This window comes from Acinetobacter sp. YH12145 (genome assembly GCF_013418335.1).
GTDB classification, from domain to species: Bacteria; Pseudomonadota; Gammaproteobacteria; order Pseudomonadales; family Moraxellaceae; genus Acinetobacter; species Acinetobacter amyesii.
Genome location: NZ_VPCE01000021.1, coordinates 1 through 49,712, shown reverse-complemented (window position 1 = coordinate 49,712; position 49,712 = coordinate 1). Strand labels below are relative to the sequence as shown.

44 protein-coding genes and 9 pseudogenes are annotated in these 49,712 nt (G+C 43.1%); 27 read left to right on the top strand and 26 right to left on the bottom strand.

What is annotated here, in order from left to right:
* Positions 1–39: 39 nt before the first annotated feature.
* A pseudogene (locus FTU80_RS16100) lies at positions 40–294 on the top strand (transposase); the annotation flags it as partial.
* A 50-nt stretch (positions 295–344) separates the two neighbouring features.
* On the opposite strand, the gene FTU80_RS16095 reads toward FTU80_RS16100, so the two are convergent.
* Positions 345–890: a DNA-binding protein gene (locus FTU80_RS16095; RefSeq protein ID WP_127800924.1), complete on the bottom strand. Its 546-nt coding sequence runs from the start codon at positions 888–890 to the stop codon at positions 345–347.
* Positions 891–1,030: 140 nt separating this feature from the next.
* On the opposite strand from FTU80_RS16095, the gene FTU80_RS16090 reads away from it, so the two are divergent.
* Both FTU80_RS16090 and FTU80_RS16085 read left to right on the top strand, forming a co-directional pair.
* Entirely contained in the window at positions 1,031–1,735 is a 705-nt protein-coding gene (locus FTU80_RS16090) for an IS6-like element IS26 family transposase (protein ID WP_001067856.1), read from the top strand.
* Positions 1,736–1,826: 91 nt separating this feature from the next.
* Positions 1,827–2,006 carry a hypothetical protein gene (locus tag FTU80_RS16085; protein WP_000902128.1) on the top strand — a complete coding sequence of 60 codons (180 nt, stop codon included), beginning with the start codon at positions 1,827–1,829 and terminating at the stop codon, positions 2,004–2,006.
* Positions 2,007–2,159: 153 nt separating this feature from the next.
* On the opposite strand, the gene FTU80_RS16080 is transcribed toward FTU80_RS16085, so the two are convergent.
* The gene (locus FTU80_RS16080) at positions 2,160–2,975 is read right to left on the bottom strand and encodes an aminoglycoside O-phosphotransferase APH(3')-Ia (RefSeq protein ID WP_000018326.1); all 816 of its coding nucleotides are present in this window, start codon (positions 2,973–2,975) and stop codon (positions 2,160–2,162) included.
* Positions 2,976–3,104: 129 nt separating this feature from the next.
* On the opposite strand from FTU80_RS16080, the gene FTU80_RS16075 reads away from it, so the two are divergent.
* The gene (locus FTU80_RS16075) at positions 3,105–3,809 is read left to right on the top strand and encodes an IS6-like element IS26 family transposase (RefSeq protein ID WP_174660683.1); all 705 of its coding nucleotides are present in this window, start codon (positions 3,105–3,107) and stop codon (positions 3,807–3,809) included.
* Between the two features lie 54 nt (positions 3,810–3,863).
* On the opposite strand, the pseudogene FTU80_RS16070 reads toward FTU80_RS16075, so the two are convergent.
* A pseudogene (locus tag FTU80_RS16070) lies at positions 3,864–4,919 on the bottom strand (DUF4158 domain-containing protein); the annotation flags it as partial.
* Between the two features lie 125 nt (positions 4,920–5,044).
* On the opposite strand from FTU80_RS16070, the gene FTU80_RS16065 reads away from it, so the two are divergent.
* From FTU80_RS16065 to FTU80_RS16045, 5 genes and pseudogenes are all read left to right on the top strand, one after another.
* On the top strand, positions 5,045–5,659 hold the full coding sequence (locus FTU80_RS16065) for a recombinase family protein (protein WP_000904906.1): 615 nt from the start codon (positions 5,045–5,047) through the stop codon (positions 5,657–5,659).
* A 118-nt stretch (positions 5,660–5,777) separates the two neighbouring features.
* A protein-coding gene (locus tag FTU80_RS16060; RefSeq protein WP_257221600.1) for an IS3 family transposase occupies positions 5,778–6,910 on the top strand; the annotation gives its coding sequence in 2 pieces (ribosomal slippage) (positions 5,778–6,030 and positions 6,030–6,910; 1,134 coding nt in all).
* Positions 6,911–7,009: 99 nt separating this feature from the next.
* Positions 7,010–7,813 (top strand): aminoglycoside O-phosphotransferase APH(3'')-Ib, encoded by an 804-nt coding sequence (gene aph(3'')-Ib / locus FTU80_RS16055; RefSeq protein ID WP_001082319.1) that lies wholly within the window; start codon positions 7,010–7,012, stop codon positions 7,811–7,813.
* Entirely contained in the window at positions 7,813–8,649 is an 837-nt protein-coding gene (locus FTU80_RS16050) for an aminoglycoside O-phosphotransferase APH(6)-Id (RefSeq protein ID WP_000480968.1), read from the top strand. Before aph(3'')-Ib ends, FTU80_RS16050 begins: the two co-directional genes overlap by 1 nt.
* A gap of 105 nt (positions 8,650–8,754) precedes the next feature.
* Positions 8,755–9,228 (top strand): annotated as a pseudogene (locus FTU80_RS16045) (IS3 family transposase); the annotation flags it as partial.
* A 49-nt stretch (positions 9,229–9,277) separates the two neighbouring features.
* Here the strand turns inward: FTU80_RS16045 and lspA are convergent.
* Together lspA and FTU80_RS16035 are read right to left on the bottom strand one after the other, a co-directional pair.
* Complete coding sequence (gene lspA, locus FTU80_RS16040) at positions 9,278–9,790, bottom strand: signal peptidase II (protein ID WP_150378258.1); 513 nt, start codon at positions 9,788–9,790, stop codon at positions 9,278–9,280.
* Between the two features lie 3 nt (positions 9,791–9,793).
* On the bottom strand, positions 9,794–10,690 hold the full coding sequence (locus tag FTU80_RS16035; protein WP_150378257.1) for a cation transporter: 897 nt from the start codon (positions 10,688–10,690) through the stop codon (positions 9,794–9,796).
* Between the two features lie 95 nt (positions 10,691–10,785).
* On the opposite strand from FTU80_RS16035, the gene cadR reads away from it, so the two are divergent.
* Entirely contained in the window at positions 10,786–11,193 is a 408-nt protein-coding gene (gene cadR, locus FTU80_RS16030) for a Cd(II)/Pb(II)-responsive transcriptional regulator (RefSeq protein ID WP_001219642.1), read from the top strand.
* A gap of 245 nt (positions 11,194–11,438) precedes the next feature.
* Here the strand turns inward: cadR and FTU80_RS16025 are convergent.
* Positions 11,439–12,092: pseudogene (locus tag FTU80_RS16025) on the bottom strand (IS5 family transposase).
* 251 nt (positions 12,093–12,343) lie between these two features.
* A complete protein-coding gene (locus FTU80_RS16020; protein WP_004658364.1) occupies positions 12,344–12,565 on the bottom strand; it encodes a helix-turn-helix transcriptional regulator in 222 nt (73 codons plus the stop codon).
* Positions 12,566–12,759: 194 nt separating this feature from the next.
* On the opposite strand from FTU80_RS16020, the gene FTU80_RS16015 reads away from it, so the two are divergent.
* On the top strand, positions 12,760–13,011 hold the full coding sequence (locus tag FTU80_RS16015) for a hypothetical protein (protein WP_004658363.1): 252 nt from the start codon (positions 12,760–12,762) through the stop codon (positions 13,009–13,011).
* 252 nt (positions 13,012–13,263) lie between these two features.
* Here FTU80_RS16015 and FTU80_RS16010 read toward each other — a convergent pair whose 3' ends face one another.
* From FTU80_RS16010 to FTU80_RS16000, 3 genes are all read right to left on the bottom strand, one after another.
* Positions 13,264–13,485, bottom strand: a complete 222-nt coding sequence (locus FTU80_RS16010) for a hypothetical protein (protein ID WP_001986288.1) — start codon at positions 13,483–13,485, stop codon at positions 13,264–13,266.
* 33 nt (positions 13,486–13,518) lie between these two features.
* Positions 13,519–14,718 carry an integrase arm-type DNA-binding domain-containing protein gene (locus FTU80_RS16005; protein ID WP_000059658.1) on the bottom strand — a complete coding sequence of 400 codons (1,200 nt, stop codon included), beginning with the start codon at positions 14,716–14,718 and terminating at the stop codon, positions 13,519–13,521.
* Positions 14,719–15,111: 393 nt separating this feature from the next.
* Positions 15,112–15,825, bottom strand: coding sequence for a phosphoribosyltransferase (locus tag FTU80_RS16000; RefSeq protein WP_001986287.1), 714 nt, complete (start codon positions 15,823–15,825; stop codon positions 15,112–15,114).
* A gap of 857 nt (positions 15,826–16,682) precedes the next feature.
* On the opposite strand from FTU80_RS16000, the gene FTU80_RS15995 reads away from it, so the two are divergent.
* From FTU80_RS15995 to FTU80_RS15975, 5 genes and pseudogenes are all read left to right on the top strand, one after another.
* Entirely contained in the window at positions 16,683–17,393 is a 711-nt protein-coding gene (locus FTU80_RS15995; protein WP_001052588.1) for a hypothetical protein, read from the top strand.
* A gap of 12 nt (positions 17,394–17,405) precedes the next feature.
* Positions 17,406–18,512: an ImmA/IrrE family metallo-endopeptidase gene (locus tag FTU80_RS15990; RefSeq protein ID WP_150378256.1), complete on the top strand. Its 1,107-nt coding sequence runs from the start codon at positions 17,406–17,408 to the stop codon at positions 18,510–18,512.
* A gap of 246 nt (positions 18,513–18,758) precedes the next feature.
* Positions 18,759–19,400 (top strand): SOS response-associated peptidase, encoded by a 642-nt coding sequence (locus FTU80_RS15985; RefSeq protein WP_002046584.1) that lies wholly within the window; start codon positions 18,759–18,761, stop codon positions 19,398–19,400.
* A 111-nt stretch (positions 19,401–19,511) separates the two neighbouring features.
* Positions 19,512–20,138, top strand: coding sequence for a LexA family transcriptional regulator (locus FTU80_RS15980; RefSeq protein ID WP_000038641.1), 627 nt, complete (start codon positions 19,512–19,514; stop codon positions 20,136–20,138).
* 14 nt (positions 20,139–20,152) lie between these two features.
* Positions 20,153–20,473: pseudogene (locus FTU80_RS15975) on the top strand (Y-family DNA polymerase); the annotation flags it as partial.
* A gap of 32 nt (positions 20,474–20,505) precedes the next feature.
* On the opposite strand, the gene FTU80_RS15970 reads toward FTU80_RS15975, so the two are convergent.
* Positions 20,506–21,480: an IS110 family transposase gene (locus FTU80_RS15970; RefSeq protein WP_150378074.1), complete on the bottom strand. Its 975-nt coding sequence runs from the start codon at positions 21,478–21,480 to the stop codon at positions 20,506–20,508.
* A gap of 218 nt (positions 21,481–21,698) precedes the next feature.
* On the opposite strand from FTU80_RS15970, the pseudogene FTU80_RS15965 reads away from it, so the two are divergent.
* Together FTU80_RS15965 and FTU80_RS15960 are read left to right on the top strand one after the other, a co-directional pair.
* Positions 21,699–22,685 (top strand): annotated as a pseudogene (locus FTU80_RS15965) (DUF4113 domain-containing protein); the annotation flags it as partial.
* Positions 22,686–22,689: 4 nt separating this feature from the next.
* The gene (locus FTU80_RS15960) at positions 22,690–22,908 is read left to right on the top strand and encodes a hypothetical protein (RefSeq protein WP_000550047.1); all 219 of its coding nucleotides are present in this window, start codon (positions 22,690–22,692) and stop codon (positions 22,906–22,908) included.
* 327 nt (positions 22,909–23,235) lie between these two features.
* Here FTU80_RS15960 and FTU80_RS15955 read toward each other — a convergent pair whose 3' ends face one another.
* From FTU80_RS15955 to FTU80_RS15945, 3 genes are read right to left on the bottom strand one after another with little or no spacing between them, the layout of a single operon-like run.
* Positions 23,236–26,436 carry a site-specific integrase gene (locus FTU80_RS15955; RefSeq protein ID WP_151208140.1) on the bottom strand — a complete coding sequence of 1,067 codons (3,201 nt, stop codon included), beginning with the start codon at positions 26,434–26,436 and terminating at the stop codon, positions 23,236–23,238.
* Positions 26,437–26,440: 4 nt separating this feature from the next.
* Positions 26,441–28,780 carry a hypothetical protein gene (locus FTU80_RS15950; protein ID WP_002058482.1) on the bottom strand — a complete coding sequence of 780 codons (2,340 nt, stop codon included), beginning with the start codon at positions 28,778–28,780 and terminating at the stop codon, positions 26,441–26,443.
* A gap of 12 nt (positions 28,781–28,792) precedes the next feature.
* On the bottom strand, positions 28,793–29,257 hold the full coding sequence (locus FTU80_RS15945; RefSeq protein WP_000911011.1) for a hypothetical protein: 465 nt from the start codon (positions 29,255–29,257) through the stop codon (positions 28,793–28,795).
* Between the two features lie 274 nt (positions 29,258–29,531).
* Between FTU80_RS15945 and FTU80_RS15940 the strand changes: the two genes are divergently transcribed.
* The 6 genes from FTU80_RS15940 (at position 29,532) to FTU80_RS15915 (ending at position 33,394) form a co-directional block, all read left to right on the top strand.
* Positions 29,532–29,699: a YhfG family protein gene (locus tag FTU80_RS15940; RefSeq protein WP_005245168.1), complete on the top strand. Its 168-nt coding sequence runs from the start codon at positions 29,532–29,534 to the stop codon at positions 29,697–29,699.
* A gap of 12 nt (positions 29,700–29,711) precedes the next feature.
* Entirely contained in the window at positions 29,712–30,308 is a 597-nt protein-coding gene (locus FTU80_RS15935; protein WP_004658347.1) for a putative adenosine monophosphate-protein transferase Fic, read from the top strand.
* Positions 30,309–30,521: 213 nt separating this feature from the next.
* Positions 30,522–30,905 carry a transposase gene (locus FTU80_RS15930; RefSeq protein ID WP_004762545.1) on the top strand — a complete coding sequence of 128 codons (384 nt, stop codon included), beginning with the start codon at positions 30,522–30,524 and terminating at the stop codon, positions 30,903–30,905.
* Complete coding sequence (gene tnpB / locus FTU80_RS15925) at positions 30,902–31,237, top strand: IS66 family insertion sequence element accessory protein TnpB (RefSeq protein WP_004691519.1); 336 nt, start codon at positions 30,902–30,904, stop codon at positions 31,235–31,237. Before FTU80_RS15930 ends, tnpB begins: the two co-directional genes overlap by 4 nt.
* Positions 31,238–31,311: 74 nt before the next feature.
* A complete protein-coding gene (locus FTU80_RS15920; protein ID WP_150378078.1) occupies positions 31,312–32,916 on the top strand; it encodes an IS66 family transposase in 1,605 nt (534 codons plus the stop codon).
* Positions 32,917–33,136: 220 nt separating this feature from the next.
* Complete coding sequence (locus FTU80_RS15915) at positions 33,137–33,394, top strand: hypothetical protein (RefSeq protein WP_005245137.1); 258 nt, start codon at positions 33,137–33,139, stop codon at positions 33,392–33,394.
* Positions 33,395–33,824: 430 nt separating this feature from the next.
* Here FTU80_RS15915 and FTU80_RS16540 read toward each other — a convergent pair.
* From FTU80_RS16540 to FTU80_RS15885, 6 genes and pseudogenes are all read right to left on the bottom strand, one after another.
* Positions 33,825–33,971, bottom strand: a pseudogene (locus FTU80_RS16540) (recombinase family protein); the annotation flags it as partial.
* Positions 33,972–34,157: 186 nt separating this feature from the next.
* A complete protein-coding gene (locus FTU80_RS15905) occupies positions 34,158–35,057 on the bottom strand; it encodes a cation diffusion facilitator family transporter (RefSeq protein WP_150378254.1) in 900 nt (299 codons plus the stop codon).
* An 86-nt stretch (positions 35,058–35,143) separates the two neighbouring features.
* Complete coding sequence (locus FTU80_RS15900; protein WP_096902762.1) at positions 35,144–38,284, bottom strand: efflux RND transporter permease subunit; 3,141 nt, start codon at positions 38,282–38,284, stop codon at positions 35,144–35,146.
* A complete protein-coding gene (locus tag FTU80_RS15895) occupies positions 38,274–39,503 on the bottom strand; it encodes an efflux RND transporter periplasmic adaptor subunit (RefSeq protein WP_016658777.1) in 1,230 nt (409 codons plus the stop codon). Before FTU80_RS15895 ends, FTU80_RS15900 begins: the two co-directional genes overlap by 11 nt.
* 1 nt (position 39,504) lies before the next feature.
* Entirely contained in the window at positions 39,505–40,830 is a 1,326-nt protein-coding gene (locus tag FTU80_RS15890) for a TolC family protein (protein WP_150378253.1), read from the bottom strand.
* Positions 40,831–40,878: 48 nt separating this feature from the next.
* Positions 40,879–41,295: a cation efflux protein, CzcI-like gene (locus tag FTU80_RS15885; RefSeq protein WP_227591103.1), complete on the bottom strand. Its 417-nt coding sequence runs from the start codon at positions 41,293–41,295 to the stop codon at positions 40,879–40,881.
* 289 nt (positions 41,296–41,584) lie between these two features.
* Between FTU80_RS15885 and FTU80_RS15880 the strand changes: the two are divergent.
* A pseudogene (locus FTU80_RS15880) lies at positions 41,585–41,815 on the top strand (hypothetical protein); the annotation flags it as partial.
* 128 nt (positions 41,816–41,943) lie between these two features.
* Here the strand turns inward: FTU80_RS15880 and FTU80_RS15875 are convergent.
* A pseudogene (locus tag FTU80_RS15875) lies at positions 41,944–43,026 on the bottom strand (BREX system Lon protease-like protein BrxL); the annotation flags it as partial.
* Between the two features lie 297 nt (positions 43,027–43,323).
* Here FTU80_RS15875 and sul2 point away from each other — a divergent pair.
* Both sul2 and FTU80_RS15865 read left to right on the top strand, forming a co-directional pair.
* Entirely contained in the window at positions 43,324–44,139 is an 816-nt protein-coding gene (sul2, locus tag FTU80_RS15870; RefSeq protein WP_001043260.1) for a sulfonamide-resistant dihydropteroate synthase Sul2, read from the top strand.
* Positions 44,140–44,225: 86 nt separating this feature from the next.
* Positions 44,226–44,528 (top strand): phosphoglucosamine mutase, encoded by a 303-nt coding sequence (locus FTU80_RS15865; RefSeq protein ID WP_000251875.1) that lies wholly within the window; start codon positions 44,226–44,228, stop codon positions 44,526–44,528.
* Between the two features lie 175 nt (positions 44,529–44,703).
* Here the strand turns inward: FTU80_RS15865 and FTU80_RS15855 are convergent, their stop codons facing one another.
* The 5 genes from FTU80_RS15855 to FTU80_RS15835 all read right to left on the bottom strand — a co-directional run bounded on the left by FTU80_RS15855 (position 44,704) and on the right by FTU80_RS15835 (position 49,536).
* Positions 44,704–46,197 (bottom strand): IS91-like element ISVsa3 family transposase, encoded by a 1,494-nt coding sequence (locus FTU80_RS15855; protein ID WP_001120888.1) that lies wholly within the window; start codon positions 46,195–46,197, stop codon positions 44,704–44,706.
* 210 nt (positions 46,198–46,407) lie between these two features.
* The gene (locus FTU80_RS15850) at positions 46,408–46,632 is read right to left on the bottom strand and encodes a hypothetical protein (RefSeq protein ID WP_000743213.1); all 225 of its coding nucleotides are present in this window, start codon (positions 46,630–46,632) and stop codon (positions 46,408–46,410) included.
* Positions 46,629–47,366, bottom strand: a complete 738-nt coding sequence (locus FTU80_RS15845; RefSeq protein WP_001366550.1) for a recombinase family protein — start codon at positions 47,364–47,366, stop codon at positions 46,629–46,631. The genes FTU80_RS15850 and FTU80_RS15845 overlap by 4 nt, the downstream gene beginning before the upstream one ends.
* A gap of 148 nt (positions 47,367–47,514) precedes the next feature.
* Positions 47,515–48,681 (bottom strand): tetracycline-inactivating monooxygenase Tet(X), encoded by a 1,167-nt coding sequence (gene tet(X) / locus FTU80_RS15840; protein ID WP_160243712.1) that lies wholly within the window; start codon positions 48,679–48,681, stop codon positions 47,515–47,517.
* Between the two features lie 189 nt (positions 48,682–48,870).
* Positions 48,871–49,536, bottom strand: coding sequence for a tyrosine-type recombinase/integrase (locus FTU80_RS15835; RefSeq protein WP_015060916.1), 666 nt, complete (start codon positions 49,534–49,536; stop codon positions 48,871–48,873).
* Between the last annotated feature and the right edge of the window lie 176 nt (positions 49,537–49,712).

Below are 49,712 nucleotides of genomic sequence, written 5' to 3'. Positions count from 1 at the left end.
ACCTATCTGTAAAGGCTTTTTCAGCGATATAATTTTCAAATGAAGAAGCCTACACACAAAATCTACCGCACAACCAATTGGCCCGCATATAATCGAGCACTCATGAGTCGCGGAAATATTGCCATTTGGTTTGATCCTGCTACGCAATGGTATGCTCCATAAAAAGGCAAACAAGGGCGAAATCAAACATACTCCGACGCAGCTATCCAATGCTGCTTAATGATTAAATCATTATTCCGTAGGTCTTTACGTATGGTCACTGGCTTTGTGCAAAGTCTGATTAAACTCTGTGGTTGAGCAGCCCCGAATATCAGTGATATTCATAGCGTCAGTTACTTGTCTTTTTACATTGTAATCTGTTTTTCTAATTCAGCTATCCGTGCATTTGCATTAGTGAGTTGTGATTCCACATATTTGATCGAGCCTGATTTTTCGAGTAGCTGTTCATATTTGGCTTGCAAGGCGTTGTAGTCTTCTTTTGCCTTATCTGTACTAGCAAGAGCGACTTTCAGCTTGTCGGTGGTGTCATCAGTTTGTTTGACCTGTTCATCAAGTTTGATTTGCACCTGTTCCAGTTTTTCTGTGGTATCTGCAAGCTGCTTTTCCAGTTGTTGCACTGTTTCCGCATATCCGCCTTGTACTGCATCAATCCGTTCTTGCAATAGGGTTGCAATGACTTGTGACACGGTAACAAGTTCCGCATCTTTCAGAGTTTTTGCCGTAGTAACGGCTGCCGCCAGTTGCTCTTCAAGGATCTCTTTGCGGTATTTGTTGATAGTGGTCTTTGAGCCGCTACCAAGAACCGCAAGGATATTATCGTTAGTTGGGTTTGAGCCTTGTGCTGCAAGGGATTCGATGGCTTTTGCCACATCTGATTTAGTGATTGCCATGGGTTTACTTCCTATTGTGTACTGTACTGTATCGTATTTTAGTACATTACAGTACAGTACACAATCGATATTTTTTAGGCACTGTTGCAAATAGTCGGTGGTGATAAACTTATCATCCCCTTTTGCTGATGGAGCTGCACATGAACCCATTCAAAGGCCGGCATTTTCAGCGTGACATCATTCTGTGGGCCGTACGCTGGTACTGCAAATACGGCATCAGTTACCGTGAGCTGCAGGAGATGCTGGCTGAACGCGGAGTGAATGTCGATCACTCCACGATTTACCGCTGGGTTCAGCGTTATGCGCCTGAAATGGAAAAACGGCTGCGCTGGTACTGGCGTAACCCTTCCGATCTTTGCCCGTGGCACATGGATGAAACCTACGTGAAGGTCAATGGCCGCTGGGCGTATCTGTACCGGGCCGTCGACAGCCGGGGCCGCACTGTCGATTTTTATCTCTCCTCCCGTCGTAACAGCAAAGCTGCATACCGGTTTCTGGGTAAAATCCTCAACAACGTGAAGAAGTGGCAGATCCCGCGATTCATCAACACGGATAAAGCGCCCGCCTATGGTCGCGCGCTTGCTCTGCTCAAACGCGAAGGCCGGTGCCCGTCTGACGTTGAACACCGACAGATTAAGTACCGGAACAACGTGATTGAATGCGATCATGGCAAACTGAAACGGATAATCGGCGCCACGCTGGGATTTAAATCCATGAAGACGGCTTACGCCACCATCAAAGGTATTGAGGTGATGCGTGCACTACGCAAAGGCCAGGCCTCAGCATTTTATTATGGTGATCCCCTGGGCGAAATGCGCCTGGTAAGCAGAGTTTTTGAAACGTAAGGCCTTTGAATAAGACAAAAGGCTGCCTCATCGCTAACTTTGCAACAGTGCCGAATTTAGCGCGGTCGCTAAACATTTCGGCACCACCCAGGTGCTGCACGATATCAATCTGAAAATTGATGCCGGTGAATACCGGCTGGCTGCCGACGATCCGGATGAGGAGAACACCCTCGCCACGGCAGTTTTCACCCTCGATGCCAACCACGTCAGGTGGCAAATTTTCGACATTAACCGCGACGATGCTAAATTTCAGGGAGAAGTGCGTGGGTGAGATAGCCGGTCGTCAGTCATAAAGGGCAGGGTAGTACCGTTGGCCCGGCGTTCGATAGTACCGTCCGGATACTGCCAGATATCGGCGTCCAGGGAGATGTCCTGAAGCGCGGTGTCCGGAATTTCAGGTTTGTGTCTCTACAAAGACTAACTATCAGAAAAACTCATCGAGCATCAAATGAAACTGCAATTTATTCATATCAGGATTATCAATACCATATTTTTGAAAAAGCCGTTTCTGTAATGAAGGAGAAAACTCACCGAGGCAGTTCCATAGGATGGCAAGATCCTGGTATCGGTCTGCGATTCCGACTCGTCCAACATCAATACAACCTATTAATTTCCCCTCGTCAAAAATAAGGTTATCAAGTGAGAAATCACCATGAGTGACGACTGAATCCGGTGAGAATGGCAAAAGCTTATGCATTTCTTTCCAGACTTGTTCAACAGGCCAGCCATTACGCTCGTCATCAAAATCACTAGCATCAACCAAACCGTTATTCATTCGTGATTGCGCCTGAGCGAGACGAAATACGCGATCGCTGTTAAAAGGACAATTACAAACAGGAATCGAATGCAACCGGCGCAGGAACACTGCCAGCGCATCAACAATATTTTCACCTGAATCAGGATATTCTTCTAATACCTGGAATGCTGTTTTCCCGGGGATCGCAGTGGTGAGTAACCATGCATCATCAGGAGTACGGATAAAATGCTTGATGGTCGGAAGAGGCATAAATGCCGTCAGCCAGTTTAGTCTGACCATCTCATCTGTAACATCATTGGCAACGCTACCTTTGCCATGTTTCAGAAACAACTCTGGCGCATTGGGCTTCCCATACAATCGATAGATTGTCGCACCTGATTGCCCGACATTATCGCGAGCCCATCTATACCCATATAAATCAGCATCCAGGTTGGAATTTAATCGCGGCCTCGAGCAAGACGTTTCCCGTTGAATATGGCTCATAACACCCCTTGTATTACTGTTTATGTAAGCAGACAGTTTTATTGTTCATGATGATATATTTTTATCGGCACTGTTGCAAATAGTCGGTGGTGATAAACTTATCATCCCCTTTTGCTGATGGAGCTGCACATGAACCCATTCAAAGGCCGGCATTTTCAGCGTGACATCATTCTGTGGGCCGTACGCTGGTACTGCAAATACGGCATCAGTTACCGTGAGCTGCAGGAGATGCTGGCTGAACGCGGAGTGAATGTCGATCACTCCACGATTTACCGCTGGGTTCAGCGTTATGCGCCTGAAATGGAAAAACGGCTGCGCTGGTACTGGCGTAACCCTTCCGATCTTTGCCCGTGGCACATGGATGAAACCTACGTGAAGGTCAATGGCCGCTGGGCGTATCTGTACCGGGCCGTCGACAGCCGGGGCCGCACTGTCGATTTTTATTTCTCCTCCCGTCGTAACAGCAAAGCTGCATACCGGTTTCTGGGTAAAATCCTCAACAACGTGAAGAAGTGGCAGATCCCGCGATTCATCAACACGGATAAAGCGCCCGCCTATGGTCGCGCGCTTGCTCTGCTCAAACGCGAAGGCCGGTGCCCGTCTGACGTTGAACACCGACAGATTAAGTACCGGAACAACGTGATTGAATGCGATCATGGCAAACTGAAACGGATAATCGGCGCCACGCTGGGATTTAAATCCATGAAGACGGCTTACGCCACCATCAAAGGTATTGAGGTGATGCGTGCACTACGCAAAGGCCAGGCCTCAGCATTTTATTATGGTGATCCCCTGGGCGAAATGCGCCTGGTAAGCAGAGTTTTTGAAACGTAAGGCCTTTGAATAAGACAAAAGGCTGCCTCATCGCTAACTTTGCAACAGTGCCCTCGCGATGACATCGCCCAGCGGCTGGCCATCATCCTGTGCATCGACCAGGGCGCCCCCGATCTCGGCGAAGGATTTCAGGGTGTCACGCACCACCCCCGCTTCGTCTGCGACCTTTGCATGGCAAATACGCTCCGAAGCACGGTAGAGACGGCCGACGATCCGGTCGTGGGTTTCGACCACTGCGTCGGCCAACATCGCCTGCCATTCCGAGACGCAAACAGCCAAGATCGCAAGCCGCCTGTCCTCCGGGAGATCGCGCATGCCGTCGGCATAATACCGTTCACCCTGCCTGCGCAGACGAGTCACCCGATGGGCAGGAACGCCGGCAAGCAGATCCTCGGGGAGATCGACGCGTTGCAGATATTCGAGCCGGTCGAGCAGCCGGTTGGCCGACGAAGAGTTCGAGCCAGGCTCGAACTGGCGCAGCCACACAAAACGGGTCACCCGATCATCAGCCGTCTCCTCGAGCAATGCCAGCAACTGTTCTCGGATCGACATAGGCAGCCGACTGGCGATCCTCGTCTCGATGCGTCGCTCGGCATCGACGAGAGCCGCGGCACAAAGCCGCTCGATCGTGGATGTCGCGGGAAGGACAGTGCGGGTGCGTCGGCACTCGGCTACGAAGCGACGGGCGATATCCTCGTTCGACACCGCCATCTCGGCTTCTCGGAACAACCATTCCTTCAGCTCGCTCGCACCACGTCCGGAGAAGGTGCGGAAGCCGTAGAGCCCCCGTAACTCGGCAAGATGCTCGTGCCGTGTTTCCTCGCGGGCAGCATAGTCTACGAGATCGTCGGCACCCAGGCCAAGCTGCGCTCCGATAAATTCGATGACCTCTGCAGGGATCAGTTCGCCTGGAGCCAGCACCCGGCCGGGATAGCGCAGGACACACAATTGCAGGGCGAAGCCGAACCTGTTGTGAGCGCGCCGACGCAGCCTGATATGCCCAAAGTCTTCATCACTCAGCGTATAGTGCTTGAGCAAATCCGTCTGTGAAGTCGGCAAGCGCAACAGCGCGTCTTTCTGCCGATCGGTTAGAGTGACGCGACGCGGCATACATGTTCCTTTTTCAAAATCTGATAGCGTTCAAGACGCTTTGTTTATGAAGCTGGTTGAGATACATTTCCAGAGGTCAATGCAATCGTGGCCGAAGCGCCGCCTCAAACCAACGTTTGTGATACATGCTGATCGGATATGCCCGCGTCTCCAAAGCCGATGGCTCGCAGTCTCTCGACCTGCAGCACGACGCCTTGCGCGCCGCAGGTGTCGAACGGGACAATATCTATGATGATCTTGCTTCCGGCGGTCGTGATGATCGCCCTGGCTTGACTGCCTGCCTCAAGTCATTGCGTGACGGCGATGTGCTGGTGGTCTGGAAGCTCGATCGCCTCGGACGATCGCTTGCCCATCTGGTCAACACGGTGAAGGAGCTGTCAGACCGCAAGATCGGCCTGCGGGTTCTGACTGGAAAGGGCGCTCAGATCGACACCACGACTGCGTCCGGTCGCATGGTGTTCGGAATCTTCGCCACCTTGGCCGAGTTCGAGCGGGATCTGATCCGAGAGCGCACCATGGCGGGTCTCGCCTCCGCGAGAGCGCGCGGTCGCAAGGGCGGACGAAAATTCGCGCTCACCAAAGCTCAGGTGCGTCTCGCGCAAGCCGCCATGGCCCAGCGCGATACTTCAGTTTCCGATCTCTGCAAGGAACTCGGCATCGAGCGCGTCACTCTCTACCGATATGTCGGTCCCAAAGGCGAGCTCAGAGACCATGGAAAGCATGTTCTCGGACTTACGTAGCAACTCGTTTCTTTTCGCAGGTTGAGCCACAGAGGTGGATCAGGAAATTTGAACAACACTTATAAGTGATATTTTGCTCCCCAAATGATGTTATAAACATCAATATATGGAGTATTTTATGACACGTAGACCAAGAAGAAATCATTCAAATGACTTTAAAGCTAAGGTAGCACTTGCTGCGATTAAAGCAGAAAAAACACTTGCTGAATTGAGTGCTGAATTTGATGTTCATCAAAACCAAATTATTGACTGGAAAAATCAACTGATTTCAGCTTCCTCGCAAGCTTTCGATCAATCAAAAGCTCCAACAGAACCACCCATCGATCTAAAAAAACTACATGCAAAAATCGGTGAGCAGGCATTAGAAATTGATTTTTTAGAAGGTGTGTTGAAGAAACTGGGTCGCTTCAACCACAAAAGTTAATCGATGACTCACTTCAGATTTCAGTATCTAAGCAAGCTAAGCTGCTGAAAGTCTCCCGTGGTTGTTATTACTATCGCCCAAAACCTGTGAGTGAATCAGATCTGAAGCTGATGCGCTGTATGGATGAGTTACATATGCAATACCCTTTTGCAGGTAGCCGTATGATGCGTGATTTATTGAATCGTCAAGGACATCATATAGGACGACGTCATACACGTACTTTAATGAAGAAAATGGGCATTAATGCGTTATATCGTAAACCAAATCTAAGTCAGGCCAATCAAGCTCACCGTAAATATCCATATCTGCTCAAAGGATTGGCTATTCAGCGCAGTAATCAAGTGTGGTCTACGGATATAACGTATATCCCTATGGCAAAAGGCTTTGTTTATTTATGTGCTGTGATTGATTGGCATAGCCGCAAGGTACTTGCGCATAGAGTATCGATTAGTATGGAGGTTACATTTTGCATAGAAACATTAAATGAAGCTATTGAAAAATATGGCCGACCTGAAGTCTTTAATACAGACCAAGGCAGTCAGTTTACCAGTGATGCATTTATTGATGTATTGAAATCAAATGGCATTCAAATCAGTATGGATGGTAAAGGTCGATGGGTAGATAATGTGATGGTTGAACGATTATGGCGGAGCGTTAAATATGAAGAGGTGTATCTCAAAGCCTACAGCAATGTTTTGGATGCGAAGAAGCAATTAAACGCATATTTTGAATTTTATAATTTGAAACGACCTCATTCGAGTCTGGACAAAATGACTCCAGATGAGTTTAACTATGATCAGCTACCACAACAAAATAAGGTAGCTTAACTAGAGCAGAGTATCACTTATAAATAAGCTTTTAGTTGTTCAAACAAGTGGGACCACCTCTCACCTCCGCGCTTCATCAGAAAACTGAAGGAACCTCCATTGAATCGAACTAATATTTTTTTTGGTGAATCGCATTCTGACTGGTTGCCTGTCAGAGGCGGAGAATCTGGTGATTTTGTTTTTCGACGTGGTGACGGGCATGCCTTCGCGAAAATCGCACCTGCTTCCCGCCGCGGTGAGCTCGCTGGAGAGCGTGACCGCCTCATTTGGCTCAAAGGTCGAGGTGTGGCTTGCCCCGAGGTGATCAACTGGCAGGAGGAACAGGAGGGTGCATGCTTGGTGATAACGGCAATTCCGGGAGTACCGGCGGCTGATCTGTCTGGAGCGGATTTGCTCAAAGCGTGGCCGTCAATGGGGCAGCAACTTGGCGCTGTTCACAGCCTATCGGTTGATCAATGTCCGTTTGAGCGCAGGCTGTCGCGAATGTTCGGACGCGCCGTTGATGTGGTGTCCCGCAATGCCGTCAATCCCGACTTCTTACCGGACGAGGACAAGAGTACGCCGCAGCTCGATCTTTTGGCTCGTGTCGAACGAGAGCTACCGGTGCGGCTCGACCAAGAGCGCACCGATATGGTTGTTTGCCATGGTGATCCCTGCATGCCGAACTTCATGGTGGACCCTAAAACTCTTCAATGCACGGGTCTGATCGACCTTGGGCGGCTCGGAACAGCAGATCGCTATGCCGATTTGGCACTCATGATTGCTAACGCCGAAGAGAACTGGGCAGCGCCAGATGAAGCAGAGCGCGCCTTCGCTGTCCTATTCAATGTATTGGGGATCGAAGCCCCCGACCGCGAACGCCTTGCCTTCTATCTGCGATTGGACCCTCTGACTTGGGGTTGATGTTCATGCCGCCTGTTTTTCCTGCTCATTGGCACGTTTCGCAACCTGTTCTCATTGCGGACACCTTTTCCAGCCTCGTTTGGAAAGTTTCATTGCCAGACGGGACTCCTGCAATCGTCAAGGGATTGAAACCTATAGAAGACATTGCTGATGAACTGCGCGGGGCCGACTATCTGGTATGGCGCAATGGGAGGGGAGCAGTCCGGTTGCTCGGTCGTGAGAACAATCTGATGTTGCTCGAATATGCCGGGGAGCGAATGCTCTCTCACATCGTTGCCGAGCACGGCGACTACCAGGCGACCGAAATTGCAGCGGAACTAATGGCGAAGCTGTATGCCGCATCTGAGGAACCCCTGCCTTCTGCCCTTCTCCCGATCCGGGATCGCTTTGCAGCTTTGTTTCAGCGGGCGCGCGATGATCAAAACGCAGGTTGTCAAACTGACTACGTCCACGCGGCGATTATAGCCGATCAAATGATGAGCAATGCCTCGGAACTGCGTGGGCTACATGGCGATCTGCATCATGAAAACATCATGTTCTCCAGTCGCGGCTGGCTGGTGATAGATCCCGTCGGTCTGGTCGGTGAAGTGGGCTTTGGCGCCGCCAATATGTTCTACGATCCGGCTGACAGAGACGACCTTTGTCTCGATCCTAGACGCATTGCACAGATGGCGGACGCATTCTCTCGTGCGCTGGACGTCGATCCGCGTCGCCTGCTCGACCAGGCGTACGCTTATGGGTGCCTTTCCGCAGCTTGGAACGCGGATGGAGAAGAGGAGCAACGCGATCTAGCTATCGCGGCCGCGATCAAGCAGGTGCGACAGACGTCATACTAGATATCAAGCGACTTCTCCTATCCCCTGGGAACACATCAATCTTACCGGAGAATATCGTTGGCCAAAGCCTTAGCGTAGGATTTCGCCCTCTCCCGCAAACGACCCCATTCAGGTTGGGTCTATACCGCCTTTATTATTGATGTGTTCTCACGAGCAATTGTTGGATGGAAAGTATCAACACGTATGAATACAGACATGGTGCTCGATGCATTGGAGCAAGCATTGCATGACCGAGGCATGCCAAAGAATGTGATTCATCATTCCGACAGAGGTGTGCAATATCTTTCCATTCGTTATACCAATCGTTTAGAAGCAGCAAATTTACGAGCATCAGTCGGTACGACTGGTGATTCATACGATAATGCTTTGGCTGAAACGGTGAATGGCTTATACAAAACAGAGGTGATTGAATATTTAAAAGCAGATTGGCAAGGTTTAGCAGATGTACAACTTGCGACACTAAACTGGGTAGATTGGTTCAATAAAGAACGTGTACATAGTGCACTGGGTTATGTATCACCTTTTGAGTTTGAAGCAATCTACTATGATAAGATTAATCCGTTAGGTCAGGTGGCCTAACTTAAATAAAAAGTCTCCGACAAACCCGGTACGGTTCAAGGCGTAGGTGTCAGTCAGATCCATCCGACTCAGCATTGGTGTTTGCTTTTTTACCCAACAAGCTGCTGGAAACTAAAAGTAAGGCACCGAGGACAATTGCAATATCAGCCAGGTTGAAGGCCGGCCAATGCCAGTCTCGCCAATAGAAATCAAAGGAATCCACAACATAGCCGCGAAAGACCCGGTCAATCAGGTTGCCCATGGCGCCACCGAGGATAAGACTGTAAGCGATGGCTTCTCCTTTATGACGATTTTCAAGGATCAGCTTGATCAGAAAAATCGAGACCACTACCGCGATTCCGATAAAAAAGTAGCGCTGCCAGCCTCCACCATTCGCAAAAAGACTGAATGCGGCACCGGTATTCCATACGTGTACCCAGTTAAAGAATGAGGTCACTGAAATAGACTCGCCATATGCCATTGATTGTTGCACCAGCCATTTTACGGCCTGATCAGACGCTGCCAGCAGGCCCGATATGGACAACATAGCGTACGGTGACAGATGTTTGCCAAAAATGGACATTGCTTAATCCTTGAGCGCCAGAATGCGTCTAGCACCGTTAAGTACAATTACCCCCGCGATGGTGCCGATAATCAGATCCGGATAATTGGACCCGGTCCACGCGACCAGAGCGCCGGCGGTGATGACCCCCAGGTTGATCACCACGTCGTTGGCCGAGAATATCCAGCTTGCCTTCATGTGCGCCCCGCCCTCTCGATGTTTGGATATGAGCAGCAGACAACTGGTATTGGCAATCAATGCGACGAATGCGATAGCCATCATCACCAGCGATTCAGGCTCACTACCGAATACAAAGCGTCTCACCACCTCTATGAGTACGCCCACAGCCAAGATCAGTTGCAGTACACCAGCAAGATGCGCGGCACGTACCTGCATTTTCACGCTATGTCCAACCGCATAAAGGGCAAGCCCGTACACCGCCGCATCGGCAAAATTGTCCAGGGATTCTCCAATCAGGCCGGTGGACCGGGCGATCAGACCGGCAGTCATTTCCACCACGAACAGAAGTGCATTGATGCCGAGCAACCAGCGCAGGGTCCCGGATTCTTGCTTAGCAGAAGCTGCCGAAAACTCGGCGGCCTTGATGGTCTCCGGATTTGCAGCGACGGTTTCCTGAAGCGAGGCGCCTAGCCCCAAGGTCTTCAGTTTCGAGGTGACGGGCTCGACCTCACCGTCATGCACGACCTTCAACTGGCGGTTCGACAAGTCGAAGGACAGTACCCGAATCCCCTCAACGCCGTTCAGGGCCAGGCGAATCATGCGCTCTTCTGATGGACAGTCCATCTTCGGCACGGCATAAACACTGACCCATTCCCCCGACGCATCGGAGGAGGCCTGCATATCGGTATCCGCCGCAGGCCTTGCATGGTCGCCACAGGGGCCTCCGCAGTTTTTACTCATGATATGACTCCACTTGAATGTGATCGGGTTTTCATTTAAAACTATATAGTAGCTATAATGTCAATAGCGTAGAGAATCCGTTGCGGAGGAACCCGATGCGTATTGGTCAGTTGGCACAGTCAGTAGGGGTAGATACACAGACGATCCGCTTCTACGAACGGCAGGGCTTGTTGCCGCCGCCTGGTCGGCAGGAGAACGGTTACCGTGTCTATACCGAGAAACACGTTGAGCGGCTGGCCTTTATTCGTCGCTGCCGCATCCTGGATCTGTCACTGGCAGAAATTCACGAACTAAAGCGCTATCAGGACGACCCTCATCAGTCCTGTACCGCTGTCAATGCCTTGCTCGATGATCACATCTCTCATGTACGCTCGCAGATAACCGCTCTACAGGCGCTTGAGAAACAACTCGTTTCACTAAGAGCGCGTTGCAACGATGACCGGGAAGTTAAGGCGTGTGGGGTTCTTGCTGGAATTAGCGAGGGAAGCATGCATCAGCAGTAGGTTGGAGTGCCAACCAGATAATCCGATGAGATGCCGGTTTGCCTCACTCTCATGCAAAGGTAAGATCAACCATTTAATCCGCTTACCCTATTTTTTTTGCTTTCACCTTATCCAAAATTCACCACCCCATAATTGAAAATATTTTGAATTATAAGCCCTTAGGGTGCTCATAATCCATAAATCAATTTCGAAGTTCTTTGTTGCATAAAGCCTTTAAAGATTGAGTTTTCCTAAGCAACTCAAATTTAAGTTACAACTCGGGTATTAGGTCGGCCTAATTCCATAAATCTGTTGAGGACTGCTACGCGAGCATGAATTTCACTCATCTGACTAGGAAAGCTTCTTGCCATTAATTTATCGCCTAATAATTTGATGCAGTGCATCTTTGTTTCGACCAAACTTCGGCGATGATAGCCTGACCATTTTTTCCATAGTGTTCTACCTAGCAGGGTTTTAGTATCTATACCAATATGAAGTTTACGCCATTGGCGACGATATTTCGGCTAATGCTTTTTACGTTTCCATTCACCTTCACCTAAGAACTTCAAATCCGTGGAATCAACGAGTAGATGCAGTCCATTGCAACTCTTTTCATAGCTAATTTGAATATCAATATGCTTTTGTCTTCTGCGAATGGTTGAATAATCCAGAGCTGTCCAATCTAATCCGCAAAGTTTAATCAAGCTTTGGACAAAGCCAGTCACCATGCATACAGAAAGACGAAATAAGGATTTAATCATGAGATAGCACTGAATGGCTATGTCAGAATAAGTTTGATTTCGACCATGTTTTCCTTGTGACTGCGAATATCATTGAATCTTAGTATCAAACCAAATTGTAAAATTACCATGATTGATCAAAGCATGATTGTAGGATGACCAATTCGGTGTACGATAAATTTAGGTGTAGGCTATTGCTGTATAAGACCTTATCGGTAGGTTTGCGCAACAAGGCCTCAAAATCCCACCTTAAAATGCAAATAGCAAAAAAACTCTACCATTCGATTGATTTCATTTTAGAAGTAATGAAATTAGTATCTGTTTGTAATGATATTTTATAAAATTCAATATTAGATCTGCAGAGAAAAACTTATCAAACTAAGTATTGGCTAGTCTTTTTCTTCGAAAAACTTATCAAACGAAGTATTAAGTTAATCTTTTTCTTCAACTTCTTCCTTAAACTCAAACAAATCATTCATCGTACAGTTAAAGTACTTACACAACTTATCGGCGACTGGTAATTCAATACGTACAGCACGGTCATAATACATACTTGTGAGCGTGTTGCGATTGATACCTGTTGCATGCACCACTTCACTTAATTTTAAAATTTTTCTATCGCCCATGAGGCTAGATAACTTACAAGTAATCATATTTAAATTAATTTACAAAAAATAACTTGCTGTGGGTTATTTGAAGTTGTTGACTGAGTAATACTTTGCTAAAATTAACCTACAGCAGGTTATTACAACTTATAGAAAGTATATTTTATCCATTTCAACTAAATTATAACTTTTTAAATATAAGGATTGAACCTGCATTAGATTATTTTGTGGAGATGACCGCCGTGTTACCAAATGAGTTATTGATCAGCCAGCAAGCTCGTGACTTAGGAAATCAATTAATTAAAGAAATGAACATCAATAGAAGTTATGGAATGGCTAATTTTCTTGGAGTAAATACTTGCTATGATAATCATCAGGCTGTACTTATTTGGACATTTCAACTGCTTGAAAGGGAACCTGCCTTAAATGAATTAGCAGAAATTAAAAAATATTTTCTTTTAATCTTTCCAGATAGTGTTTATCAATTAGCCTAAGTTGTTTTTAAAATTAATTTATTAAATAAAAAGCACTAAATCAAAGAAAGCTTTATTTAAAAATACCTATTAATTCAAAAACATACCATTTACTGAATATATGAAGCATAGGTTCCTGCTCTATCACTCACTCGTACTAAAATTACATCGCTCTTTTTACTGATACTAAACAATTTATGTCCACGCCACGTTCTGCGGCTTCGAGGGCTAGTTTTTGTTGAACCACTGAGAACAAGGACAACAAACTGCCTACTATATTTTCCCGGAGAGTGGTGTAGGAACTTTTTCATTATTGCTAATCATATCAGCGACAACATCAGCAACGAGCTCCTCTATTCCTGAGAATGCTTTAGACTGATCCGCATCAAGCCAAGACAATGATGGAAACTCAGCACACAACCCAACATACTCATTATATTCTGCTGACCATGTAACACGGCAAGTATATTGTTTACTATCCATTTGAAACCCCATAATGTTTTAAGTCTATGTATAAAAGTACGATTTTCACTTAGCAGTACTTAAATAATCACCCCACCACTGCATCATTTCAGTCCGCTGGGCTAAATAGTCAGCGTGATTATAGCTGGCACGGGTACGGTTCTTATCAATATGTGAAAGTTGTGCCTCAATCCAGTTATCCTGGAACAAACCTGAGTCATTCAAAATGGTACTAAAAGTGGAACGTAGTCCATGAGAGGATAATTGATGTTTTCCATAGCCCATCTTACGTATAGCCATATTTAATGTATTAAAATGAATCGGTTGATTATGTTTCCGTGGGCTAGCAAAAATGTACTTTTCACCGTATGACCATTGCATGACGTCTTTTAAAATATCTAAAGCCTGATCTGAAAGTGGAACTAAGAAGTCGGGAATCTCATGGCCTAATATGACTTTTCGTCGAAACTGTTTAATATGCAAGGCAGGTATTTTCCAGATTTTTTCATTTAAATCAAAATGATGAGGCTCAGCCAATAACAATTCAGCCCCTCGCACGCCAGTATGTAATTTGAACAGCAGTGCTTTTTTAATAATCGGATGGGCATCCAATTTTAATAAATTTTTCTTAAAATCTGATATATCCTCCGCTTTCAAATACGGATAATTCTTCTTGATTTTACTGTTAATGGCGATTTTATTTAAACCATGCGCGATGTTGAATTCACAATAACCCATCGCTACAGCGTAGTCATAAATTTGGTTCAAATAACTACAAGCTTTCTTGACAGGTTCTTTTACTTGGCGTCCCTCTATTTTTTTGATTACTGAAACCAGGTCATAACGCTTGATGTTTTGAAAAGGTAAATCCTGAAGGTCTGGATAAATATCTTGCTGTAAACATCTTTCTGCTAACTGTAGTACACCGCAGCGGGGTGAATCATTAAATGCATTTTTCAGTTTGAACTGCAGCCACTCCTCCCCTACCTTACGAAAGGTGATGACATTAGAGACAGTATCATGCTCAAAACAATAATTATTGTCTTTAAAGTCATCTTTGACTTGTCGTGCCTTTTTCAGCGATAAATCAGGATAAAGCCCCAACTGAATGCGGCGACGTTTTTTTGTTTGTGGATCTGTATAGCGATAGCACCAAGATTTTCTTCCAGTCGGCTCAATCTTCAGGCTAAGTCCATCTTCATCGGATAAAAAACAAGTTTTTTCCTTGCAATGAGCTTGGCGAACTTTAATTTCAGTAAGACTCATGAAATTTAAATGAAACCTATCAGCGGATTGACGAGATCCATTATATCAAAATAGAAGAAAATATATATGATGCGTACACTACGCATCATATATATTTGTAATATATTGTTTTATATATTTAATATTTTAAGTATTTGTATTTTAGTAACCATTATAAGTACCACCTCTTCTTTAAGTTCCCAACAACTCACTTTTTCTGTCATCAATGTTAAATAAGTCTTGTGCTTTAAATTCTTAGATGACCTCCTCTACCCTTTATTATCATTTTTATAAAAGTAACTATATGTACTCATTAAAATTTGTAGAGCTCAAAAACAAAAAAGACCGCTATATAGCAGTCTTTTAACTTAATTAAATAATAATTAATTCATTTTCATCATAAGTGCATAAGCATCACGTTTGTTTTGACGCAATGATTCTATCTCGGACTTCGTCAGCTGTTTTACGAGAGTTGAGGATATACTTTGCTTCCCACTCTGTGAGCCTTTCGAAATCGTACCCGTAAATCGATTTCCACCATGCTTCAAGATTACCATATACATCCCTCAATTGCTGAAGAGTTTCTTTACTTAGAGCTAATTGTGATGAGTATTGTTTACCCGTCAGTGCATATGCTCCAATAACTTTATTCGTCCCAGTTGTTTCAATATGACCTTTTAATGCTGCAAAAGTACCACCTTGGGTCTGGGTATCATCAACAATAATAACACATTTATCATTGTTTATTGTCCCATCAAATGCTGGTGGGTTGGCTAATCTATGCCACCCATCACCGCCAGTTCTTGATACTTTTATAGCTTGAACTATATTCGTATCAACTTCAAGCCCAAGTTTCTTTGCTATAACTGCTGAAGTAGCTAAAGGAATCATATTACGACCGACTGCTTCCTCAGCATGTACAGGTACTATAATAGTTTCCCGACCATCGATAATTCTTTCTAGTTCAGCAATCGCCTCATCCGAAACTAAATCTTTAGCTAAAATATACGCACTTTCAACATCCCCTGCTTTAGCAGCTTCATACATGTAATGAGAGGTTGCATCTCCAAGACCACGGTCAATAACCGTTTTAGGAAACATATTCCAATCTGTGCGATATAACTTCATATTTTTAAATAAGTTTTAATGATGGCTAGCATTAAATTTTACACTAAATTTACCGCTAGCATCTCTTGGATATTATTTTTCGTATCAGGCAGCACTCTCAAAAGCCGTTTGTTTGGACAGTCCCCATGATCATACACGAGGCAGCTTCAAATACTTATGGGCCCATCCTATCCAGTTGTATCTTCTTGCATCACATGAATATTGTATACTCATTTTGACTACTTGAAAATTATGGAACAACGTCAATAAAAACAATAACTCTAGAGTCTTTAGTCGACATTCCTAAAAAGGTAAATTCAACATTTCTTTCCATATCATTTCTTTGTGTCTCTGGATGAACAAAAGAAACATAGCTTATTTCAAAGAATCGGGCTAGGGTTTTTATGCCAATGATTTTGTTCTCTTCATTAGCAATTAAAACATCTAATTCCAGATCAAACTCTTCTAATTATTTAATTAAATCTTTAACTTTCATTTTACTATCAACCTCTATGAATTATTTAAAAAATTAGCACAATGAAACTTGTGAAAAAAATGGATTTGAACAAAATTTTTTAGCAAAAAAAGCATAGCAACCAGAAAAATCTTTCCAGCAATCAACAAAAATATCCCCGTGTGCTTCCAGTTTACAACATTTTGACTACCACACTGCCCACAGTAGTAATAATAGCCTTTGATACGGCCACCGCATTCAGGACAATTTTTATGATTAATGAATAAGTTACTCAACGTCTCTTCTCCAAAATTCTTATTATCAAGTTGTAAGTGAAGATAGCACACATTTATAAAAATATCTTTTTTAAAACATCAAAAGATGTTATAAAAAAGACATTCGCTACTTTAGGATAACTTTTAAGATGAATTTAAATCTCCTTGATGAAGAATCAATCCAACCTTCTGAACCCACGCCATGTGATTTTTTCAAAGGTGAAAATGCTATCAAAAAAGCTAAACAGTTAGGATTACCTGATCTCGAGTTAGTCAGAAACGCAATTATGATCGGTGATGCTGACTATAGAACAAATACTCACTATAACCGTGCACGCTTTATTGCACGATGGGGAAAAATTGGAGAACAGATTGCTTTACTGCTTCGACAATCTGATCCTGCTTGGATATTCCACAATGACAGCCAGCCAAGAATTGAGAATACAGTAAAGAAAATACAAATTATCTTTATGAGCGGGAATATTGCATTGGGGTTAGCTGATCAAGTTGTATCAGCACACTGTGAAAAAGGATTAATGACATTAAATAATATTAAGGAGAATCAGTCTGCTTATGATGATGAGACAAAATTGAGAACATGGATTTTATACTTTCCTTCAGCATCACATCCAGCCTATAAAGACATTGATATCCCAAATATTCCTTTTGAATTTGCATACCCAACTAGCTTCGTACAGGACTTAAAAGCGAAAAAAATTTCAATTTTACCAAGTGACCATACTTGCAGAATTGCATTTGAAATAGATAATACAGTTCCTGTAAAAACTGATCCTAAGCCAGTATTGGAACCATCTAATGAAATTAAACCAGATGATTTTGATATTCAGCTTGTAGTTTAATCTGAGGTTAATGTGTTTAATAAAGATCGTTTACGTATTGCTAAAGAATTACGAGGACTTAGCAATACCGATTTCGCAGAAAAATTGAGTTGCTCTATCTCTAAGGTAAAGCAACTTTTAGACGTGGATAAAGAAATCAATGAAAATGATCAAGATGATATATGCCGTGTATTAAATTTACCCAAGTCATTCTTTGCAGGTAATGACACACAACCACATGAAACAGACCAAATCTTCTATAGATCGGTTGCTCGTATTAAAGCACAGCATAGAAAAGCTAATGAGGCATATACTCTTTTAGCAATAAATATTAACAAGTACTTAAATCAGAAAGTAAAGTTACCTACTTTTCACCGTCCTGATTTAGATATTACTGAGTTTTTGGGTGAATCTAAGTATGCCGATCACCTAGCGTCAGAGTTGAGAGGTTTATGGGCTTTAGGTAATCAACCTATTAATAACATTGTTTCGTTGTGTGAGCTAAAGGGAATCCGTGTCTTTAGATTACCGACTGAAATTCGAGAAATTGATGCACTATCTTTTTTTGATGATGAAAGTGGTAGCCCTTTCATATTTCTAAATACATTTAAGTCTGCCGAAAGAGCCCGCTTCGATTGTGCACACGAACTTGGTCATACCGTTATGCATACGCATAACAAAAAAATTCGTGTCGAGAAAGATAATCGTGTTCTCGAAACTGAAGCGGATCAATTTTCATCTGAATTTTTAATGCCAACAGATGCATTTCTTTCTACTGCTCCACGCTATTTTTCACTAGAAAATATGATTGAGTATAAAAAGATTTGGCGAACATCCCTGAAGGCTATTAACTATAAAGCTCACAAGCTGGGCTTAGTTAGTGATTGGGTTAATCGTAGTAACTCTATAAAGATCAATTCGTTGGGCTACAACATTAATGAACCTGAAGAAACTCATCGAGATGAGAGTTTGATGTTGCCCAAAATTATCTCTGTTTTAGCCTCACAACCATCTTTTGATAAAAATAAAATGCTTGATGAAATTGGAATCTCTGAAGAAGATTTTAATCAATTAACATTTGATGCTTTAGCTAAAGTTGAGCCCCCGAAGAAAAAACATAAGTTATATATTGTCGAGTAATACAAACCTTCCTTAAAAATAATGCGCCTTACGGCGCACTATTTATGCAAAATCCTGATTAATTTTTTTATGACTTCACGCCCAACGTAGTTTTGCATCCCATAAGTCATACTTTAACTGAAAATGTAACTTGCCCCATCATGACTTTTTTCATATAGCCTACTTGAACTGACACCATAAATCCCATGTGTTCCATAAAGCATCGTATACAATTTCAGATAAATTCTTTAGTTATGTGATCAGGCTATGTGCTCAAATTACCTATTTCCAAATAAAAGAAATTTGACACTCTTAGGTGTCGATACAAGCCAGTTTGATCTTGAGCTTAAGGATCATGTATTCCCTTCCTATCATGCTCCAATCATTCTGAACGGCTCAGATCACTTAGAGCTTGATATTGCAAAGTTTGGATTACTACCGAGCTGGGCGAAAGAATTGAAGTTCAGCAGTCATACTTATAACGCCAGAACTGAGTCTGTAGCAGATAAGCCTAGCTTTCGACATGCTTGGAAGTACAGCAAGTTCTGCCTAGTCCCAGTACAAGAATTTTATGAGCCGAAATACATCAATGGCAAGCCACACTGGTACACCATCAAGCGTAAAGATGATCAGCCTTTTACTGTTGCAGGGATCTATGATGATGCAGTGATTAATGGCAATAAGGTACGTTCCTTTTCAATGTTGACCATCAATTCGGACCATCACCCTTTTATGAAACAATTCCATGCACCGAAGGATGAGAAGCGATCCATTATCGTTATTCCAGAACAGTACAGAAAAGACTGGCTAACAGCCGATCATGAACATGCGCATGAATATTTCTTTCAAATGCCCGATGAATTCGTCACATTTCCACGCGATGAGCAGAAACAAAACGTCTTATTCTGACGCATCCTTGTTTATCCACAACTTTTTAAATTTGAATTTTAAACGCTGTTAGTAATATCCTATTTAAACAAATTCTACTTCCAAACACGCCTCGTAGCGTAGGAGTATCTCATGTCTAAGAAGTTGCCTATTTACTTCTCTGACGACGCATGGTCATCTTTACAAGAGCTCATGGGTCCAGAGGGTAAACCAAGTCCTACCATCAACACCGTGCTTGAACAAATCGCTGTTCAAAATGAGCTTGTTGAAAAATTAGGGCTTACTGCTGTCCTACCCAAATCCAAAGTATCTATTCCCGTCTCTTTAGAGCGTATTCCTGCAGGTCCGGCCTTCAGCACCAAGGATGAGCAAGACAAAGCACTCGATCTGAATGAGTTCCTGATTCACAACCCTATTTCTACTTTTATTGCCTATGTAGACAGTGAATCCATGCTCGATGCTGGCCTAGAGATTAATGATCCAATCATTATTGATCGCAGTATTGAAGCCAAGCATTACGATATCGTGGTTGCCCTGATTGATGACAATGCCTCGACCATTAAGCGGCTGATGATCACCAATAAGATGTCCAAGTCTGAAATCAAAGAAATATTTGGAGATGAAGATTATCCGCTTCCAGAACTTTGGTTGAAGGCTGAAAATTCGAATTACAATCACATCATTCCTGATGATAGTCAGACCATATCAATCTGGGGTGTGGTGACTTTTAATTTAAAGCGTATTTATCACCGCTCATAAAAAGAAGAATAACCATGCAAAGTGAAAATGAAATATTCGCGTTAGTCGACGTGAATAATTGCTACGTCTCGTGTGAGCGTGTGTTTAATCCTGCCTTGAATGATCGCCCAACCATTGTGCTCAGCAACAATGACGGCTGTGCCGTGGCCAGAAGCCAGGAAGCGAAAGACTTAGGCATCAAGATGGGTGTTCCTGTATTCCAAATTAAAGAGCTAATCAAACAACATAACATTCAGGTGCTATCCAGTAATTTCTCCTTATATGGCGAAATGTCCAAGCGCTTTATGGAGCTGCTTGGGGACTATGTTGCACCAGGAGATCAAGAGATACCGTCTGAAACGTCAAGCAAATTATTGAGAATTCATGCTCAATAATCCGCTTGATAAGGTTGTTGGTGTTTGAGTACACCATAACAAAGATGAACCAACTTCCTCATCGCAGCTCCAATCGCCATCATTTTGGTTTTACCATTGGCCAATAATCTTTCATTCATCCCTCTAATGTGGGGATTATGCCGAGTTGCGACAATGGCTGCCATATATAAACCGGCACGTATTTTGGAAGAGCCCGCTTTGGATAAACGGCTTCTGCCATGAATGGAGCTACCTGATTGCTTTTGAATGGGGACCAAGCCAACAAAGGCGGCCGCTTGACTAGCGCTTTCAAAAGTATGGCTGCGCAAGAAACTGAGCATTAATAAACTGGTTCGATCTGCAATAGCTGGAATACTGCTGAGCAGTTCTTTATCATTTCTTAAATCAGGATTCTGATCGATATGAGCATCAATTTGCTGGTCGATACCCTGAATGTGCTTGTTTAACTGCCTAATACTCTTATGGATAGACTGAAGTACAGGTTCCATCGTGAAGGTAGACTCTGCTTTTTCCAAACGATTCTTTTCACGTTGTAAATCTTCACAAAGCACAGCTCTTCTATCTAGCAAAGCATTCAGAAATTGAATAGGTTGGGGTAAAGGTTGCCAAAAATGTAGATCGGCAGTCATCGCAAATCGAGCTAGAACTTCACTATCCACCTTGTCTGTTTTATTTAGCTTAGACATACTCTGAGCAAAATATCGAGCTCTGGCAGGATTGGTTACACAGACTTGATAGTCCGCATCAAATAAATATTTAGCCAAGAGTTCATGATAAATAGATGTGGCTTCCATTAAGATAATGGTCTGCGTAGAAGTTGCAGCATGCTGCTTTAGCCAGGTTTGAAGTTGCTCAAAACCTTTTGGTGTATTTGAAAAAGTTTTGGTTTTCTTTTTACTTGCAGAATTTTCTAAAATTAAACAGCAATCAATTTTAGCTTTAGCAACATCAATACCAAGATAAAACATAATCTTTACCTGCTTTATTTATCCAATTATTGTTTTAGCATAACCACCGTCTTTTCTTGTGAATACAGCATCAAAGTGCTTAGTTACCGTCCAGAGTTGTGCAAGTGGTTAGGGCAAATTGTAGGTTTTATCTCTTTCACAGACTAAAAGTCTTAGGTCTATTACAAACTCTACAATTTGCATATAGTGGAAGCTAATCACTACAAGCTCCAAGATACAAGGTCTATTCCATTGATGAATGCTTTCTGAAGCTCACAGCTTACGAGCATCTATTTGACCTGACTGTATATGCTCAAGACATGAGGGCTAAGGCTTGGCGTTGGTTAGGCCTACCCTGCTGTATTGGAATTGGTCGCTCTAAAACCGAAGCCAAGATTGCCAATCATCTCGCCAAGAAAAACAAGTTCTTCAATGGGGTCTGTAATCTGGCCCATATGGACCCATGCTCTACAGAAACGCTACTCGCGCAGGTTGATGTGTCTGAGGTTTGGGGCGTAGGCAGACAGAACTGTAAGAAGCTCAATACTATGGGTGTTCAATCTGTGCTGGATCTGATCAATGCCAATCCTAAAGAAATCAAAAAGCAGTTTAGTATCGTGATGGAAAAGACGGTGCTTGAGCTACAGGGCCTTTCTTGTATTGACCTTAGTGATGATACTGTAGCGAAGAAGCAAATCATCAGCAGCCGTTCATATGGCAACCCAGTGTATGAAATGGATGACATTAAAGCTTCGGTTCGGCTTTATGTGGCCAGAGCCGTGAAACGAATGCGGGAAGATGGCTCAATCTGCAAGATGATCGGCGTGTATATCCAAACCGGTCGCTTTGATAAGACAGAGCGCTACTCGCCTTACATCGTCGTTCAAATGCATGAGCATACGGATGATCTACTGCTCATCACCAAGGCCGCGATGAAAGGCATCGATCAGATATTTAAGAAAGGCTTTAAGTATAAAAAGGCGGGAATCGTGCTGCTCGAAATTACAGATCAATCCAAGTTTGTGCCCGATCTATTCACGGACTATTCACATAAGCAAGAGCGAGAAAGGCTTTCAGATGCCATCGAAGCCATCAGTGAACGGTTTGGGAAGAATCTCGTCACGCTAGGCATTGCCAACAATAAAGAAGCCACATGGCACATGAATCAAAACCTTAGATCACCTTCGTATTTAACCAAATGGTCTGACTTACCAAGAGTAGGATAAAAACATGCACTTATTTAAATTAACTGACGAACAACTCGCACAAATTCTTATCCCGAAACGATTTGTACCACCTACTCCACCTGAACATGAAGGCAAGAATATGGTCTATGTATTTGATAGTGAGGATAAGTTTGAACTGACTTATGATGAGCTGGTGGAAATCATTAGCAAAGCTAGAATGGCTGGTCCGAAGTTGATACCTGTCTTAGGCACCGTGAATTAAATTGTGCAGTGTTCGCACGCCACTTGAAACATAACTTGATTGGAAATGAATTTGGGCTGAGAAAAATTCAGTTCAAATTTAACCTGACGGGCACACTAAAAAATGGGTAATTGTCAGATCGAGTTTGGACTACAACACTTTAGCTCATCGATTTACCAAAGTGCTAATCTTTACACTATTGTCTAAAATCCAGTGACCAAATTGTGATGCTAAAGCTTTTAAATTCCCTTTATTATGAATCAAAGTTAGTATGATGCTTTTCATAAAGACAGTTTACTTATAACCAGAGAGATTTTTAAACAATTCCCCCTTTTCAGTTTGCTTAGGCTATTTGATCCAGAGTTCATCTTTTTGCATCATTTTTAACATTAAATTAAATATAACCAGCGGAGTAACATTTTTTTTGTTAGAGCCGACAACTCTTTGAAAACTAAATTTAACGGTTCGCTCAGGAGCATCCAAATTAACTGGGTAGTTTTGTTTTTCTAAATACAGATGATCTCCTAACATTGGCTCTATACCAGTAATAAAATTAACAATTTGTTGCTCATCACCTTTCATTCGGCATTGAAAATGTAGAAAATTCTTACGCAGTTTTCCAAATAATAATAATATTTTAAGCGCCTTAACCATGTTCTTTTCTTTCAGTGCATCTTGCTGCCTATCATCTTTATAATGAAAATCAAGGAGAGGAATTATTTCATCTGGACGAGTCAGTTTTTTAGCCTTTTCGTAAAGTTCATCAAACCAACTCTCTTCTAAATTCTTACTATAAACATAATTCGTTTTTAAATTAAATTTTTGGCGATCCATCCATTTAGTGCTCATCCATTGACATCGTTGCATCCATTCTTGAGCTTGGGTATCTTCGCTTAAACGACCTTCTCTAAAACTTATCAAACGTTGAAAAGGTGTCAGAGTACTCTTCTCTATACTAAACTTCTTTTCTTGTCGGCCAGCCATCGTAACTGGCTGTGTTTGCTGATAAGAATTAAACCATTTCTGCTGCTGAGTATAACGATTTAGGTTTATGTAGTCTGTACTTGACTTCACTGGACTAAAACACTGTTCTAATACTTTTTTTGAAATGATACACGGCGAATTATAAATTCGATCGACTGCTAATAAATCCAAAACATGAAGGTAATTTGAAGCCGTTTGCTCAATACTGCTATGCCCCATCCAAGAGGCGAGCACCTGCCATTTATGTTGAATAATCTCTTCTTGAGCACGTGCTTTCATACCAAACAATAAATCCCTCATCTTTTTTGCTTTTACCCAAGGACAATCTGTGTAGGTCTTGATCATTTCTTTTGAACCGAGCAAAGTTATTGCTAGATAGTTAGCAGCACTGTGGCGTAATGTATGAAAACTAAAGCCATGATGCATACCTAATATTTGACTAAACAAATCTACTGTAATTTTGCTGATACATTGATCAGTTAATACACGATGATTCACACTAAAAAGTAGATCATCCTGCTGATTAACCAAATATTGCTCATAACGATGTTGTATGTAACGTTGTACTACTAAAAACTCATGTTCTGACAATGCAATTTTCAATGGTATTTGACGATTCGCACTTCGCGTTTTCAGACGGCGATATGAATTGTCTTGGATATGAAGCGTGATATTATTAAAAACTGTATTTTCTTTTTCTTTATAAAGTAGCTCTGGGCAAATAATATCTTGTATTTTAAGACAACGAACTTCATTTAATCGAAGTCCAGTTCTATAACTTAGTAAATACATCAGCTTTAAACAACTCAGATGATCGACCCACTCTGATGCCGTTGGCTCTTGACTTAAATTTTCTAGTTTTTCCAATAATTTGCCAAATAGCAAAGGACTCACTAGCCGTGCATTGCAAATTTGTAAATGCTTAAAACTTGAATTCTGTAACACCAATACCCCTGGAGCATCATAATTCTCTATACAGAATTGATGAAAATCTTTTAGGCGACCAAAACGGTATTCTGCGCTTTGGTGCATCTTACGAGAGGTTTTTCCTTTCACCGAATCTCGTTGAACTGCTTTTTCATCACGTTCACTGCTGTATTTCAATAGCTGCCGATATAAATCCTCATAGTCATCTATGGATTGTTGCTTTAAATCTAATTTATTGAGCCAAATCTCAAATATAAATTCTTTGCCAAACGATCCTAAGTAGCTTTCAATAGTTGATAATTGAAGCCCTCGTTTTTTTAAATGCATTAACCAGTGAATTAAGCGTAGTTGAGCATCAATTAAAGACTTTTCCTCCGTATTAGCATCAACTATCTTCTCCTCTAACACCCTTCTAGTTTCTTGCCAAAAACGTAGCGTGCGTTCTTCTTTATTCCTCTTTTTATCTAAACGCTCAACTTTTTGACCTTTACGTTTCTTTTGACCAAACAACATCAACTCATACGGAATCGTTTGTAATTTGCTTTGAACAGTCGGAACTTCAGGAAGTAACTGCTCTTGTTCAAAATGAATAGGGCGATTATCTGCTTCTGTGACTTGATTGTAATCATTATTCCACAGCAATCTAAATTCGGATGGCCTTAAAGCAACAGTATTAATCTCTTGCTGAAGCACATTACTCAAAAATATATCTATGCTGAGGTTTGGATTAAATTCGAGTACCATTTGCACATCATTAAATGCACGAAATCCACGGCGTTTAATTTGATATTGCAGATCCCCAAGACTTTTTTTCCTGCCTATCTTACTCAAGCTTTCTAAAATACAATCTTCAACTGAATGTTGCAGACAAAATTCTTTCTGAGTAGCTTTCAACTTTTTTAAATATTGCAAAATGAACTGCGCATATGGGTTAAAAAAAACATGTTTCCATTGGTACAACTTTCCCTGTTCTACATCGTTGCCATATTGAGAGTTTTCAACACGATAATGTAGTAACAATGGATTAGTGATTTTTTTGTAGTCCGAATGGTATAACCGAAAACAATTCAGATCTGTACCAAGCTCAATGGCCTCCTGCAATTGCTTCTGAATAGCAATCAAATGCTGTTCATCTGCACAGCCTGAAATATATATAAAACTTAAGCATAAATTTCCCCATAAGTACTTTGGTTCATTCCAATATTCAAATGAATCTTGCCAATACTGCCTTAATTCCTTAAGTACATGGATATGTAGATGCCCCTGTTCTAACCGTGACTCTGTACTCTCAATTTTTCTAGGCAGTACGATCCGTTTAGTATGTGGATTTAGCTTAATTCTGTATGATTTTTTATCTACATTCTGGTTGAATTGCTTCCTTCTTTTATTAAATTCATCTTCAGTAAATTGCATCAGTTTTGATTGTTCGTCTCGGCTCAACTTTTGACTCAAACAATCAACACTATCTTTAATGTCATGCCATTTTTCAGCGATCAGCTGATCAAGTTTTTGCTGCATTTCTTTCGTCAATACTTCAGGTGGAGAAGGCTGTCTATCTAGCGACTTTTTCACCATTTTATGAATATCAACAAATAGATCATCTAGTTGTGGTTTTATTAGTTCTTTGATTTTTTGCATACAACTATTTTCGCTCTAAGTGTTTAATCGATAAAGATTTGACATTATCTTGCAATTGCTGGCGGGCTTGCTGTACATAGACATTCGGGATAAGTGAAGAATGCGGATGAAAAGCCTCTCGGTCACGTTGGTCATGACCATACAGGGCCTGAATTAAGTGAAAAGCTAATGCTGGTTTACCCTCTTGCTGCTCATGCATCAAAAAGTTCATGTCAAAATGACGTAACCAATTCGAATACATATTCTTTGGAAAGACTCCTTGCATATATGAATTCACCCATTTTCTCGATAAAGGGATTAACTTAATTTTCCTGCTCTGCCATTCTTTGACAGTTATCGGCAAGATATCTTTACTAAAAATGACCTTACCAAAAAGATCATTTACAGTTATCTTCTTCTTTGCAAAGACTTGTCTAAAAAATGAACCGTACGCTTCAATAATTTGTTCTAAAAAGGCAGTGTAATTTTGCAGTGTTTTTATGAAAAAATCAGATAAAGGGATAAAACGACCATCTTTTCTTGCTTTACTATTTTTTTTATCATTCACATATAAAAGCTTGAGCTCAACACAATAATCATCCAAATTCCCCAACAGGTTTTTTTTAGGCCGACTTGCCAAACTCAACAAACTGATATGCCACATCCAACACGCATATGCATTAAGTTGATTAATAATGTGCTTATCTTCTTGGATGTTTTCGTGACAATGTCTATGTAAAATATGGAATTGCTCTTTCACAAAATTGGGTTCAAGTGCCAGTTGGCTCCCTATCCTTCCTATAGATAATGCAGATTGCACTTTGAATTGTTGTTGCAATATTTTTAGTTCAGCCGTGTCTTCAGTAAAATGTGTGGAATGTGGTGTAAGTGCTTTTTCTAAAAAGGCTAGATATGTGCTACTGAGTTGAGTTTTCGGTAGCCCGCCATAATAGATACCAGGCATGTGATGCTGACTATCCCGCCCAGCAATTACATGAGCAAGATATTCATTATATGTTTCATAATATATATGAAAATATAATTGAGCCTGCAGTTTTTCTACAGTGATCGAACCTACAAACCGATTATCAAGCCAATTCTTAAGTTTCGTATTAATGTGTGTTGATGAAATTAGTGGATTCGATGCTTGTTCTATATAGTCAAACCAAGCAGAAGGTAAATGTAGTTGATGTGTCATCACTTCATTCCACCGCACATGATTTAAGCTCTTAATCTTCTGCTCTGTAATTTTAAGATTTAATTTGAGTAAATATTCGCGACGTCTACTTGAACCATTCTGGATCAAAATTCCATCTTGAATAAGCTCGTTAAAATCCATCAGTGCGACGGGTGATAATCCCGTCAAAAGTGACAATAAACATGCTGCAGCGATTGCAGCATCCCTCCAGTGCCCGGATAACTCGGTTCTCAACACATAAACAATTTGCTTCAGTATATCTGGCGCCAAATAATGTGGATTTGTAACAAAAGGAGCATGACGGCGCTGGCGATGCCGCATTAGATGCGTCGCATTATCGCTGAGTATATAATTTAAATTTTTAGACTTTTCATCTTCTGAATAAAACTCCATTTCAGGATCTAATAGATCAACTTCACCCTCTTCATCTTTGTGAAGAGCGGCATCATAAATACTGATCTTTGCGTTATGTCCAATATCTACTTGCTTACCCGTTTTAATTTCACGAAATTTTTTGAGTTCATTTTTCGTCGGCCATTGCAAAACTTTACTTTTTTTTGACTTACGCTGACGATGAACAACACGACGATCATCAAGTCTTTTAAAAATTATTAATAGAGCCGATAAATACTCTATGGCTTGTACTTGTTTGAAATCTTTAATATTAAAAAGTTGATTACGATCCTCCTTTTTCAAGTTACGTTCGTACATGACATAGCGATTTAGTAGCTCACTGCATTCTTGAAATAATTCAGCATGATTAGAATCCAGAACATATCGTGATACATAGCGAAAGAGATCACAAACATGTTTTTGCTTATTCTCAGCTTTATCAATTTTTGCAAATTCTTGATACTGCCGATATGTTAAAAAACTCGCTTGTAGAATCAAATAACGTTCAGACGACAGCTCTTGAGTATTACTAGTAGTCGGGCATGCAAAATAACTTAAAGAAGCTAGATAATAATATTTACCTAATTGTCTAGAACTAGATATATAGCCATATATCTGTTGTGCTTCCTTATATAGAGCATGGGCTTTTTCACGTAAATCATCTGATAGATCGACAAATTGTGTATTCACAACATGATTGCGTAATAAACAATAATCTTTTTGGAATTTTTCTGCTAAATCTAAGAATTGCTCTTCTGTTTCAATCTTTGGCATATTCGCTTTCGCTTAATTTTTTATCAAATTGCATTGGTTAAATTCATTACGATCTGAACAATTTGGTAAAAGTTGATCTTTTATTGAACTCTTTGTCAGCTTAAAAAATCTAGCAAAAAATTTAGCATCCAGCTCTTTCTGAGCTTTTCTCTCAAAGCACAAGTGTTGCTGTGATTTTTCGATAAAATCATCAAGATTATGTATCAACTGTAAGATTGCAACATAATTAGAATGTACACGTAAGCATGGCTCCGTTTGCATTAATAGCAATATTTTTTGCCAAATTTTCACATAGATTATTTTGAACTTTGCTTGTACTACTACTTTCTGGCTCTGTTTAATCTTTTTGATTTTCAGTAGTTCTGAGTTAATTTTTACTATCTTAAATTGAACATTTTGTCGCTCAAAGCAAAAGGGCATGATAAATTGCCCCATAAATATCTCTATATTTTTTACTAAATAGTCAAATTTTAACATTTTTATCGATATAAAAAATGAGCATATCTTTGTATATTAAAATTCATTTAATTTATCAACTAAATTTTCTCAAAATTACAATTATCAACAAATACATATGGTTTACTTATCATGGGTGGTCTAAATTTTAAAAATTCTTCCACTTTTTTTTAGTTTTCTGTTATTACATGAAACAATACCGTTGTATTACATTTTGAAATGCTGTGTATGCAGCATTGATCAAAAAGATTCTCTGCTATACTTACTTCACGTGTAGCATCAATGGAGTTTCGAAATGCTCAGAACCACTGAACAGAAAAAAAAATATATTCAAGCGACACGTGCGCAAAACTATCAAGCCAGCCTAAAGCTTGAAGGCATTACAACGACAGCTCAAACAAATCAACAAAGTAAAGCTGAAATCTTGCAAAAATATAAGAAGTATTCGCAACCCGAAACTTAGTCAGGTGCATGTATGGATAAATATGGGGAAATGGGTGACAGCCTGTATTGTTACCCTGGCACAAATATCCTAAAGAACAAACTCAATATTCATGATGAACAAATTTTAGAACAAGCTGAACTAGAACTGTCTGGATTGGCAAGTAACTTAATTGAATATGCTGAACCACCTTACGACTTACAATACTTAAAATCAATTCATGCGCAGCTCTTTGGCGACTTATACGACTGGGCAGGAAAGTTAAGACAAATCGATATTTCCAAAGGTGACACCCGTTTTTGTAATTTTTCCCGTATTGAAATTGAAACCAATAAACTACTCAAACCGCTTCAAGAAAAAAAATACTTTCAAGGCTTAGCACCACAACAACTGATTCCTCAACTTGCCGACTTGTATTGTGAGCTTAATGTCATACACCCATTCCGTGAAGGTAATGGACGTACACAACGGATTTTCTTTGAGCATCTGATTGCTCATTGTGGTTATGGTATTGATTGGTCTCGCATTGACTCTCAACAACAATGGATTCAAGCCAATATTGAAGGTTTTTATGGTAATTTAAATCCATTAATTAAGATTTTTGAAATATGCTTTATTCAAAATACCTAAAATTTAAGTAGTCGAAGCCCACAATCCTTAATGAGCCATCATCTTTGCTTCAATCCACTGATTAATTTCCCAAATAAACCAACAATCACGATTCTTAGAAATCTTAATACTCTTCGGGTAATTTAGGGTAAGCGTCCGCTGAACACACCTTATGAATTCATCCTATAAGCCTTAATTTAGTCCCCACTTAAAAACAAGTGGGGACTAAAATTTATGACTACAAATCACCAGACATCCATCGCATCTCTTGCGAAAAAACGAAGAACATACAGTGCTGAATTTAAACAGCAGATCGTTCAGGCTTGTAAAGCACCGGACGTTTCAATTGCTTCGGTCGCTTTGCAACATGGATTGAATACAAATCTTGTATCCAAATGGATTCGCTTAATTGATGGTAAGCCAGGGAATGATCGCTCACCACTACCGAATAAACCTGCATTTATTGCCTTATCTTGCTCTGCACCATTAGATCCTACTCCTACTGACATGTTAACGGTTCAAATTACTTTACCCCACTCAAAAGCAGAAATTGGCTTGAAATGGCAAGTATCAGAAATATCTGCTTTAGCAGAATTACTCAAGGCACTTGCAACATGATCCGCATTGATGAAATCTGGCTTTCTACCCAACCTCTGGATATGCGAGCAGGGATGGATACTATCATGGCTCAGGTGGTGAGAGCCTTTGGCTACATTAAACCGCATTGTGCTTACCTGTTCTGTAATAAACGTGGCCATCGCATGAAAGTGCTGGTACATGATGGACTGGGCATCTGGCTGTGTGCCCGGCGGCTGGAACAGGGAAAATTCCACTGGGCGCAGGTTCACCAGGGTGAAAGCATGGCGATCAGTCCGGAACAGTTACAGGCACTGATCCAGGGTTTACCTTGGCAGCGCATTGGACGACAGCAGGTGGTGACGATGCTCTAAACTAGGCTGTTCCATTCTGCTATTCTCCAAACGTTCTATTTCCTCTGCGTCATGACCTCAGGCATACTGCGGTCATGAATACGCTGCCAGACTTAAGCCAACTGACCCATGAACAACTGCTGGAATTTACCAGACAGTTGGCAATGCAGCATCAGTCTCTGGCACAATCAAATCAAGAATTAGAAAAATCAAACCAGCAATTGGATGCCAAAGTTCAACATCTTTCCATTCTCACGCAAAAATACGAGCATGAGCTCGCACTATTTAAACAGCACAAATTTGGCAGTAAAAACGAACATCTCACCACAAAACAAATCCACCTATGGGACGAAGCGGTCGAAGAAGATATCGCAGCAGTTGATTTGGAACTGGAGCGGCTGAATGCAGATAAAACCGATGCAGCGACAGAGAAAGCCACAGTCAACAAACCTAAACGTCGACTGCTGCCAGATCATCTACACACCATCCGTATTGAGCATGAACCTGCATCAACCCAATGCAGTTGTGGCTGCCAGTTACGTCGTATCGGCGAAGATATCAGTGAAAAACTGCATTTCAGACCAGCACAGTTCTACAAGGAACAGCATGTCCGTGGCAAATGGGTCTGTGATCAGTGCGACACTCTGACTCAGCAAGCGATGCCCGCCTATGTGATTGATAAAGGCATTGCTTCACCTGAACTGCTCAGCCATGTGCTGGTATCGAAGTATGCCGATCATTTGCCGCTGTACCGTCAGCGCCTGATCTATCAGCGGGCGGGCATTGATCTGTCCAGATCTACTTTATCTGACTGGATTGGTCGCTGCGGTGTGGAACTGGAACCTCTGGCCAATGCCTTAAAAGAGGTGGTGCTGCAACAGCAGGTGCTGCATGCAGATGAAACACCAGTCACCATTATGCGGATGGATGATGATGAGAAAAAACCGAAGAAAGGTTATGTCTGGGCCTATGCCACCACACAGTACAATCCAGTTCAAGCGGTGATCTATGACTTTCAGGATAGCCGTTCAGGCCAGCATGCTGCAGAGTTCTTGAAAGGCTGGCAGGGTTATCTAGTCTGTGATGATTACAGTGGTTATAAAGCACGCTTTAAATCAGGCCAGGTGATTGAGGTGGGCTGCATGGCCCATGCGCGTCGTAAATTCCATGAACTGCATGTGACCAAAAAAAGTCAGGTCGCTGAACAGGCATTAGTGCTGATTCAGAAACTGTATGCCATAGAAGCAGAACTCAGGAAAAAGACCGATAGTACAGCAGAACAGCGCCGCGAATACCGACAACAGCACAGCCAACCGGTGATGCAACAACTATATGAATGGCTCAACCAACATTATCTGACGGTACCATCGAGTTCTCCCACCGCCAAGGCCATCAATTACACGCTGAAGCGTTGGTCAGCTTTAAGCCGCTATCTGGATGATGGCAATCTACCCATTGACAATAACTGGGCAGAGAACTCAATGCGTCCCTGGGCATTGGGACGAAAGAACTGGCTATTTGCAGGTTCGCTGCGTAGTGGTCAACGAGCGGCCAATATCATGACTTTAATCCAGTCAGCAAAGCTGAATGGGCTGGATCCGTATGCCTATCTCAGTGATGTGCTGAAAAGGCTGCCGACACATAAAGCGACCCAAATAGAAGAATTACTGCCACATCGCTGGAAATCCAACTCAAATTAAAAAATAGGCATGGGGTTCAGCGGACGCTTACATAGATTGTTAACTTAGATAGACTTTTAAGCAATGTAACTTGCCGCATGTTTATCAACATATGTCTCAAAAAAGTCTGCCCATACATAGATTTATGGCGTTTAGTGCTTAAATTTCAGATTAATCTTCGTCTGATGACCTGAATGGATGTTACAGATTACATGCAGGTGAATTACTCTGTGGCTGTATCATGGCTTTTGTGCAATCCAATCCATTTGATCCGAATGTTCTCTTTTGCAATAAAGCAGCCTCTTCTGCTTTTCCTGAACCAACGAACTATGTCATTGATTTGATTCAACCGACAACAGTGATGCTGAATCAAATCTCCAAAGAAGGGATTAAATGCAAGAAATATGGTAAGAAAAAGATAGGGGATGGAAGTTATTATCCGTCTAATTGGAACCAGCCCATGAGTCGAGATCAGTTGAGTAAGAATCATTTTAAATGAATAAGAGAAGGATGGCTTACCTCACTTCTCCGAATAACAATGCTATGCTTTTCAACCAAGGTTATAAATTGGCAACTACATTTCATTCTTCTTCATGCTGGTCCTATAGCCTGTAGACAATTACTACATCATTTGCATTCAATGCTCAATACAGCCTGTCAGCAGAACCGCAGCGATACTTTTTTTCGTGCATACATGTAGTGTTTAAATCCATTCATTTTTCAATGATCCTCTGCCGTTTATCACATTTATGGTCGATCTTTAACCTTGTGAAAAATGCACATACCGATCCCTTCAAACTGTCAAATTTATGTATGCATGACATTTAAAGAAAATTATCTGATCAATTTTTTTAGGTAAAATTCATCAAGAAAAAAGTTATTATTATTCATAACATCACCAATAACCACATAAAAACAATAATTTAATAAATTATTCTTCCAATTTTTTTATATTTAGTGTTATTACCCGAAGCACGGTCAACAAAAATCCGGTCGACCTCAATTCCTTCAAGTTGACGTCCAGTGTTTTGCTCGACAGAACTTACCCGGACATACCCTACTTTTTGGCCTTTCACTTTTTCACGCCCCAATTGGATAAAAATGAACAATTTCGTAAATTATAAATCTTTAACACTAAAGTTACATGTTACTTATGATTAAAAATCATTTAAATGATACATAATTTCATGAACTTTCAGATTGTAACTTTAGGGTATACTTTAAAGTTACACAAAACATCTATATGAAGACTAAAGTCCAAATTAGTGTTTATGTTGGTTCAATGTATTACATTTCGTATTTTCTATTTGTAACGTAATTTCAGTAATATTATGATTATGTTTTAGAACTTCTAAGGCCTTTTGATAGAGTTGATCTGTATTGCTATTCGGAGCAACCAAATGAGCAGTTAAATGAATATTTCTTGAGGATATAGCCCAGACTTTCAACTGATGAATCCCTTCAACGCCCTCTAGCTTCAATAAATCATTTCTTAACGACTCAATATCAATCTCATCAGGAACTCCTTCAAGCAGAATATGAATACTTTGTTTTAATAAAATCCAAGTTCGAGGTAAGACCCAGAAGCCAATTAACACAGCGATTACGGTATCAACCCACATCCACTGGGTAAAATAAATAACTATTCCTCCGATAATCACGCCTATCGATCCTAGAGCATCACTAAGAACTTCTAAATATGCACCTTTTATATTTAGACTTCCTTCAGCACTAGCAGAAAGGATTTTCATTGAAATCAAATTTATGACCAAACCAATGACCGCGACAATCATCATTCCAACACTTTGAATTTCAGCAGGGTTCGTAAAACGTTGATAAGCTTCATATACAATATATATTGCTACCACAAAAAGCATCACCGCATTAAACAGAGCCGCTAAAATTTCAAATCGCTGATAGCCAAAAGTTCTTTTATCATCTGCGGCTTTTTTACCAATTTTGATAGCGGCAAGAGCAATAGCTAAAGCGGCTACATCAGTAAACATATGAGCTGCATCAGATAACAAAGCCAAACTTTGGGTAATAAAAGCAGCGACAACTTCTACTATTAAAAAAGTAGTCGTTAAACCTAAGGCAACCATTAACTTCTTACTATTTTCTTCAGTAACAACCGCATGGCCATGATCATGATGTTCTGACATAAAATATTTTCCTTATTCTATTTATGATGAGCAGAGATATTGGATAACAGCCAATATCTCTGCTGTAAATCGACTAATCTATTGGATTAAGAAACTTTCTTTTCATTTATCCAACGATAAAGCACGGGTAACAGCACCAAAGTTAGTAATGTTGAAGAGATAATCCCGCCAATCACTACGGTTGCCAGTGGCCGTTGAACCTCAGCCCCTGTTCCGGTTGCCAGCGCCATTGGTACAAAACCCAGTGAAGCCACACAAGCTGTCATCAACACTGGTCTTAAGCGCAAAATAGCCCCTTGCCACACGGCTTTATGCACTGGATATTTGTCCCTTAATTCCTTAATAAAGGTCAGCATTACCAGTCCATTGAGGACTGCAACACCAGATAAGGCAATAAAGCCAATTCCAGCTGACATCGATAATGGAATATCCCTTAGCCAAAGGAACAGCACACCACCGGTCAAGGCAAAGGGTACCCCGGTAAAGACCAATAGACTTTCTTTGACATTGTGAAAGACCGCCATCAGTAAAATAAAGATAGTGATTAAAGCCAGTGGAATCACGATTTGCATCCGTGCTTTGGCTGAAGCCAAATTTTCAAACTGACCTCCATATTCTATCCAATAACCACTTGGCAAAGTGTATGCTTTGAGCTGTGTCTGTACATCAGAAACAAAAGACCCTAAATCACGCCCTTCAACATTCGTTGTAACCACAACTCGGCGTTTACCATTTTCTCGACTGACTTGGTTGATTCCTTCAATGGTCGAGACTTGCGCGACATCCGACAATAAAATACTGCCACCATTTGGAAGCTGAATAGGTAACTGGGAAACAGATGCGACACTACGGTCTTGCTCTCCAAGACGGATAACAAAATCAAAACGACGATCGCCTTCTAAAATCTCTCCCACGCTTTGTCCACCAATACTTGCAGCCACCACATCCTGAATAGATTTCACACTCAAGCCATACTGGGCAGCTAAAGCTTTATCAATCTCTACATTGAGTAAAGGCAGACCCGAAGTTTGTTCAACTTTCACCGCACTGCTACCTGCGACTTGCTGAATGATTTTCGCGATTTTTGCAGCCTCAGTATTCAAAACCTGCATGTCATCACCAAAAACCTTCACCCCCACATCACTGCGTATACCTGAAATCAGTTCATTAAAACGTAGCTCAATAGGCTGAGAAAACTCACTGTTATTGCCGGGAATTGTCGCAAGATAAGCTTCCATTCGGGTTCGAAGTGCATCTAGGCTTTCTTTTGAATCTGGCCATTCCTCACGTGGTTTCAGCATGATATAACCATCGGAAATATTCGGTGGCATCACATCTGTCGCCACTTCAGCAGTCCCGGTACGGGCAAATATAGCTTTAATTTCGGGAAAGTTTTTCAGTAAAAGCTTTTCGGTATTTTCCTGAATACGTAAAGACTCTTCCAAGCCTGTGCTTGGAGAACGTAATTGCTGTACCGCAAAATCACCTTCACTCAGCTGGGGTGCAAACTCACTGCCAATCTTCGTGCTGAGCAGACCCGTAATGACCAGGAGACAAATGGCAAAAGTTAAAACCACCGCTTTGTAATGATAGGCTCCATCCAATATCTGTTGATATCGGGTTTTGAGCCAGATCATCCAACGGCTTTCCGTTTCTTTGATCTCCCCTTTAACCCATAAAGCAACTGCAGCGGGCACAAAGGTGATCGATAAAATAATAGCTGCCACCAGTGCGAGAACAACGGTTAAAGCCATCGGATGAAATAGTTTTGCTTCTACACCACTTAAAGCAAAAATCGGCAAATACACCACCAAAATAATAAGCTGACCAAAAATAAGAGGACGACGTGCTTGGCGGGCAGCCAGAAAAACTTCCTTAAAGCGTTCACTTTGTGTGAGAGGTCGTTTTAACAGTTGCTGTGTATGGGCTAAACGCCGGATACAGTTTTCGACAATCACCACAGCACCATCGACAATGATGCCGAAATCGAGTGCACCTAAACTCATCAGATTGGCACTGATATTTTTCTGTGCCATCCCGGTTAAGGTAAACAGCATAGAGAGTGGAATGACACAGGCAGTAATCAAGGCAGCACGGATATTCCCTAAAAACAGGAACAGAATGATGATGACCAGGATTGCTCCCTCTACCAAGTTTTTCTGAACGGTTTTAATCGCCTTCTCAACCAAGGTAGTACGGTCGTACACCGTTTCAATCACTACCCCTTTAGGCAAACTATTCTGAATATCTTGAAGCTTGGCATCCACAGCTTTAGAAACAGTCCGGCTATTTCCACCCATCGCCATCATGGCAATCCCTAAAACGGTTTCTTTGCCGTTATAGGTTGCCCCACCGGTTCTTAAATCATGCCCAATAGAGACTTGCGCAATATCACCAACCCGAATTGGGCTGCCATTTGGGCTACCCAGCATGGTGTTCTCAATATCAGAAAGCCCATTGAATGTACCCGGTACACGTACCGTCAATTGCTGACCATTGTCTTCAATATAACCTGCACCTCGGTTCTCATTATTTTGCGCTAAAGCCTGTTGCAGTTGTTCTAATGAGATATTCAGTTGCTGCATCCGGTTTAAATCGGGAGAGACCACATAGGTTTTTTCAAAACCACCAATACTGTTGACCTCTGCAACTCCCTTAACACGTTGCAGTTGAGGACGCACAATCCAGTCCTGAATCTCACGCAAATCCATCGGCGTGTATGCAGTTCCATCCGGCTTTTTCGCATTCGGATCTGCCTTCAGTACCCATTGATAAATCTCACCGAGACCCGTAGAAACGGGGGACATCGTCGGTGCGATTTGTGCAGGCAACTCAGATTGCGCCTCCTGTATCCGTTGGTTAATCTGCTGACGGGCCCAATAAATATCAGTCCCATCTTTAAAGACAATGGTGACTTGAGAGAGTCCATAACGGGATATGGAACGGGTAAGCTCCAGATCCGGAATGCCAGCCATGGCATTTTCAATGGGATAGGTAATCCGCTGTTCGACTTCAAGCGCAGTAAAACCCTTGGCTTGAGTATTAATCTGGACTTGGGTATTGGTAATATCGGGTACAGCATCAATCGGGAGTTTCTGATAGCTATACACCCCGACCGCAATCCAGGTACAGACAAAGAGCAACACCCAAATCGCATTTTGTATGGAAAACTGAATGATTCGTTCGAATAAACCTTCTGGTTTTGGCAGATCAGAATTAATGTTCATGGCCTGCCTCGTCTTTTTCTAATTCAGATTTCAACAAGAAACTGCCTTGAGCGATATACTTCTGCCCTTCAGTCAGCCCAGAAATCACTTCAAGCCATTGTCCATCACTTGAAGCCTGCCCCAATTGCACTTTCTGTGCTTTTAAGTGGACTTGACCTTTTTGTTCTGAATCTACGATGAAAATACTGTCTTCACCTTCAATACTTTGCAGCGCAGACTTTTGAATCCGAAGGGCTGATTTTGCTGTAGCTTCCGGAATCAACACTCTCACTAACACATTAGAACGCAACTCAGTAGCTTGCGCATCGAGTTTTGCGCGCACCACCAGACGCCCTGTTTGTACATCTGCCTGAGAGGTTAAGCTTTGTACAGTAGCTTTATAGATTTGATCTGAATCATTCACTTTAAAGTCAATTTTTTGCCCGGCTTGCAGTTGACCTGAGAATTGATTCGGCAAATTAAACTCAAGCCATAAATCTTTCAGCTGTTCAATGACAAAGAGCTGATTAGCCAGTTGCACATTTTCACCGACCACAATATCTTTTTGACTGATCACCCCAGAGATCGGTGCTTTAATCAGAAAACGCCCATTGTTATTGCCACTTGCACCTAATGCATTTAAACGTGCTTGTGAGGACTGGACAGTAATCTGCGCTTGACGGTAGGCATTTTCGGCACGCTGGTAATCCTGTTTGGCAGAAATCCCCTGTGACCAGAGTTGCTGTTCGCGCTGGTAATCTTTACGGGCCAAATCCAGATTCACCTGTGCCATACGCAGATTTGCCTGTTGGTCGATCAGTTCAGGCACGATTAGTACAGCCAGCGTTTGTCCTTTTTGCACGCTCTGTCCTAAAGCCACATTGACCTGCTCGACATGACCACTAAAATTAGGCGATATATGCGCTTGTTGATCGGTATTCACCACCAATTTACCTGGCAGGGTTGTCAGCTTTTCAACCAATCCTGTGGATGCAACAGCAACTTTTAAACCTTGTTCAACCATTTGTTGGCTGGTCAGTTGTATTTCGCCTTCTTCAGCATGTCCTTCTTCAGAACTATCTTCATCAGAATGTTCGGCATTTCCCTCATCATGACCATGCCCCTCAGATTCAGTTTTTTTTGAACTTAACCAAATAACCAGACTGACCAAGACCGTAATCAGAATCAAAATTGCAATCATGAGAGACTGGGATATTTTTCCGTTTTGCTTGGCGTTCATTTTATCGTGCTCCCCCATTGATTAAATTTTGCGATGCTTCGACTGCCTTTTTATTCAGTTGTGTATAGGCATCCGAACGGCTAATTTCTTCATAACTTGTGCCAATACTGAGTGCCTCAGCTGCGAGGGCAGTTTGCCAAGCTTGACGTAGAATTTGTAATTGACCCAATCGAAGATTCTGCAGTTGGGTGGTTGCTTGCTGAACGTCGGTAATGGACAGTTTCCCTGCCTGAAACCCTTGTAAAGTACGGCTCTGAACTTTGGTCGCCAAAGTAACTTGTGCTGTTGTGGCATCGAACTGGCTACGTAAACCTTTGAGCTGATGCACGCTGTTGGCAATATTGAGTATTTGTTGCTTCAGCTCACGCTGCTGCTGTTGGTTCAGCAATATTTGCTGTTGCTGGACCATCGGGATCGCATATTGCTGGCGGTTGAAAATATTCAGTGGAATAGCCACGCCGATTGCCAAAGTCGTATCGTTGCTTTCATTAGGGGTTTTGCTACGTTTCATGCCTACATTTAAAGTCGGATTGGGACGTGCCTGAATTCTTAAATTTTCAATTTGATGATCCGATTGCTGAATGTTCAAGGCATAGAATTTTTCTAGCCACCCTTCAGCAATATACCGTTGCACAGTTTGGAGACTTTGCTCTGGCCAAGGGATAGCGGTTTTATTCAATTGAAGATGTGAAGATGTTTCTCCCCCCCACAAATTAGACAGCTGACGACCGGCAGCTTGTTTATTCAGCATCGCTTGCTGATAAAGTCGTTGGATTTCTAGCGCTTCAATTTGGGTACGCTCAAAATCAACCAGGGCAATACTGCCTGCCTGATAGCGTTTCTGGGCACTGTCCAGATTGGCTTTACTTGTTTTTAACTGTACTGAATAAGCAGACTGCTCAACCTCAGCAAGTGCAAATTGCGACCATGCAAATTTAACAATCAGTTGGCTTTGTGCCTTCCATAATTGCTGTTGCAATTGGATTTGTTGATTCGAGGTATTGGCAATCACCCGGTTCAGCTTACGCTGACCAAATAGATCTAGAGGTTGACTAACGCCAACATTGAATTCCTGTTCTTGACCTGAGCCAAAGCCAGACTGTTCTAAACTTATACTTGGATTCTGCCATAACCGACTTTGCTGAATATTCAATTCAGATATTTGCTGAACTTGTTGCCACAGCTTGTCTTGAGTCTGGTAACTTTGTACTTTTGCTAAAGCGGATTCAAAGCTGGTAACGTTTTCAGCATAGCTATATTGCATAGCCGCTGCACATATACAAGCAACCAAGCTATGACGCAAGAGTATAATTGATTGTGAAGACATGATTTTTCCCACTTATTTAAATAATAAAAGTGGTGGGAATGTTTTAGGCTACCCCACCATGAGCGGGGAAAATTCGGGAGGTGGGCTTTGTTGAAACAGGTCAGGAGCCTGATAGCTGTTTTTCCAATGAAATTGTGGATTCACTTTAACTTCAGAGCTTGGATGAAACACATCTACTTTTTCATTTTGTACAATCAAATGCGTCATCGATGGTAGATGATCTTGATGATCTTCACCGATTTCTAAATCGCTACTGAATGTTTTTATGTTTTCTGACTGTCCATTATGATCGTGTTGACGACTATCGCTGGCACACAAGGTATTTTGGTGATGACCAAAATGATAACTCTGCTGTGATTGAGGCTGTTGTTCATGGACACAAAAGGCCGCCGCCACATTCCAAAAGCTTTGGAACATGAACAATCCAACCAAGACTGTAATCCATGTAGTAGAACGCATCATCATAACAATCGAAAAATTTGTACCAAGTATAAGGCTTAGAGCCACTCCAAGGTCAAGCTTAATAAATTAAATTAAACATTCAATGAACACTGAATAGCCGGCACTTTTGCAAATTTACCTTGTCTCTATAAGCTCACATCAATTTCAGGTAAGAATAACAATAGATAGTGAACCGTACCGGGTTTGTCGGAGACTTTTTATTTAAGTTAGGCCACCTGACCTAACGGGTTAATCTTATCATTGTACATTGCTTCAAACTCAAAAGGCGATACATTGTCAACGGCATTCTAAAATTGACCCCTTTTACCTTACAAATGGCAAAGTAAAATTGCCCCCTGAAATCAGAGAAAGAGCGGTTCAATTATTGATTGAATCTGAAAAAGATTATCCTTCTACTTGGGCAGCAATCACAGCTATTGATCCTAAAATCGGTTGTACTCCTGAAACATTGCGTGTTTGGTATCAAAAATATTTAGATCAACAAAATCCTGTCAAAGTACAACAGATATCTGATCAAAAAAAATGAAGGGTAATCCCCCCTAAAATACTAGCTCTTTAAAAGAGGCAGTATTATGCTTTTACAACATGGTGTTTAACTTGAGAAACTGAATTTAAAACAATCTACTGTAACTCTTCCAGACAGATATGAAATTAATCCACCCCTAACCCTTTAAACACCGCATCCACCGGATCTGCATAAAAGCTGGTCTGGAACTTGGTAAACAGTTCCACAGGAATCGTTGGGATATCTGCCGCACTACTCATTGGTAAAGCAACCTTCTTGGCACCCGCATCAAAAGCAACTTGCAGACATTCGGCAATACTTTCCACCGGTGTCACTGAACCACCCAAGCTCATATCACCCAGTACCACCATCTGACTTTGTACCGATCGTCCTAAGAGGCCAGAAGCGAAAGCCACTAAACTTGGCAGAGCAAGATGGCTGAGCGGGCCGGTATTCTGTAATTCCACCACATGTAAGTGGAAATCATGTTCCAGCACCTTACTGCCCCCCGAGATCCGGGATGCATTGGCCTTGAAGTAATCAAAAGCAATCTTGACCTGTTCTTTGGCACTACTTGAATTCCATAAGCCAGATGTCGCCAATTTTCCTGAACCTTTAGTGACTTGAAGTTCTAAGCGGTATAAGCCTGGCATGCCCTTATTACTGAGGCCAATGGTATACAGGAAGCCTGGTTTAGCAGGACCTTCGGGAATAAGTCCACCTCCACCCTGCTCTTTTACCGAAACAAAATGCTCTTCTAGGGTGTCATTGTCGATATAGCTAAAATGCACATCATAGAATTCCATCCCCCCAATTTTTTTCAGCTGTTCTTTGACCCGACGGCGCACCTGCAGCGCATATTCCAGGCATTGCCGTACATCTTCTTTGTTAAATTGACCATGTGGGTAGAGCAGCTTCATCAATCCAGAAACCGTCTTGCGAACGGCAATCACATCACGCTGATTCAGGTTATTCCCTAGCTTAAAGTACTTCTCAATGGCATCCGCAAAACTACGCTTACGCATTTCCCGGAAGAACTCAGCCAGATAATCAACGATCAAGCCATAACGGTTGGTAAAGAATTCCGGGCGCATTTTCGGAATTTCCCAACCCGGGATATAGGCATGAAAGCGATCAAAGAATGCTGAATCGATCATGGCTTCAGGAAAAGGAGCCAATAAGTGGCTAGTCTTCACCAAGGATTCAACACTTTGGTTAATATTACCCACAATATTGTAAACAAGACATTTTTATCTTTTATATTCAATGGCTTATTTTCCTGCTAATTGGTAATACCATGAAAAATACCATGCTCAGAAAAGGCTTAACAATATTTTGAAAAATTGCCTACTGAGCGCTGCCGCACAGCTCCATAGGCCGCTTTCCTGGCTTTGCTTCCAGATGTATGCTATTCTGCTCCTGCAGCTAATGGATCACCGCAAACAGGTTACTCGCCTGGGGATTCCCTTTCGACCCGAGCATCCGTATGAGACTCATGCTCGATTATTATTATTATAGAAGCCCCCATGAATAAATCGCTCATCATTTTCGGCATCGTCAACATAACCTCGGACAGTTTCTCCGATGGAGGCCGGTATCTGGCGCCAGACGCAGCCATTGCGCAGGCGCGTAAGCTGATGGCCGAGGGGGCAGATGTGATCGACCTCGGTCCGGCATCCAGCAATCCCGACGCCGCGCCTGTTTCGTCCGACACAGAAATCGCGCGTATCGCGCCGGTGCTGGACGCGCTCAAGGCAGATGGCATTCCCGTCTCGCTCGACAGTTATCAACCCGCGACGCAAGCCTATGCCTTGTCGCGTGGTGTGGCCTATCTCAATGATATTCGCGGTTTTCCAGACGCTGCGTTCTATCCGCAATTGGCGAAATCATCTGCCAAACTCGTCGTTATGCATTCGGTGCAAGACGGGCAGGCAGATCGGCGCGAGGCACCCGCTGGCGACATCATGGATCACATTGCGGCGTTCTTTGACGCGCGCATCGCGGCGCTGACGGGTGCCGGTATCAAACGCAACCGCCTTGTCCTTGATCCCGGCATGGGGTTTTTTCTGGGGGCTGCTCCCGAAACCTCGCTCTCGGTGCTGGCGCGGTTCGATGAATTGCGGCTGCGCTTCGATTTGCCGGTGCTTCTGTCTGTTTCGCGCAAATCCTTTCTGCGCGCGCTCACAGGCCGTGGTCCGGGGGATGTCGGGGCCGCGACACTCGCTGCAGAGCTTGCCGCCGCCGCAGGTGGAGCTGACTTCATCCGCACACACGAGCCGCGCCCCTTGCGCGACGGGCTGGCGGTATTGGCGGCGCTGAAAGAAACCGCAAGAATTCGTTAACTGCACATTCGGGATATTTCTCTATATTCGCGGTTCAGCAGGCATGTCCCCTTTGAGGGCGACCCGACGACAGGATAATCGACCTTATGGTGCGCAAATATTTCGGCACAGACGGTATTCGTGGCAAAGCCAACGAAGGCGCGATGACGGCGGAAACCGCCTTGCGCGTCGGCATGGCGGCTGGCCGTGTCTTTCGTCGCGGTGACCACCGCCATCGTGTCGTGATCGGCAAGGATACGCGCCTGTCGGGCTATATGCTTGAACCCGCGCTCACAGCCGGTTTCACCTCGATGGGCATGGACGTATTCCTTTTTGGCCCGCTGCCGACAACGTATAGGAAGAATAAACGCCCTTTTCACCCAAGTCCAACAGCTTTGGACCGCAGTTGACTCTTTCGACACCCCTGCGATGCAACCCAATCCGGCTGACGGGGAGCCAGCAACGCTGAAAATTTACCCTCCTCTTTCCCACTAGCGGCTCCTTTTCCGACAACCAGCACGGCGGATCCCTGCCGCGGCGCTGTGAACGCAGCATTTTGATTGGTATCGTTGGCCTTCAGGCTCGTCAGTCAAACAGACCCAGGAGCAGCTCAGCCGGTGGCGCCCGGCTTTCGGGTAACGCCCTGGTCCCGCTGGTTTCGGCTTTGTGCTTCAGGTGATCAAGGATCTGCTTGATCACTATAGGGTCTTCAATGCAGGCGATGACTTTCATGGCGCCGCCGCAGCCGCTGCAGGTCTCGATGTCGATATTGAAAACACGCTTGAGCCGTTGCGCCCATGTCATCGACGCTCGCCGTTGTGCTGGTGTTGCCGGTTCATCAGCCACCCTGACCTTGTTGCCCCTGCCCCGTTTTGCCGGCGTGACCAACGCCCGGTGCCGACTGTTGGGTGCGAACACCCCGTGGAAGCGGGTTAGGTTGACTCTGGGCTTCGGTACCAGGGCGGCCAGCCTTGCAATGAAATCCAATGGTTCGAAAATGACGTGCGTGGTGCCGTCCCGGTACGGCGTCTTGAGCTGGTAGCGCACGTTGCCGCCTCGTGTTAACGACAGCCGCTTCTCGGATACCGCCGGGCGGCTGATGTACCGGCACAGCCGTTCGAGCTTCTTGCGTTCATCGGCCCTGGCCGCCACGCCGGCGTGCAGGCTGGACCCGGCTACCTTGCCAATCCCGTCACCGAACGGATCACCACTGGTCGGCAGAGTTTGCAAAGTGAACACCTTTCGCCCCGCCTGTGAACCGACAGCGATACGGTAAGTGATCGAGTGCCCCAGCAGGGGTGTCATCGGGTCGTCATCCACCGCATCCGAGGCCAGATAGCTGTTTTCGACATCCCGTTCCAGCAGGCCTTGCCGTTCCAGATAGCGACCCACCCGGTGGGCGATGGTGTGCGTCAGCTGGGTGAGCTCTGGGCTGGTCGGCGCCTTGACCCAGCGGAAACGCGCTGAGCCGTGGGATTGCTCGACATACACACCGTCGAGAAACAGCATGTGGAAGTGAACATTCAGATTGAGCGCCGATCCAAAACGCTGGATCAGGGTGACCGCGCCCGTCTTGGCCACTTGGTGGGTATGGCCCGCTTTCTTGACCAGGTGCGTGGCAATGACGCGGTAAACGATGCCCAGCACCCACCCCATGATCTCGGGCCGGCTGGCAAACAGGAAACGCAGCTGAAACGGGAAGCTCAACACCCACTGACGCATGGGTTGTTCAGGCAGTACTTCATCAACCAGCAAGGCGGCACTTTCGGCCATCCGCCGCGCCCCACAGCTCGGGCAGAAACCGCGACGCTTACAGCTGAAAGCGACCAGGTGCTCGGCGTGGCAAGACTCGCAGCGAACCCGTAGAAAGCCATGCTCCAGCCGCCCGCATTGGAGAAATTCTTCAAATTCCCGTTGCACATAGCCCGGCAATTCCTTTCCCTGCTCTGCCATAAGCGCAGCGAATGCCGGGTAATACTCGTCAACGATCTGATAGAGAAGGGTTTGCTCGGGTCGGTGGCTCTGGTAACGACCAGTATCCCGATCCCGGCTGGCCGTCCTGGCCGCCACATGAGGCATGTTCCGCGTCCTTGCAATACTGTGTTTACATACAGTCTATCGCTTAGCGGAAAGTTCTTTTACCCTCAGCCGAAATGCCTGCCGTTGCTAGACATTGCCAGCCAGTGCCCGTCACTCCCACTCGATTGTAAACAAGCACACAAAACCCTTTAGTGACAACAATTTGCAAGAACTATCAGGCTCAGTGCCATGAAAAATACCATGACCAGATCATGAGGTTGAACACGGCTTGCGCCGGCAGCGTTCACGCTCCTGGTCGGCGATCTCGCCCGGCTGCAATGCTAGCTCAGCATCGGTCATGCGCTCCAGCACGTCGCGTAGGCGGATGGTGCAAGGAATGGGCGGCAGCTCGAACTCATAGCCGCCGGCGATCATTTCGGCCGCAATCTCCTCGGTGATGAAAAACGGCTCGTCGTCTTGGTTCGGCTTCTTCATGCCCTTTCCTCCTGGCGCTCATCCTGGCCGACAGCGGCCAGGGCATCGGCTTCCGTCAATGCGTCCTCCACGAACGCGCCGTGCTGCTTCGCTTCGGCCTGGCTGACCTCGGCCCATATCCGTTTCACCTGGGCCGCACTGTACCCGGCCAGCTCGGCGGTCTTGTTGATGCTGTAGCCGGACTTGCGCAGCGCGACAACTTGGGCGCGGCGCTTCGGATCAGCACGGCGGCCCTTGTACCGCCCGGCCTGGCGGGCCAACTCAATGCCTTGGCGCTGGCGTTCGCGCCTGTCCTCGTAGTCGTCGCGGGCCATCTGCAAGGCCAGGCGAAAAAGCATGATCTGCACGGCTTCCAGCACGATCTTGGCGACGCCCTGGGCCTCGGCCGCCAGGTCGGATAGATCGACCACGCCAGGGACGGCCAGGCGTGCGCCTTTGGCCTGTATCGAGGCCACCAGGCGCTCGGCCTCGGGCAAAGGTAGGCGGCTGATGCGGTCGATCTTCTCGGCAATGACCACCTCGCCGGGCTGTAGGTCGCCGATCATGCGCAGCAGCTCAGGCCGGTCGGCGCGTGCGCCGGATGCCTTCTCACGGTAGATGCCGGCGACGTAGTAGCCGGCGGCCTTCGCGGCCGTAGTGATCGCCTCTTGGCGTTCCAAGTCCTGCGCGTCGGTGCTGACGCGCAGATAGACCCGCGCCACCATCGGCGCGGCTACTGGCTTCGTCCTGCGCATACTTGCGGGCTCCTTTGGGCATACTCAAATGCACCCATCTTAAACTGGCAGCTAATGTACAAAAGTTGATAGAAGCACACAAGTTCAATTTTGCACTTCTGCCCCACTATTGCAAAACTGCTTGTTAGTAGCCGTTTTTTCTTACTGTTTATAGATTCAATAATTTTTGAAACGAAAAATTGGGACTAAACATTTCGGTTTCGTTTTCTGTCGATTCGTCCTGCGTATCTTTTGCATAAACAAACATTTGTTGTTCGTAGTTTTCGATGGCATTTTCAATACTTGTAAATTCTCCGTTTGTAAGGTTTTCAGACAATATCAAAGCATCCAATAATCCCGTATTTACACCCTGTCCTGCAAAAGGCGACATCAAATGAGCAGCATCGCCAATCATTGTTATGGGTAATGGACGGTTACTTTTCCAATCATTGTTCAAAGGAAATTTCCTTGTGGGCAAGCATTGAAATGTTGATACCGAACGTATTAATTGTTTGTAAACTTCACTCCATTTGGAAAATCTTTTCAATAAAAAATCGGCAACGCTGTTTCTGTCCTGAAAATCTAAGGGAATTTTATTTTTCCATTCATCGGGCGTTTTAAAACTAATTCCTAAATACAATGCACCATTATTATTGGGATTGGCAAACAATAAAATGCCCTGATGTCCCGCCATTAATCGGTTGCCGTTGCATAGCTGAAAAAATCCGGGACAGTTTATTTCCGGTTGAAGAATATCAGCTTGGATGTTGAAAGTACCGGTTTCTTCAACTTGCGTGTCGGTAACAAAGCTCCTTATTTTCGACATTCCACCATTGGCAAGAATAACCAAATCTGCTGTTTCACTCGGTTTATTCTCAAAAGTTAGTGTCCACTTCTTCTTACCAGGTTCAAGCATAACAAGTTTTCTATCCCAAATAACCGTGTCGTTTTCTAAACTATTCAACAAGATAGCCCTTAAGTCATTTCTGTTTATTTCAGGATTGTCAAATCGATTTTCGGGCTTTACATTTTTTGTGGATAAAATATTGCCTTTTTCATCAGCAATATTTACACCCATTGGTAAGGCTAAGTCATAATAAGTTTGTAACAATCCCGCTTTTTTCATTGCTTCCTGACCTGAACCTTTGTGTAGGTCAAGGGTTCCACCAAAAATTCTTGCCTCTCGGTCGTTGTCTCTTTCGTAAACTGAAACGTCTATGCCGTTTTGCTGTAATAATTTTGCCATAGTCAGTCCAACGGGTCCACCACCAATTATTGCAACGTTCTTATCACTAAGTAAATTCATTTGTTTGTCTCTATCTATTCGCATTGTCATTCAAAAATGGCACATAACAAGTGGCTATACGCCAAATGGCGTATATATCCACTATATCTTATTTTGCTAAACCTTTCATTATCAGTGACAAATCCGTTTTCAACCGTTTACCGTTCGTTTCTACTCTCTCAAAAGGATTTATATTCATAGTGCTTTTTGTTAAGTTTTGCTCAAATATACAAATCCTTTCTATATATCTAACAAATCCATCGGACTTTTTAATTGTTCCATTCCCTTGGTGGTAATATGTGTATAAACCTCAGTTGTTTTACTGCTTGAATGACCTAACAACGATTGAATATAACGTAAACTCGTACCATTCTCAAGCAAATGCGTTGCAAAGCTATGTCGTAAGGTATGTACAGTAACTTCCTTTTGAATCTTTGCTTTTAAAACAGCTGCTTTAAAAATGTTTTGAATACTTCGGCTTGAGTATGCGCCACCTTTTTGACCTTCAAATAAATAATCTTTTGGTTTATATTCCATAAAGTATGTTCTTAAAATAATTAATGTTTTCTCAGATAAAATGGTATAACGATCTCTTTTTCCTTTTGACTGTTCTATACGAATTTGCATGCGCTTGGAGTCAATGTCTTTTATTTTCAGGTTTATACATTCAGAAATGCGCAAACCTGCCGAATAAATAGTCATCAGAATAGCCTTGTGTTTCACGTTTTCAATAGCGCGTAGTACCCGAATGGTTTCTTCTTCACTCATCACAACAGGAAGTGTTTTTTCTTTTTTTGGTCTTTCGATGAAATATGTTTTCCGTTGTCCACCCAAAACACGTTCGTAATAAAACTTAATCGCATTGATTGCCTGGTTTTGATAAGATATTGAAACTTTTCGCTCCATAACCAAATGTCGGAGAAATGATTGTATATGTCCTTCATTCAATCGATCGACGTATAGGAAGAATAAACGCCCTTTTCACCCAAGTCCAACAGCTTTGGACCGCAGTTGACTCTTTCGACACCCCTGCGATGCAACCCAATCCGGCTGACGGGGAGCCAGCAACGCTGAAAATTTAC

Coding starts and splice junctions, on each gene's coding strand:
- FTU80_RS15850 (WP_000743213.1), bottom strand. CDS start 46,632: ATGAAGAAGCCGAACCAAGACGACGAGCCGTTTTTCATCACCGAGGAG.
- FTU80_RS16020 (WP_004658364.1), bottom strand. CDS start 12,565: ATGATTACTTGTAAGTTATCTAGCCTCATGGGCGATAGAAAAATTTTA.
- FTU80_RS15980 (WP_000038641.1), top strand. CDS start 19,512: ATGTCTAAGAAGTTGCCTATTTACTTCTCTGACGACGCATGGTCATCT.
- FTU80_RS15835 (WP_015060916.1), bottom strand. CDS start 49,536: ATGGAGCGAAAAGTTTCAATATCTTATCAAAACCAGGCAATCAATGCG.
- FTU80_RS15940 (WP_005245168.1), top strand. CDS start 29,532: ATGCTCAGAACCACTGAACAGAAAAAAAAATATATTCAAGCGACACGT.
- sul2 (WP_001043260.1), top strand. CDS start 43,324: ATGAATAAATCGCTCATCATTTTCGGCATCGTCAACATAACCTCGGAC.
- FTU80_RS15890 (WP_150378253.1), bottom strand. CDS start 40,830: ATGTCTTCACAATCAATTATACTCTTGCGTCATAGCTTGGTTGCTTGT.
- FTU80_RS16080 (WP_000018326.1), bottom strand. CDS start 2,975: ATGAGCCATATTCAACGGGAAACGTCTTGCTCGAGGCCGCGATTAAAT.
- FTU80_RS16010 (WP_001986288.1), bottom strand. CDS start 13,485: ATGGGGTTTCAAATGGATAGTAAACAATATACTTGCCGTGTTACATGG.
- FTU80_RS15970 (WP_150378074.1), bottom strand. CDS start 21,480: ATGTTTTATCTTGGTATTGATGTTGCTAAAGCTAAAATTGATTGCTGT.
- FTU80_RS15955 (WP_151208140.1), bottom strand. CDS start 26,436: ATGCAAAAAATCAAAGAACTAATAAAACCACAACTAGATGATCTATTT.
- FTU80_RS16035 (WP_150378257.1), bottom strand. CDS start 10,690: ATGAGTAAAAACTGCGGAGGCCCCTGTGGCGACCATGCAAGGCCTGCG.
- FTU80_RS15855 (WP_001120888.1), bottom strand. CDS start 46,197: ATGCCTCATGTGGCGGCCAGGACGGCCAGCCGGGATCGGGATACTGGT.
- FTU80_RS16075 (WP_174660683.1), top strand. CDS start 3,105: ATGAACCCATTCAAAGGCCGGCATTTTCAGCGTGACATCATTCTGTGG.
- FTU80_RS15895 (WP_016658777.1), bottom strand. CDS start 39,503: ATGAACGCCAAGCAAAACGGAAAAATATCCCAGTCTCTCATGATTGCA.
- FTU80_RS15915 (WP_005245137.1), top strand. CDS start 33,137: ATGGCTTTTGTGCAATCCAATCCATTTGATCCGAATGTTCTCTTTTGC.
- FTU80_RS15930 (WP_004762545.1), top strand. CDS start 30,522: ATGACTACAAATCACCAGACATCCATCGCATCTCTTGCGAAAAAACGA.
- FTU80_RS15905 (WP_150378254.1), bottom strand. CDS start 35,057: ATGTCAGAACATCATGATCATGGCCATGCGGTTGTTACTGAAGAAAAT.
- FTU80_RS16000 (WP_001986287.1), bottom strand. CDS start 15,825: ATGAAGTTATATCGCACAGATTGGAATATGTTTCCTAAAACGGTTATT.
- FTU80_RS16005 (WP_000059658.1), bottom strand. CDS start 14,718: ATGAGTCTTACTGAAATTAAAGTTCGCCAAGCTCATTGCAAGGAAAAA.
- FTU80_RS15865 (WP_000251875.1), top strand. CDS start 44,226: ATGGTGCGCAAATATTTCGGCACAGACGGTATTCGTGGCAAAGCCAAC.
- FTU80_RS15995 (WP_001052588.1), top strand. CDS start 16,683: ATGAATTTAAATCTCCTTGATGAAGAATCAATCCAACCTTCTGAACCC.
- FTU80_RS16090 (WP_001067856.1), top strand. CDS start 1,031: ATGAACCCATTCAAAGGCCGGCATTTTCAGCGTGACATCATTCTGTGG.
- tnpB (WP_004691519.1), top strand. CDS start 30,902: ATGATCCGCATTGATGAAATCTGGCTTTCTACCCAACCTCTGGATATG.
- FTU80_RS15845 (WP_001366550.1), bottom strand. CDS start 47,366: ATGCGCAGGACGAAGCCAGTAGCCGCGCCGATGGTGGCGCGGGTCTAT.
- lspA (WP_150378258.1), bottom strand. CDS start 9,790: ATGTCCATTTTTGGCAAACATCTGTCACCGTACGCTATGTTGTCCATA.
- FTU80_RS16050 (WP_000480968.1), top strand. CDS start 7,813: ATGTTCATGCCGCCTGTTTTTCCTGCTCATTGGCACGTTTCGCAACCT.
- cadR (WP_001219642.1), top strand. CDS start 10,786: ATGCGTATTGGTCAGTTGGCACAGTCAGTAGGGGTAGATACACAGACG.
- FTU80_RS15935 (WP_004658347.1), top strand. CDS start 29,712: ATGGATAAATATGGGGAAATGGGTGACAGCCTGTATTGTTACCCTGGC.
- FTU80_RS15920 (WP_150378078.1), top strand. CDS start 31,312: ATGAATACGCTGCCAGACTTAAGCCAACTGACCCATGAACAACTGCTG.
- FTU80_RS15945 (WP_000911011.1), bottom strand. CDS start 29,257: ATGTTAAAATTTGACTATTTAGTAAAAAATATAGAGATATTTATGGGG.
- FTU80_RS15900 (WP_096902762.1), bottom strand. CDS start 38,284: ATGAACATTAATTCTGATCTGCCAAAACCAGAAGGTTTATTCGAACGA.
- FTU80_RS15985 (WP_002046584.1), top strand. CDS start 18,759: ATGTGCTCAAATTACCTATTTCCAAATAAAAGAAATTTGACACTCTTA.
- FTU80_RS15960 (WP_000550047.1), top strand. CDS start 22,690: ATGCACTTATTTAAATTAACTGACGAACAACTCGCACAAATTCTTATC.
- FTU80_RS16095 (WP_127800924.1), bottom strand. CDS start 890: ATGGCAATCACTAAATCAGATGTGGCAAAAGCCATCGAATCCCTTGCA.
- FTU80_RS15950 (WP_002058482.1), bottom strand. CDS start 28,780: ATGCCAAAGATTGAAACAGAAGAGCAATTCTTAGATTTAGCAGAAAAA.
- FTU80_RS15885 (WP_227591103.1), bottom strand. CDS start 41,295: ATGATGATGCGTTCTACTACATGGATTACAGTCTTGGTTGGATTGTTC.
- FTU80_RS16065 (WP_000904906.1), top strand. CDS start 5,045: ATGCTGATCGGATATGCCCGCGTCTCCAAAGCCGATGGCTCGCAGTCT.